This window comes from Luteibacter sp. 22Crub2.1, from assembly GCF_900167995.1.
Taxonomy (GTDB): Bacteria; Pseudomonadota; Gammaproteobacteria; order Xanthomonadales; family Rhodanobacteraceae; genus Luteibacter; species Luteibacter mycovicinus.
Map to the genome: position 1 here is coordinate 55449 of NZ_FUYT01000012.1, position 57671 is coordinate 113119.

At 66.0% G+C, this 57671-nt stretch carries 44 protein-coding genes and 1 tRNA gene (2 of these 45 cut by a window edge); 37 read left to right on the forward strand and 8 right to left on the reverse strand.

From position 1 onward, the window contains the following. Nucleotides 1–306: the beginning of an alpha/beta hydrolase gene (locus B5X73_RS13655; protein WP_079522129.1), read on the reverse strand. It extends 609 nt beyond the left edge of the window; the window shows 306 of its 915 coding nt (coding positions 1–306); it begins with the start codon at nucleotides 304–306; its stop codon lies off the left edge, out of view. 154 nt (nucleotides 307–460) lie between these two features. On the opposite strand from B5X73_RS13655, the gene B5X73_RS13660 reads away from it, so the two are divergent. Next, entirely contained in the window at nucleotides 461–802 is a 342-nt protein-coding gene (locus B5X73_RS13660) for a YXWGXW repeat-containing protein (protein ID WP_051943411.1), read from the forward strand. Between the two features lie 191 nt (nucleotides 803–993). Next, on the forward strand, nucleotides 994–2097 hold the full coding sequence (locus B5X73_RS13665; RefSeq protein WP_036111602.1) for a Glu/Leu/Phe/Val dehydrogenase dimerization domain-containing protein: 1104 nt from the start codon (nucleotides 994–996) through the stop codon (nucleotides 2095–2097). Nucleotides 2098–2256: 159 nt separating this feature from the next. On the opposite strand, the gene B5X73_RS21525 is transcribed toward B5X73_RS13665, so the two are convergent. After that, the gene (locus B5X73_RS21525) at nucleotides 2257–2388 is read right to left on the reverse strand and encodes a hypothetical protein (protein ID WP_275041276.1); all 132 of its coding nucleotides are present in this window, start codon (nucleotides 2386–2388) and stop codon (nucleotides 2257–2259) included. A gap of 493 nt (nucleotides 2389–2881) precedes the next feature. On the opposite strand from B5X73_RS21525, the gene B5X73_RS13670 reads away from it, so the two are divergent. From B5X73_RS13670 to B5X73_RS13755, 18 genes are all read left to right on the forward strand, one after another. After that, nucleotides 2882–3151: an acyl carrier protein gene (locus B5X73_RS13670; RefSeq protein WP_051943409.1), complete on the forward strand. Its 270-nt coding sequence runs from the start codon at nucleotides 2882–2884 to the stop codon at nucleotides 3149–3151. Nucleotides 3152–3159: 8 nt separating this feature from the next. Further along, nucleotides 3160–3945: a glycosyltransferase family 2 protein gene (locus B5X73_RS13675; protein ID WP_079522130.1), complete on the forward strand. Its 786-nt coding sequence runs from the start codon at nucleotides 3160–3162 to the stop codon at nucleotides 3943–3945. After that, nucleotides 3945–4553 carry a LolA family protein gene (locus B5X73_RS13680; RefSeq protein WP_079522131.1) on the forward strand — a complete coding sequence of 203 codons (609 nt, stop codon included), beginning with the start codon at nucleotides 3945–3947 and terminating at the stop codon, nucleotides 4551–4553. The genes B5X73_RS13675 and B5X73_RS13680 overlap by 1 nt, the downstream gene beginning before the upstream one ends. Beyond that, on the forward strand, nucleotides 4550–6901 hold the full coding sequence (locus tag B5X73_RS13685; protein WP_079522132.1) for an MMPL family transporter: 2352 nt from the start codon (nucleotides 4550–4552) through the stop codon (nucleotides 6899–6901). Before B5X73_RS13680 ends, B5X73_RS13685 begins: the two co-directional genes overlap by 4 nt. Then, nucleotides 6898–8160 (forward strand): beta-ketoacyl-ACP synthase, encoded by a 1263-nt coding sequence (locus tag B5X73_RS13690; RefSeq protein WP_079522133.1) that lies wholly within the window; start codon nucleotides 6898–6900, stop codon nucleotides 8158–8160. Before B5X73_RS13685 ends, B5X73_RS13690 begins: the two co-directional genes overlap by 4 nt. Then, nucleotides 8160–9386 (forward strand): beta-ketoacyl-[acyl-carrier-protein] synthase family protein, encoded by a 1227-nt coding sequence (locus tag B5X73_RS13695; RefSeq protein WP_079522135.1) that lies wholly within the window; start codon nucleotides 8160–8162, stop codon nucleotides 9384–9386. The genes B5X73_RS13690 and B5X73_RS13695 overlap by 1 nt, the downstream gene beginning before the upstream one ends. Next, complete coding sequence (locus tag B5X73_RS13700) at nucleotides 9383–10117, forward strand: beta-ketoacyl synthase chain length factor (RefSeq protein ID WP_079522260.1); 735 nt, start codon at nucleotides 9383–9385, stop codon at nucleotides 10115–10117. The genes B5X73_RS13695 and B5X73_RS13700 overlap by 4 nt, the downstream gene beginning before the upstream one ends. Continuing rightward, entirely contained in the window at nucleotides 10114–10881 is a 768-nt protein-coding gene (locus B5X73_RS13705; protein ID WP_343123888.1) for a lysophospholipid acyltransferase family protein, read from the forward strand. Before B5X73_RS13700 ends, B5X73_RS13705 begins: the two co-directional genes overlap by 4 nt. Next, nucleotides 10878–11147, forward strand: coding sequence for a phosphopantetheine-binding protein (locus B5X73_RS13710; RefSeq protein WP_079522138.1), 270 nt, complete (start codon nucleotides 10878–10880; stop codon nucleotides 11145–11147). The genes B5X73_RS13705 and B5X73_RS13710 overlap by 4 nt, the downstream gene beginning before the upstream one ends. Next, complete coding sequence (locus tag B5X73_RS21350; protein WP_254857297.1) at nucleotides 11135–12307, forward strand: ApeI family dehydratase; 1173 nt, start codon at nucleotides 11135–11137, stop codon at nucleotides 12305–12307. Before B5X73_RS13710 ends, B5X73_RS21350 begins: the two co-directional genes overlap by 13 nt. After that, nucleotides 12300–13253 carry an LpxL/LpxP family acyltransferase gene (locus B5X73_RS13720; RefSeq protein ID WP_079522139.1) on the forward strand — a complete coding sequence of 318 codons (954 nt, stop codon included), beginning with the start codon at nucleotides 12300–12302 and terminating at the stop codon, nucleotides 13251–13253. The genes B5X73_RS21350 and B5X73_RS13720 overlap by 8 nt, the downstream gene beginning before the upstream one ends. After that, complete coding sequence (locus B5X73_RS13725; RefSeq protein WP_079522140.1) at nucleotides 13243–13683, forward strand: acyl-CoA thioesterase; 441 nt, start codon at nucleotides 13243–13245, stop codon at nucleotides 13681–13683. Before B5X73_RS13720 ends, B5X73_RS13725 begins: the two co-directional genes overlap by 11 nt. Before the next feature lie 18 nt (nucleotides 13684–13701). Continuing rightward, a complete protein-coding gene (locus B5X73_RS13730; protein WP_079522141.1) occupies nucleotides 13702–14424 on the forward strand; it encodes a class I SAM-dependent methyltransferase in 723 nt (240 codons plus the stop codon). Beyond that, nucleotides 14421–15599 carry a beta-ketoacyl-ACP synthase gene (locus B5X73_RS13735; RefSeq protein ID WP_079522143.1) on the forward strand — a complete coding sequence of 393 codons (1179 nt, stop codon included), beginning with the start codon at nucleotides 14421–14423 and terminating at the stop codon, nucleotides 15597–15599. Before B5X73_RS13730 ends, B5X73_RS13735 begins: the two co-directional genes overlap by 4 nt. Then, nucleotides 15596–16072 carry a hotdog family protein gene (locus tag B5X73_RS13740; RefSeq protein WP_079522145.1) on the forward strand — a complete coding sequence of 159 codons (477 nt, stop codon included), beginning with the start codon at nucleotides 15596–15598 and terminating at the stop codon, nucleotides 16070–16072. The genes B5X73_RS13735 and B5X73_RS13740 overlap by 4 nt, the downstream gene beginning before the upstream one ends. Then, entirely contained in the window at nucleotides 16069–16797 is a 729-nt protein-coding gene (fabG, locus tag B5X73_RS13745) for a 3-oxoacyl-ACP reductase FabG (RefSeq protein WP_079522146.1), read from the forward strand. The genes B5X73_RS13740 and fabG overlap by 4 nt, the downstream gene beginning before the upstream one ends. A 70-nt stretch (nucleotides 16798–16867) precedes the next feature. Beyond that, nucleotides 16868–18982: a YccS family putative transporter gene (gene yccS, locus B5X73_RS13750; protein WP_079522147.1), complete on the forward strand. Its 2115-nt coding sequence runs from the start codon at nucleotides 16868–16870 to the stop codon at nucleotides 18980–18982. A gap of 80 nt (nucleotides 18983–19062) precedes the next feature. Then, nucleotides 19063–20220, forward strand: coding sequence for an isovaleryl-CoA dehydrogenase (locus B5X73_RS13755; RefSeq protein WP_079522149.1), 1158 nt, complete (start codon nucleotides 19063–19065; stop codon nucleotides 20218–20220). 9 nt (nucleotides 20221–20229) lie between these two features. Here B5X73_RS13755 and B5X73_RS13760 read toward each other — a convergent pair whose 3' ends face one another. Then, entirely contained in the window at nucleotides 20230–23064 is a 2835-nt protein-coding gene (locus B5X73_RS13760) for an autotransporter serine protease (protein WP_079522151.1), read from the reverse strand. Between the two features lie 263 nt (nucleotides 23065–23327). Between B5X73_RS13760 and B5X73_RS13765 the strand changes: the two genes are divergently transcribed. From B5X73_RS13765 to B5X73_RS13785, 5 genes are all read left to right on the forward strand, one after another. Beyond that, nucleotides 23328–24503, forward strand: coding sequence for a thiolase family protein (locus tag B5X73_RS13765; protein ID WP_079522152.1), 1176 nt, complete (start codon nucleotides 23328–23330; stop codon nucleotides 24501–24503). 162 nt (nucleotides 24504–24665) lie between these two features. Beyond that, on the forward strand, nucleotides 24666–25052 hold the full coding sequence (locus B5X73_RS13770) for a hypothetical protein (RefSeq protein ID WP_079522154.1): 387 nt from the start codon (nucleotides 24666–24668) through the stop codon (nucleotides 25050–25052). A gap of 124 nt (nucleotides 25053–25176) precedes the next feature. After that, the gene (locus B5X73_RS13775; RefSeq protein ID WP_079522155.1) at nucleotides 25177–26784 is read left to right on the forward strand and encodes a carboxyl transferase domain-containing protein; all 1608 of its coding nucleotides are present in this window, start codon (nucleotides 25177–25179) and stop codon (nucleotides 26782–26784) included. 98 nt (nucleotides 26785–26882) lie between these two features. Next, entirely contained in the window at nucleotides 26883–28229 is a 1347-nt protein-coding gene (xseA, locus tag B5X73_RS13780) for an exodeoxyribonuclease VII large subunit (RefSeq protein WP_079522157.1), read from the forward strand. A gap of 54 nt (nucleotides 28230–28283) precedes the next feature. After that, complete coding sequence (locus tag B5X73_RS13785; protein WP_079522159.1) at nucleotides 28284–29714, forward strand: esterase/lipase family protein; 1431 nt, start codon at nucleotides 28284–28286, stop codon at nucleotides 29712–29714. A gap of 5 nt (nucleotides 29715–29719) precedes the next feature. Here B5X73_RS13785 and B5X73_RS13790 read toward each other — a convergent pair whose 3' ends face one another. Then, the gene (locus tag B5X73_RS13790; protein WP_079522160.1) at nucleotides 29720–31096 is read right to left on the reverse strand and encodes an FAD-containing oxidoreductase; all 1377 of its coding nucleotides are present in this window, start codon (nucleotides 31094–31096) and stop codon (nucleotides 29720–29722) included. A gap of 27 nt (nucleotides 31097–31123) precedes the next feature. After that, a tRNA-Arg gene (locus B5X73_RS13795) sits at nucleotides 31124–31200 on the reverse strand. Between the two features lie 199 nt (nucleotides 31201–31399). Here B5X73_RS13795 and B5X73_RS13800 point away from each other — a divergent pair. The 6 genes from B5X73_RS13800 to B5X73_RS13825 all read left to right on the forward strand — a co-directional run bounded on the left by B5X73_RS13800 (nucleotide 31400) and on the right by B5X73_RS13825 (nucleotide 45983). After that, nucleotides 31400–32416, forward strand: coding sequence for a hypothetical protein (locus tag B5X73_RS13800; RefSeq protein ID WP_079522161.1), 1017 nt, complete (start codon nucleotides 31400–31402; stop codon nucleotides 32414–32416). Between the two features lie 56 nt (nucleotides 32417–32472). Beyond that, nucleotides 32473–37683 carry an RHS repeat-associated core domain-containing protein gene (locus B5X73_RS13805; protein WP_079522162.1) on the forward strand — a complete coding sequence of 1737 codons (5211 nt, stop codon included), beginning with the start codon at nucleotides 32473–32475 and terminating at the stop codon, nucleotides 37681–37683. Nucleotides 37684–37883: 200 nt separating this feature from the next. After that, nucleotides 37884–38903: a hypothetical protein gene (locus tag B5X73_RS13810; protein ID WP_079522163.1), complete on the forward strand. Its 1020-nt coding sequence runs from the start codon at nucleotides 37884–37886 to the stop codon at nucleotides 38901–38903. A 289-nt stretch (nucleotides 38904–39192) separates the two neighbouring features. Continuing rightward, nucleotides 39193–44154, forward strand: coding sequence for an RHS repeat-associated core domain-containing protein (locus B5X73_RS13815; RefSeq protein ID WP_176167843.1), 4962 nt, complete (start codon nucleotides 39193–39195; stop codon nucleotides 44152–44154). Nucleotides 44155–44230: 76 nt separating this feature from the next. Then, the gene (locus tag B5X73_RS13820; RefSeq protein ID WP_079522166.1) at nucleotides 44231–45424 is read left to right on the forward strand and encodes a hypothetical protein; all 1194 of its coding nucleotides are present in this window, start codon (nucleotides 44231–44233) and stop codon (nucleotides 45422–45424) included. Between the two features lie 10 nt (nucleotides 45425–45434). Then, complete coding sequence (locus B5X73_RS13825; RefSeq protein ID WP_079522167.1) at nucleotides 45435–45983, forward strand: hypothetical protein; 549 nt, start codon at nucleotides 45435–45437, stop codon at nucleotides 45981–45983. An 11-nt stretch (nucleotides 45984–45994) separates the two neighbouring features. On the opposite strand, the gene B5X73_RS13830 is transcribed toward B5X73_RS13825, so the two are convergent. Further along, entirely contained in the window at nucleotides 45995–46258 is a 264-nt protein-coding gene (locus B5X73_RS13830; protein ID WP_079522169.1) for a DUF2188 domain-containing protein, read from the reverse strand. A 176-nt stretch (nucleotides 46259–46434) separates the two neighbouring features. Between B5X73_RS13830 and B5X73_RS13835 the strand changes: the two genes are divergently transcribed. From B5X73_RS13835 to B5X73_RS13860, 6 genes are all read left to right on the forward strand, one after another. Further along, nucleotides 46435–47970: an L-piperidine-6-carboxylate dehydrogenase gene (locus B5X73_RS13835; RefSeq protein ID WP_079522170.1), complete on the forward strand. Its 1536-nt coding sequence runs from the start codon at nucleotides 46435–46437 to the stop codon at nucleotides 47968–47970. A 15-nt stretch (nucleotides 47971–47985) separates the two neighbouring features. Continuing rightward, nucleotides 47986–48753: a class I SAM-dependent methyltransferase gene (locus tag B5X73_RS13840; RefSeq protein WP_079522172.1), complete on the forward strand. Its 768-nt coding sequence runs from the start codon at nucleotides 47986–47988 to the stop codon at nucleotides 48751–48753. After that, complete coding sequence (locus tag B5X73_RS13845) at nucleotides 48753–49781, forward strand: quinone-dependent dihydroorotate dehydrogenase (RefSeq protein ID WP_079522174.1); 1029 nt, start codon at nucleotides 48753–48755, stop codon at nucleotides 49779–49781. Before B5X73_RS13840 ends, B5X73_RS13845 begins: the two co-directional genes overlap by 1 nt. Beyond that, nucleotides 49778–50818 carry a UDP-N-acetylmuramate dehydrogenase gene (gene murB, locus B5X73_RS13850; RefSeq protein WP_254857298.1) on the forward strand — a complete coding sequence of 347 codons (1041 nt, stop codon included), beginning with the start codon at nucleotides 49778–49780 and terminating at the stop codon, nucleotides 50816–50818. Before B5X73_RS13845 ends, murB begins: the two co-directional genes overlap by 4 nt. A gap of 99 nt (nucleotides 50819–50917) precedes the next feature. Beyond that, nucleotides 50918–53077 carry a polyphosphate kinase 1 gene (gene ppk1, locus B5X73_RS13855; protein WP_079522176.1) on the forward strand — a complete coding sequence of 720 codons (2160 nt, stop codon included), beginning with the start codon at nucleotides 50918–50920 and terminating at the stop codon, nucleotides 53075–53077. A 156-nt stretch (nucleotides 53078–53233) separates the two neighbouring features. Further along, a complete protein-coding gene (locus B5X73_RS13860; protein ID WP_079522178.1) occupies nucleotides 53234–54955 on the forward strand; it encodes a sensor domain-containing diguanylate cyclase in 1722 nt (573 codons plus the stop codon). Nucleotides 54956–54968: 13 nt separating this feature from the next. On the opposite strand, the gene B5X73_RS13865 is transcribed toward B5X73_RS13860, so the two are convergent. Then, a complete protein-coding gene (locus B5X73_RS13865) occupies nucleotides 54969–57242 on the reverse strand; it encodes a thiamine pyrophosphate-dependent enzyme (protein WP_079522180.1) in 2274 nt (757 codons plus the stop codon). Between the two features lie 63 nt (nucleotides 57243–57305). Next, nucleotides 57306–57671, reverse strand: the 3' portion of a protein-coding gene (locus B5X73_RS13870) for a GNAT family N-acetyltransferase (RefSeq protein WP_079522181.1). Its footprint extends 171 nt past the window's final position; only the last 366 of its 537 coding nucleotides appear in the window; the start codon falls outside the window, past its right edge; the stop codon is at nucleotides 57306–57308.

Below are 57671 nucleotides of genomic sequence, written 5' to 3' on the forward strand. Positions count from 1 at the left end.
AGCCAGCAGGATGTAAGGCTGAGTCGCAGGGTCGCCCCAGATGTAGGTTTCGATCGATTCGCCGCCCAGTCGTACCGTCTCACGCCGCGCCGACATCGTGGTCGCGGCGTAGGCGGCGCGCACCCGGCTGCTCGGCAGCGGCGTCTGGAAGGTCCGCGCCGCGTGGGCCACCGTGCGCGCAGGTGCCAGGCGACTGCCCAGCCGGTATGCGAAACGGATGCCCAGCAGGGTCGCGATGGTGCGCACGCCAAAACGGCGGGGAGGCTTCATGGGCGGGAACGGGCCGGTGGCGGTAAGAGTGGGCATGTGGGTCTTGGAGCAGCGGAGCGTCGCAAGGTTCCCCCACGGGAAGCTTTCGCGAAGCTGAACATTACGCGCCCCGGCGGGTCAACCCGCTCGAAGGAACCCGCGTTCTGGCCCCCGAATCCGCATCCGCGGAACCTCGCGAAGGAGAACACCGATGACCAAGCTGACCCGTACCCTCGCCGCCGTCGCCGTCATGGGCCTGGCCGCCGGCGCCGCAAGCTACACCCCGCCGGTCGCGGCACGGGAATATGTCGAGGTCACCGTCGGCACCCGTCCGCCGCCGCCGCGCTTCGAGCGCGTCCCGCCCCCGCGCGCCGGCTATGTCTGGGCGCCTGGCTACTGGAACTGGTACGGCGGCCGCTACGTGTGGGTCGGCGGCCGCTGGGCCACGGTACGTCCCGGCTACGTCTACCGCCCGCCTGTGTGGCACCCCTATGGCCGGGGCTGGCGCGTCGAGCGTGAGACCTGGGTCCGCGACCCTCACTGGCACCGCTGAGCCTCATCTGCTGCGCCGCACCTACACGGACGCTCACAACGGTTTAAACTAGGCACCTGACACGACAGATCGCCCCCGCCCTTCCAGGCCGGGGCGATTTTTTTGGAACGTCATTATCGACCGGTGGTCCCCACCGCCGGTCATCACCTAGAGGCGGTGCTGCTGCCGCTTGTCACTGGAGTTTGCGTTCGATGATTTTCGAAACCATCGCCAACACGGGCCACGAAGAAGTCGTCTTCTGCCATAACAAGGACGCGGGCCTGAAGGCCATCATCGCGATCCACAATACCGTGCTGGGTCCTTCCCTCGGCGGCCTGCGCATGTGGCCGTACAAGACCGAGCAGGATGCCGTCAACGACGTGCTGCGCCTGTCGCGCGGCATGACGTACAAGAATGCCGTGGCCGGCCTGAACCTCGGCGGCGGCAAGGCCGTGATCATCGGCGATCCCTCCAGGGACAAGTCCGAAGCGCTGTTCCGCGCCTTCGGCCGTTTCGTCAACTCGCTCAACGGTCGCTACATCACGGCCGAAGACGTGGGCATCGACGTCAACGACATGGAATACGTCTACCGTGAAACCGAGTACGTCACCGGCGTGCATCAGGTGCACGGCGGTTCGGGCGACCCTTCGCCGTTCACCGCGTTCGGTACGCTGCAGGGCCTGATGGCCGCGCTGCAGTCCAAGCACGGCAACGAAGACGTGGGTAAGTACAGCTACGCCGTGCAGGGCTGCGGCCACGTCGGCAGCGAGTTCATCAAGCTGCTCCGCGAGCAGGGCGCCAAGGTGTTCGTCACCGACATCAACAAGGATGCCGTGCAGCGTTGCGTCGACGAACTGGGCTGCGAAGCCGTGGGTCTCGACGAGATCTACGACGTCGACGCCGACGTGTATAGCCCGTGCGCCCTGGGCGGCACGGTCAACGAGCAGACCATCGACCGCATCAAGGCGAAGATCATCTGCGGCGCGGCCAACAACCAGCTGGCCACCGACGCGATCGGTGACGAACTCGCCCGTCGCGGCATCGTCTACGCACCGGACTATGCGGTCAACGCCGGCGGCGTGATGAACGTCTCGCTCGAGATCGACGGTTACAACCGCGAGCGCGCCATGCGCATGATGCGCACGATCTACTACAACGTCGGTCGCATTTTCGAAATCTCCTCGCGCGACAACATCCCGACCTACAAGGCCGCGGACCGCATGGCGGAAGAGCGCATCAGCGCCATCGGCAAGATCCGCCTGCCCCACATGGGCAACGGCGCGCCGCGTTTCCAGGGCCGCATGCGCGGTCAGTAAGCGTTTATCTGCGAGCCCAAGAAAGCCACCGCGAGCAATCCGGTGGCTTTTTTTTGCGGACTACGACCTTGCGACGATTCCACAACTCGCCGGTCGGACGACGTTGAACCCTGCGACATTTGCGTGGTGCAGACGCCCTGAGGGAGCGATGCCCGGGCATCAGCGCCCGGTGGCCACCAGCGTCGGGCTGGCGATCGGGGTGCTGGTGCCGACCATGGCGCCGAAGGTCAGCAGGCAGGTCAGGACGGCGGCGACAAAAAAGCCCTTGAGCAGGATCGTTTCGAATTTCATGGTCGTTCTCCTTGGACGATGGGAAGTGCTTTCACCAGGGAGAGTGCATCGGTCGTGCCAACGACCGATTTACCTGCCAGACCGCCCTGCGGCGCCATTTCGCACGATGTGACAGAAAAATTTCCGTGTCCGCGGACGTGGGGTGTCCGCCGGCACCGTGTCCGGGCGGACGCGCCGGACGCAATTGCGGATACGTCGCGAAGGGCCTGCGCCAACGGCTGCCGGGGAATCGGCGCGACTTGCCCGCCGATTCCCACGATTTCACACGATCGGCCTTGGCTCAGGGGCGCGATCTGTTACACTTTTGTCGCCCCTGGGGATCTTGTAAGGCTTTGCCTACACGGCGCTTTTGGGGCCCAGGGGATGCCGTCCGAGGGGCGGCGACAACCAGAGACTTCCGATCACCTTCATCGCCTCGGTGATGGCGCCGCCTCCCGCTTGCCCGCGCAACCGGTGGATCGCCCGTCCGGGGATGAAATGGACTTACCGAGCTATGAGCGCGATCCCAGCTGAAACCTTCACCTTCGACGATGTACTCGATCGCCTGCGCACCGTGCTGCAGGAGACGTTCGAGATCGACCCGGCCAAGGTGACGCCCGACGCCAACCTCTTCACCGACCTGGAACTGGACAGCATCGACGCGATCGATCTGGCGATCCAGGTGCAGGACATGACCGGCACCCGGATCAAGCCCGAGGACTTCAAGAGCGTGCGTACGGTCGGCGACGTCGTCGCCACCGTGCAGACGCTGGTAGCTCGCTGAGCCGACCGATGGGGGGCAGGCCCGGACCGCGCGACGACGCGGCGCGATCCTTCGCGCCCTGCGCGGTCGTACCGATCTACAACCACGGACACACCATCGCCGCGACGGCCAATGCGCTCGCGGCCCATGGCGTGCCCGTGCTGATCGTGGACGATGGTTCGAACGAAGAGACGCGGACGATCCTCGACGCGCTTGTCGGCGGTCGCGACGACCTTCGCCTCATCCGCCTGCCGGAGAACGGTGGCAAAGGCGCCGCATTGACGGCGGGTTTCGTTGCCGCGCACGACGCGGGCTACAGCCATGTGCTGCAGATCGACGCCGACGGCCAGCACGACACGGCCGATGTGCCTCGTTTTCTCGCGGCGGCGGAAGCCGCACCCGAAGCCATGATCTGCGGCAAGCCGATCTACGACGATTCGGTGCCCCGCGCGCGCCTTTACGGTCGATACCTCACGCACGTCTGTGTCTGGGCGGAAACGCTGTCCTTCGACATCCAGGACTCCATGTGCGGCTACCGCCTGTATCCGCTTGCCGAGACGCGTGCCGAAATCGCCCGCAAGCCGCTGCCGACGCGGATGGATTTCGACACCGAGATCGCGGTGCGCCTGTACTGGCGGGGTGTACCGGTACGCAACCTGCCAACGCGGGTAATCTACCCGGAGAACGGACTCTCGCATTTCCGCATGTGGCGCGACAACGCGCGTATCACGGCGATGCACACGCGACTCCTTCTCGGCATGCTGCCACGTGCACCGCGCCTCCTCATTCGCAAGTTCCGCCACGGATCCCCCTGATGCACCGTCTGCTTACCCTGATCGCCCTGCTCTTCGTCACCTCCGTCCATGCCCAGGCGCCATCGCTCGCCAACGAGATCCTCGGCAGTCTGGCCAAGCACCCCCAGGTGCGCGCCGAATTCAGCCAGAGCCGCGAAAACCCCGCCCTGGCGGAGCCGCAGGTCAGCAAGGGCGACCTGCTGTTCGTCATCGGACACGGCATGGTCTGGCACACACGCGATCCGTTCGAGGACACCCTCGTACTCACGTCCGGCGATACGCGCCGCCTGAACGCGCAGGGCAAGCTGGAGCGGGTCCGTGACGGCAACCGTGGGGTGAGCCAGGTCTCGGGCATGCTGCAGTCGCTGCTCGCCGGTAAGTCCGAGGAAGCCGCTCGCCAGTTCACCATCACCTCCGACGGCAGCATCGACCGCTGGACCCTGACCTTCGTGCCGCGGCAGGCACGCGTGGCACGCGTCCTGGCCGGCATCACACTCAAGGGCGACGCGTTCCTCGAGTCCATCGAAGTGAACCTCGCCAGCGGCGAGCGCACCCTGATCACGTTCACGAATACGCGGGACGCCGACTCGCTGACCCCGGTCGAAGCGAAGGTCCTCGGCGTTCCATGAGGCCGTCCCCGACAACGCTGCGGGCCGGGCTCTTCACGCTCGTAGCGCTGGGCATCTGCCTGTTCTGCGCGTGGCTCCTGTTCGGTCGCGGCACCTCGCCGCTGCAGACCGACATCATGACGATCCTGCCCGCGACGGAACGCCACCCGCTGGCGGAGGACGCCGTCGAGCGACTGGCCCGCGCCAGCGGCGACCGCATGATCCTGCTGGTGTCGAACGATGACGACGACGCGGCCAAGACCGCGGCACGCGAACTCGGTGAGGCCCTGGGCAAGGACCCGGTATTCGCTTCGGTGATCGCCGAACTGCCGCCGTTCGATCTCGATCAGCTGGTCACGCCGTTCCTCCCGTTCCGCTTCCACCTTCTCACCCCCGAAGACCGGGCCGCCCTTACGAGCCCGGGCTTCGATGCGGTCGCCGCGCTCAGGCGCCGGCTCAACGAGCCGTTCGGCGCGAACGTCGGCGCGAAACTGACCGACGATCCGTTCGGCTGGATGCAGCACTGGCTCGATCGCCAGCCGTGGAACCGCTCCACCCTCGTCCCCGAGGACGACATGCTCACGGCGCACCAGGGTGACACCACCTATGTGCTGGTGATTGCCACGCTGAAGGGCTCCTCGTATGACGACGTGGTGCAGCGGCAGGCCGTGGCCACGCTGGCGAAGGCGGAGTCCGCCATGCTCGCGAAGCACCCCGGCACCACGCTGCAGCGCACGGGTGCGATCTTCTACGCCGCCGCCGCCCGTGCGGGTGCCGAGCGCGACACGCATGTGGTCGGCATCGCTTCGTCGGTGGGTATCGCGGTGCTGTTGCTGCTCGTGTTCCGCTCGCTGCGCCCGCTGCTGATCGCCTTTCTTTCCACCGCGCTGGGCGTGGTCGGTGCGATCGTCGCCACCGTGCTGGTGTTCGGTCAGCTGCACCTGCTGACGCTGGTCTTCGGCGCCGCTTTGCTGGGTGAGGCCGTCGATTATTCGATCCAGTACCTGTGTGCGCGGGCCAACACCGGCGCCGCGTGGAACGCCGAGCGTGGCGTGCGCCAGGTGCGCCCCGCGCTGTTGCTCGCGCTGGCCACGTCGCTGCTGGGCTACGCCTTGCTCGGCATCGTGCCCTTCCCTGCCCTGCAACAGATGGCCGTGTTCGCCATGGCCGGCATGGCGGTGGCATGCGCGAGCGTCTTCTGGCTGCTTCCCGCACTGGCACAGAAACCCGCGCGTGCACCGCTGTCGCCCGCGCTGGTCCGGCTGGCACTGGGCTGGCAGCGCGCCGCGTCCGGCCGGCGCGCCCTGGTCGTGCTCGCGGTGCTCGCTGTCGCCGCGATTCCCGGCTGGCTGCGCCTCGGCCACGATGACGATATCCATCTGCTGATCTCCCCCCCGAAGACACTCGAAGCACAGACGGCCTCGATCCGAGACGTCGCCGGCTTCGGTGGCGGGACGCAGTTCTGGCTGGTCGAGGGTACGAGCGCCGAGGAGGTGCTCCAGCGCGAAGAAGCGCTGACCGATCGACTGCGGACATGGATCGCGGACGGCAAGCTCACCGGCTTCACGGGCATCACCGCGATGCTGCCGTCGGCGAAGCGACAGGCGGAAAACATCGCGGCGGTCGCCCAGTGGTTCACACCGGCCGACCGTATGAACGCATGGCTCGTCGCCGCCGGTTTCAGGCCCGAGGGCATGGCATCGTTCGTCACCGCATACCCCGGGCGCGCCTTCACGCTCGACGACTGGCTTGCGATGCCGGCGTACACGCCCTTCCGCTACCTGTGGCTGAGCGGTTCGCACGGCACCGGCAGTATCGTCGTGCCGCAAGGCCAGGACGACGTCGCCCTGCTGCGCCAGGCGTCCGAGGGGCTGCCCGGCGTGTCGCTGGTCGACAAGCCGGCCAGCATTTCCGCCCTGTTCGGCCGCTACCGTGGTTATGCGGACGTGTGGCTCGGGGGCGCGCTCGCTCTCGTCGGTCTCGCCTTCCTGTGGCGGTATGGGCCACGCGCGGTAGGCCGCGTCTTGCTGCCGCCGCTGGCCGGCATCGTCTTCAGTGTCGCGGCACTGGGCTACCTGGGCCAGCCGCTGACGCTGTTCCACATCATGGCGCTGATGCTCGTCCTCGGCGTCGGCGCCAATTACGCGGTATTCCTGCGCGAAGGCGAACCGCATGCCGCGCACATCCCCGGCGCCGCCTATGCCGGTGTCCTGCTGTCCGCCGTGACCGCGCTGCTCTCGTTCGGTCTGCTCGCGCTCAGCACGATGCCGGCGCTGCAACATTTCGGCCTCACCCTGCTCCTCGGGATCGGTTTCACGGCGTTGATCGCGCCGGTGAGCGTCCCCGCACCGAAGAAGTCATCCGCATGAACACCGCCGTACACGCTCCGGGAGCGCGCACCCTCAAACGCGTCGTCGTCACCGGCTTCGGCGGCATCACGCCGCTGGGCCACGACTGGCATGCCATCGAGGCGCGGCTTCGCGGTTTCCACAATGCCGTCCGCCGCATGGGCGAATGGGATTATTTCGACGCGCTCAACGGTCGGCTGGGTTGCCCGGTCGATGACTTCGCGATGCCCGTGCACTGGTCACGCAAACACGTGCGCTCGATGGGCCGCGTGGCCCAGCTGGCCGTCGCGGCCAGCGAACGCGCACTGATCGACGCGGGACTGATCAACGATGCCTCCATCACCGACGGCCGCATGGGTGTCGCCTATGGCTCGTCGGGCGGCAGCATCGCTCCCGCCAAGACCATCGGGCGCATGCTCGAGACCGGTTCGATGCAGGGCGTCACCGCGACCAGCTACATCCAGATGATGGCGCACACCACCGCGGTCAACGTGGGCGTGTTCTTCGGACTGCGCGGTCGCATCATCACCACCTCCAGTGCATGCACCTCCGGCAGTCAGGCCATCGGCTACGGTTACGAGGCGATCCAGCAGGGCAAGCAGACGCTGATGCTCTGTGGCGGTGCCGAGGAACTATCCGGCCCAGGGGCGGCGGTGTTCGACACCCTGTTCGCCACGAGCACGCGCAACGATTCACCCGAACTCACGCCTCGCCCGTTCGATGCCCGGCGCGACGGCCTGGTGGTCGGTGAAGGTGCGACGACGCTGATCCTCGAAGAATACGAACACGCGATGGCTCGCGGCGCGACGATCTACGCCGAGGTGGTTGGCTTCGGCACCAATTCCGATGGCCAGCACATTACGCAGCCCACGCGCGAAACGATGGCTGCCGCCATGCGCATGGCACTGGCCGATGCGGGCCTCACGCCCGACGCGATCGGTTACGTCAGCGCGCACGGCACCGCCACCGATCGCGGCGACGTGGCCGAAACCCATGCCACCGCCGACGTGCTGGGCGGCGGCGTACCGATCAGCTCGATGAAGAGCTACGTCGGCCATACGCTCGGCGCGTGCGGCGCGCTCGAATCGTGGTGGGCGATCGAGATGATGCGTCGCGGCTGGTTCGCGCCGACCATCAATCTCGACACCCCGGACCCCGAGTGCGCGGCGCTCGATTTCGTCACGGGCCAGGGTCGCGAGATCCGCACGGGTTACGTGATGAACAACAACTTCGCCTTCGGCGGCATCAATACGTCGCTGATCTTCAGGGCGGTCGATTGATGAGACGCGTCGTCGTCACCGGCATGGGCGCGGTGTCCTGTCTGGGACCGGACCGTCGCGCGCTGTTCGACGGGTTGCGTGCGCAGCGCGCGGGTTTCCGCGAGATGCCCGACTTCGCGACGCTGGGCATGCGCTGCCGGGTGGGCGCGCCGGCGGATGTCGCCGCGCTGGAACCACCGCATCGCAAGCTGCGTCGGTATCTGCCGCAAGCGGCCGAGTACGCGTGGCATGCGGCGCGCGAAGCCCTTGCCGAAGCCGGCCTCGACGAGGACCGGCTGCGCGAACGCGATGTCGGTATCGTCATGGGCGGCTCCGCCGCGCTGAGCGAATACGAAGCCGGTCTCGACATGTTCCACGCGCGCGGCATCTCGCGTCTGTCGCCCTTCATCGTTCCACGCAGCATGGGCAGCGCGGTCGCGGCAACCCTCACGCACGCGTTCGGGTTCGGCGGTCGTGCCTTTACCGTCAGCTCGGCGTGCACCAGCGCGACGCATGCGATCGGCCAGGCGATGGAGTTGATTCAGCTGGGCCGGCAGGACGTCGTCATCTGCGGTGGCGCGGAAGAACTGCACGACAAAGCCGCGATGTGCTTCGACGTCATGAATGCGCTGTCGACGACGAGTGCTCCGGGCGAGCGCGTGTCCGCTCCTTACGAGGCCGACCGCGACGGCATCCTGCTGGGTGGTGGCGCCGGTGTACTCGTGCTCGAATCGCTGGAGCATGCGCAGGCGCGTGGCGCCACGATCCTCGCCGAAATGGCGGGCTACGGCGCCGCCTCCGATCCGGACGGCATGATCAGCCCGGAGGCCGGTGGCATGGCCGAGGCCATGCATCAGGCCATCGACCTGGCGGGAACGATCCCCGACTACATCAACACCCACGCCTGCGCCACGGTCCAGGGCGACCTCGCCGAATGGCACGCGCTGCGCCGCGTGTTCGGCGACCGCGGGTGCGCCGTGCCGTGGATGTCCTCGGTCAAGGGGCTGATCGGGCACGCACCGGCCGCGGCCGGCGCGCTCGACACGATCGCGGGCATCGCGATGATGGAAGCCGGCGTGCTGCTGGGCGGCGCTCCCGTGCGCGAACTCGACGAGGCCTTCGCCGACGCGCCCCTGATCGAAGGAGAGCGCGCCGCGCGCATCGGCAGCTTCCTGTCGAACACGTTCGGCTTCGGCGGCAGTTGTGCGGCGCTGGTCGTGCGACGGTTCGACGGGGTCGGCGCATGATCGCCCTGCGCATCGACGACTGGCGCGCGTGGGCGCCCGGTATCGAGGACGGCGATGCGTGGGCACGCTGGGCCTCGGCCCCGCATGTGCCCGCCGATACGGGCCAGCAGCCCGCCTGCGATTTCGTGCCGCCGATGCAGCGTCGGCGACTCAGCCGCCTTGCGCGCATCGTCATGCACACCGCCTGGCCGTTATGCGCCGACGACGAGCAGTTGCCCTTCGTCTACGCCTCGCGGCACGGCGAAACCACGCACACGCTCGCCATGCTCGAGGAGATCGGGCGCGACGCTCCCCTGTCGCCGACCCGCTTCGGACTTTCCGTCCACAACGCGATCGCCGGGCAGTGGTCCATCCTGCGCGGCCAGCGCGACGAATCCGTCGCCATCGCGGGTGAGGGCGATACGTTCGAGCACGCCATGGTGGAAGCCGCGGCCCTGCTCGATGACGGCGCCCCGACGGTCATCGTCGTCGTCGCGGAAGAACGGCCACCGGTCGCCTACGACGGCTGGATCGACGACGTACCGTTCTCGTACGCCGTCGCGTTGCGCGTGTCCCGGGCAGGCATGCCCGGTGCCGGCGCGCGCTGGCAGCTGTCCCTGCGCGGTAACACGGACGCGTCCGCGCCGGTGGACGGCCAGCATGCCCTGCACTTCATCCGGGCGCTGCACCATGGCGCCTCCCTCGACCACCCGTGGAAGACACGACGATGGACCTGGCAGCCGATAGCGTGAACCGACGTCGGGACGCCTGGGCGTGGCGCTTCATCGGCACCGCGCTCAGCTTCGCGTTGTTCGGCATCGGCGGTCTCCTGCTCCGCGGGATCATCCTGCCCGTGGTCCTGCGCTGGCCCGGCGAAGCGTCGGTTCGACGCCGCCGTGCGCGGCGCACCGTCGGTCGCGCCTTCTGGCTGCACTCGCGGTTCATGTGCCGCATGGGCGTCGTCGATTTTCACTTCGAGGGCTGCGAGCGGCTGGGAAAGCCCGGCCAGATGATCGTCGCCAACCATCCGTCGCTGATCGACGTCGTGTATCTGCTCGGCCACGTGCCCGATGCCAACTGCATCGTGAAACACAGCTTGTGGAAGAACCCGTACATGCGCGGACCGGTGACGGTTGCCCAGTACATCAGCAACGACGGCAGCGCCGAGATGCTGGAAAGGGCCGCGGGCGTGTTGCGCGAGGGCCAGACCCTCATCGTCTTCCCCGAGGGCACGCGTACCACGCCCGGGCAGGATCCTGTCTTCCATCGCGGCGCGGCGGCCATCGCCGTACGGGGCGCGCGGATCGTCACGCCCGTCTATATCACCGTCGAGCCGACCACGCTGACCAAGGCGGACCGCTGGTATCACGTGCCGGACCGGCGCGTGCACGTTCGTATACGCGTCGGCGACGACCTCGATGTGCGAGCCTTCAGCGAAGGCACCCCGGCGCCGATAGCCTCGCGCCGTCTCAACGAACACCTCCACAGCCTCTACGCCAGGGAACGGAAGCCATGAACGACCTGGAGCGGGATATCGCCCGCCTCATCATCGAGACACTCGCACTCGATCACCTGACGGTGAACGACATCGCGGCGGACCAGCCCCTGTTCGGGCAGGGGCTCGGCCTCGATTCCGTCGATGCGCTCGAACTCGCACTCGCCCTGCAGACCCGATATGGGCTGAAGATCGCCTCGGATTCGCGCGACGCGCGCCGCCATTTCGAAACGGTCCACAACCTGGCCCTCTACGTCAAAGCGAACGGCGAGCCATGCGTAAACTGAGCGACATGGTGCTGGTCGTTGTCGGCATCCTTTTTCCGTTCATCGTCTATTTCGGCATGGACCACGTGTCCACACCGGTCTTCGGCCTGATCCTGGGCGGCTTGTGGCTGATCCGAGCGCCGGCGCTTCTGCGTCAACCTGGCGGCGGGTGGATGCTCGGCATCACGCTGATCTATTGCACCGTACTCGCCTTCGGAGGTGAAGAGCGCCTGCTGCGCTGGTATCCGAGCCTGATCTGCGCGTTGCTGTTCGGCGCGTTCGGCCTCAGCCTGAAGTTCGGGCCGCCGATGATCGAGCGCATCGCGCGAGTCGCCGAGCCCGACCTGCCGCCGGTGGCCATCGCCTATACGCGCAAGGTCACGTGGGTATGGGTGGGGTTTTTCTTTCTCAATGGCACCGCCTCCGCGCTGCTGGCGGGATGGGGGCCGCTGTCGTGGTGGACTTTCTACAACGGCATCCTGGCTTACTCGGTGATGGGTGCGCTTTTCCTCGGCGAGTGGATCCTGCGCCAGCGCCTGCGTCGGCGGATCAACAAGGCGCCCATGGATGCCGCCGCCTCACGGCTGCGTTCCCATCCCTGGGTGGACGGTGCGGCGGGTGGCTACGCCGGCAAGAAAGGCCCGGGCATGGTCGTCGCCCTGAGTGCCGCGGGCCGCACCGCCCTGCTTCGCCACGGACGCACCGGCCTGCTCAACGAACTGGGCCAGCAGGCCGCCGGAGACGACGCCCTGTCGACGCCGCTGGTCTGGCGCTTCGTTGCCGATTTGCCCGACGCGCAGCACGTCGACGACACGCTGCGGGCCGGGCTTCCGACGGAGCCCGTCGTGCTCGGCGAGCATCGTGACGATGAGGGCGTGGTCATCGATCTGGAACTTCCGATCGATCTGGCCTGCTTCGCGGAACACTTTCCCGAGGCACCGGTCGTGCCGGGCGTGTTGCAGGTCGGCTGGGCCTTGTCGTTCGCTTCGCTTCGCCTGGATACGCCGACCACGTGTCGCGGCATGGACGCACTGAAGTTCCAGCGCCTGCTTCGACCGGGCGACCGGCCACAACTGCTGCTCCGTCACGATAAGGAGCGCGGTCGCCTGCAGTTCGCGTATCGCATGAACGGGGAGCCCGTCTCATCCGCGTATCTGCGCCTGGACGGCGCGCATGTCTGATTCGGCTGCCAGCGGACACTGGACCGCGCAGAAGGAGCGCGGCAGTTTCCTCGGCCTCAAGCTCACCGCGATCGCGGTGCGCCTGCTGGGTCGTGGCCTCGCCACGCCGGTCATCTGGCTGGTGGTGCTTTATTTCTACGTGACGGGGCGAACCACGCGACGCAACGTGGTCGACTACCAGCGCCGCCTCGCCGCCTGGAGCGGTCGTACGGATCTCTTCCCGCGTCGACGCGCGGCCTTCGCACAGTACCGTGCTTTCGGTGACTGCATGCTCGACCGTTTCGACGTGTGGCGCGGCAAGCTCCGCCTGTCGTCCGTGGACATGGACGATCCGGACGGCGTACGCAACGCGCTGATCGGCGGCGGGCGCGGCCAGATCCTCATCTGCACCCATCTGGGCAACCTCGACGTGTGCCGCGCCATGGCCGAGATCGGCGAGGGCGTGGCGCTCAACGTGCTGATGTATCTGCCCAACGCGGCGCACTTCAACCGGCTGCTCGGCGAGTCCGGCGATCGGCGACTGCGGCTGATGCATGTGGGCGACCTGGACACCGCCACCATGATGGATCTGTCGCAACGGCTGGATCGCGGTGAGTGGATCGCCATCGCCGGCGACCGCGTGCCCCCACACGGTGCCCGCACGGTCGAGGCCGATTTCCTCGGCGCGCCAGCCCGCTTCCCTCAGGGCCCGTGGCTGATGGCCGCCATGCTGCGCTGCCCGGTCAACGTGGTCTGCTGCCTCAAGTACGGCCCACGCTATCGCATCCACCTGCGTCGCTTCGGGGACGCCAGCGGCTGGGATCGTGGCCGCCGCGGCAGCTTCATTCAGGATGCGGTGGCGCGCTATGCCGACTGGCTGGCCGCCCGTTGCCTCGACGCGCCGCTTCAATGGTTCAATTTTCACCCGTACTGGCAAGGTACGAACGGAGCTCCCCATGCGCGCTAACGGTGTGCTCGCGACCGAGATCGAGGTCATCGTGCCCTTCTTCGACGTCGATTCGATGGAGGTGGTCTGGCACGGCCACTACGTGAAGTACCTCGAGGTGGCGCGCTGCGCCCTGCTCGACGACGTCGGCCACAACTACGTGCGCATGAAGGAAACCGGCTTCGCCTGGCCCATCATCGACCTCCAGCTGCGCTACGCGCAGGCCGCACGCTTCGGCCAGAAGCTCACCGTGCGCGCCGACCTGATCGAGTGGCAGAACCGGCTCAAGATCCACTACACGCTCAGCGACGCCGTCACCGGTGCGCGGCTCACGCGCGCCAGCACCATCCAGGTCGCGGTCAGCGTCCCCGCTGGCGAAATGCAGCTCGTCTCTCCCCGCGTCTTTACCGACGACGTCGAACGCCGGCTGGCCCGCACGTCGTCACCCTGATCGAACGGAACGCCTGTCATGAAATACGCCAGCGCCACGTACGTCGAAGAAACCCGGATCGGTTTCGTCTTCCTGCGCACCCATACCTGGCAGCACCACGTGCTGCGTGTCGCCATCAACGATCACAAGCGCCTGATCGGCGAGCCGCTGCCGCAGGGCGGCACACTGCTCGACGTCGGCTGTGGCCAGGGACGCTCGTTCCGATATCTCCGGGACGCGTTCCGCCCGGCGCGCATGCTGGGCCTCGATGCCGACCCGCACAGCATCGAGCTGTCGAGGGCGGAGGCCCGACGCGAAGGCATCGACGTCACGCTGATGGTCGCCGACTGCGCGCGCATCGATCTGCCCGACGCCAGCGTGGACGTGCTGTTCTGCCACCAGACGTTTCATCATCTGGTGGAGCAGGAACGCGCTCTCGATGAATTCTGGCGCGTACTGAAGCCCGGCGGCCTCCTGCTGTTCGCGGAGTCGACCAAGGCGTACATCGATACCTGGGTGATCCGCTGGTTCTTCCGCCACCCGATGCACGTGCAGAAGACCGCCGACGAATACCTTGCGATGATCCGCGGGCGTGGGTTCCGCTTCGAGCCACGCAACGTCTCGTTGCCGTACCTGTGGTGGAGCCGGTCGAAGGACTTCGGCCTGCTGGAGCGCTGGGGTATCAGGAATCCGCCACCGCCGGGCAAGCGCGAGGAAACGCTGGTCAACGTCGCCGCGTGGAAGCCGCTCGACGCCGCATGAAGACCTATCTCAACGCACTGGGCGTGACCTGCTCGCTGGGCGCCGGCAAGGCCGCCGTCGCGGAAGCGCTGTTTGCCGGAGACAAGCGCGGGTTGCGCGATATCGATGGCTGGGCGCCCGGACGGACGCTTCCTCTTGGCGAAGTCGTCGATGCTCTGCCCTCGATGCCGCGGGGCATGGAGGCGCATGACACGCGCAACAACCGCCTCCTGCTGCTCGCCGCACAGGAAATCGAAACCGAACTGCGTGACGCCATCGCCCGCTACGGTGCCGACCGCATCGGCGTCGTGATCGGCACGAGCACCACGGGGATCGAGGAGGCGACCGGCCATATCGCCACGCGCGGGCGTAACGGCGCGTGGCCCGACGCCTACCGTTATTCCGATCAGGAACTGGGCGCACCCGCGGCCTTTCTCGCCGAATGGCTCGGCATCGCCGGTCCCGCCTACGGCATTTCGACGGCATGTACGTCAGGCGCCCGCGCGCTGCTCAGCGCGCGACGCCTGTTGCGCCTCGGCCTGTGCGACGCCGTGATCTGCGGCGGTGCCGACACGCTGTGCCGTCTGGCGACGCACGGCTTCCATGCGCTCGAAGCCACCGACGGACAGCGTTGCGTACCCTTCTCGCTTTCACGGCGCGGTATCAACATCGGTGAGGCCGCCGCGCTGTTTCTCATGACCCGGGACGCCGCCGAGGTCGAATTCGTCGGCGGTGGCGCGAGCTCGGATGCATACCACATGTCCTCACCGGCACCTGACGGCCGTGGCGCGGCCGAAGCGATGCGTCGCGCGCTCTCGTCGGCCGGCATCGAGGCGAGCGCCATCGATTACGTCAACCTGCACGGCACGGCGACAGAACATAACGACGCGATGGAGAGCCACGCCATCGCGGCTACGTTCGCGCGACCGGTGCCATGTTCCTCGACCAAGGCCCTGACCGGCCACACGCTCGGCGCCGCCGGCGCCCTCGAAGCCGCCTTCTGCTGGCTGGCACTGACCGATGCGGAACGCCGGCTGCCGCCGCACGTATGGGACGGCGCGACGGATCCCGCCCTGCCCCCGTTGCGTTTCACCGCGGTCGGCGACCGGTCGCCCGTGGGCAAACGTCATCTTATGAGCAATTCGTTCGCGTTCGGCGGTAACAACGCGAGCCTGATCCTGGCGGACGCGACATGACGATCTGGCCTGTCGAAACCCTGCTGCCGCACGCCGGTCGCATGATCCTGCTCGACCGTGTCCTGGAATGGGATACCGAACGCATCGTCTGCGAACGCCTGGTCCGACGCGGCGATGCCTTTGTCGAAGCGACCGGTCTCCCCGCGTGGGCGGGCGTCGAGTTGATGGCCCAGACCATCGCTGCGTGGAACGGCTGCCAGGTGCTGACGGCGGGTGGTCAGGTCAGGCCCGGCTTCCTCCTGGGCACACGGGCCTACCGCGCCGATGTCGATGCGTTCGCGACCGGTGCGACGCTGCGCATCGAAGCCGTGCGCCACTTTCACGATGAGGAAGGCATGGGCGCGTTTGCCTGCCGTATCGATGCGGAAGGTCTGCACGCCGAGGCGCGCCTGACCGTGTTCAGCCCGCCGGACCCGACACCCTTTCTCGATCCTCGCCACAATCGTCTCGACTCCAGAGGTACTCCACCATGACCGACACCATCTTCGTCACCGGCTCCAGCCGTGGCATCGGCCGCGCGATCGCGTTGAATCTCGCGGACGCCGGTTACGACCTCGTGGTGCATTGCCGCTCACGCCGCGAGGAAGCCGACGCCGTCGTCGCGGAGATCGTCGCCAGGGGCCGCAACGCCCGCGTCGTGCAGTTCGATATCTCGGACCGCGCGGCATCCGCCGCCGCGCTCGAGGCGGACATCGCCGGGCACGGCGCGTATTACGGCGTGGTCTGCAACGCCGGCCTCACCCGTGACGGCGCGTTCCCCGGCCTGACCTCCGACGACTGGGACCAGGTGCTGCGGACCAACCTCGATGGGTTCTACAACGTACTGCACCCGCTGGTGATGCCGATGATCCGTCGGCGCAAGCCGGGCCGTATCGTCTGCATCACGTCGGTCTCGGGCATCATCGGCAACCGGGGACAGGTGAACTACAGCGCATCCAAGGCCGGTGTCATCGGCGCGGCGAAGGCACTGGCCGTCGAACTGGCCAAGCGCAAGATCACGGTGAACTGCGTGGCGCCGGGCCTGATCGATACGGACATGCTCGACCCCGAGGTGCCGGTGGAGCAGATTCTCAAGGTGATTCCCATGGAGCGTACGGGTACCCCGGAAGAAGTGGCGGCGGCGGTACGCTTTCTGCTCAGCCCGGAAGCGGGTTACATCACGCGGCAGGTGCTTGCGGTGAATGGCGGGCTTTGCTGAGAAAGCCCGCGACAAAAGATCGCCATCGGGGCCGCCTCTCATCAGCGTGGTAGCGGGCTAAGCTAAGGCCATGCTTTCCCTACGCCATCTGGCAGAATCCGACCGCTTCGCCGATGTCATGCGGGTGCTCCTCGCACTGACCGGTATCGCCGTCTGGTCCACGCTCGCCGGACCAGCCGACGCGATCGTCCCCGCGCTGCTTGGCGCTATCGCCTGCGCCCTGGCCGAAACCGATGACGCCTGGCGGGGCCGCCTGCGCGGGCTGATCGTGACCTTGCTGTGCTTCGCGCTCGCCGCGGTCGCGGTGAAGGCCTGCATCGGCACGCCGCCGCTGTTCGCGGTGCTGCTGCCGGTGGGCACGTTTCTTCTGGTCATGCTCGGTGCCGCCAGCGGGCGATACGCCACGATCGCCACGGCCACGCTGATCCTCTCGGTCTACACCATGATCGCCACCGACAGTGCCGGCACGGCAGCCGGCGGCTGGCATGGCACGCTGGCGATCCTCGCCGGCGCGGCGTGGTACGGATCGCTCTCGCTGCTGTGGAGCGCGCTCGCACCCCAGCGTGCGGTCCGCCATGCACTCGCCCGCCTGTTCGAATCGCTGGCCGCGTTGATCGAGGCAAAGGCGGCCTTGTTCGAACCGGTGCGCGGCCTCGATCTCGACGCACTGCACATCGAGTTCTCGAAGCGCAACCTGCGCACGGTGGAAGCGCTGACCGCCGCGCGCGTCGCGCTGCTCGATCGCATCGGACGCCGCCAGCCGCGCGGGCGTTCCGCGGCTCGTCTGGGCATGTTCTTCGTCGCCCAGGACATCCACGAGCGGATCAGCTCATCGCATTACCCGTACGACGAACTGGCAGGCGCGCTCTACCACAGCGACCTCATGTTCCGCTTCGGACGACTTCTGCGATTGCAGGCCATCGCCTGTCGCGAGCGGGCCGATGCGATTCGCGAGGTCGCTCCGCTGCGAACCATCGCCCTGCCGCGCGCCGCGCTCGACGACCTCCGCGAGGCGCTGGCCTATCGCCGCCGCAGCGACCCGCCGGACGAAGCGATCGACGACGCGTTGTCCGCCCTGCTGGACAACATGGAGCGCCTGCAGGCCGGCATCGAAGACGAAGGCAGCCTGCGCGACGACGCCGACATCTCGCTGCAGGACAACGAGCCGGCGTCCATTCGCGAAGCATTGGGCAGGGTGCGCCTCCGTCTGAACCGGCGCTCGATGCATTTTCGCCATGCGATGCGCCTGGCGATCGGCATGCTCGCGGGTTACGCGTTGATGCTTGCCCTGCATCCGACGCACGGCTACTGGATTCTCCTGACGACGCTGTTCGTCTGCCAGCCCAGCTATGGCGCCACGCGACGTCGCATGGTCCAGCGTATCGCCGGCACCACGGCCGGGCTGATCGTCGGCTGGGCGCTGCTGCGTCTGTTGCCGCCGGGCGACTGGCGGCTGCCGGTGCTCGTGGCGACAGGTGCCGCGTTCTTCGCCTTCCGGCTGCGCCGTTATGCGCTGGCGACCGGCGTCATCACGCTGTTCGTGCTGCTCTGCTTCGATCGCGTCGGTGCCGGGTACGACGCCATCGGTCCGCGACTGCTCGATACCTTGCTCGGCGCGGTGGTCGCCGCCGCGGCCATTCGCTTCGTGCTGCCCGACTGGCGGGTGCGCCGGCTCGACGACATCGTGGCCGATGCCTTGCTGGCCTATGGACGCTATCTGGAGCGGATCGCCGACCAGTACGCCCACGGCAAGGCGGACGATCTGGCCTATCGCATCGCCCGACGGGATGCGCACGCGGCACAGGCCGCCGTGGCCGGGAACGTGGCGGAACTGCTGGGCGAACCCGGGCATTCCCGCGATCTCGGCGAGCGCGCCCTTCGCCTGCTCACGGCGCTTCAGGCGGGACTGTCCCACCTGTCGACCCTCGGTTCGCACCGGCAATCCCTGCCGACGGACGACGCTCTGGCGCTGCAGACACTGGCCCGCCACATGACCCACGGCTTCGACACCCTGGCCGGGCATATCCGCGCCGGCACTGCCGCATCGCCGCTGGACACGCCAGCGCTCCTTGCCGGCAGCACGACGCGCGGCACGGTGGGCGCCGAAACGGTACGCCTGGTCGATCGCCAGTGCCTGTTGCTGATCCGCGTACACGACCGTATCGCGGCCATCGCGAAGGCCTGATTGCTGCGTCGCGCCGTGGCTTGACGGCATGCGCACGCTACGATGGGGAGGTTTCCCCATCCCTTTTCCGGAGTTGCACCATGCGCCCGTTCTCCCTCGGCGACGACCTCGACCTCCTGCGTGAAAGCGTCCGCGCGTTCGCCGACAAGGAAATCGCACCGCGCGCGGATCGCATCGATCGCGAAAACGTGTTTCCCGAAGACCTCTGGCGCAAGTTCGGCGAGATGGGCCTGCTCGGCATCACCATTCCCGAGGAATACGGCGGCTCCGGCCTTGGCTTTCTTGCGCACATGATCGCGATGGAGGAGATCTCGCGCGCGTCGGCCTCGGTCGGTCTGTCCTACGGTGCGCACTCCAATCTCTGCGTGCAGAACATCTACCACAACGGCAACGACGAACAGCGTCGCAAGTACCTTCCGAAACTCGCGAGCGGCGAGTGGGTCGGCGCGCTGGCGATGAGCGAGCCGGGCGCCGGTTCGGACGTCGTCGGCTCGATGAGCTGCAAGGCCGAACTGATCGACGGCAAGTGGGTGGCCAACGGCACCAAGATGTGGATCACCAACGGACCCGATGCCGACGTGTTGCTGGTCTACATGCGCACCGCCCCGCGCCCCGCGGGCAGCCGCTGCATGACCGCGTTCATCGTCGAAAAGGGCATGAAGGGTTTCTCGACGGCGCAGAAACTCGACAAGCTGGGCATGCGCGGCTCCAACACCTGCGAACTGGTGTTCGACAACTGCGAGATTCCCGCGGAAAACATCGTCGGCGAAGTGAACGAAGGCGTGCGCGTGCTGATGGGCGGTCTGGACACCGAACGCCTGGTGCTGTCCGGCGGTCCCATCGGCATCATGCAGGCGGCGGTCGATCTCGTGCTGCCCTATGTCCGCGAGCGCAAGCAGTTCAACGCGCCCATCGGTACGTTCGGCATGATGCAGGGCAAGGTCGCGGACATGTACACCGCGCTGCAGTCGTCGCGCGGGTTCGCTTACATGGTGGCCCAGCAGTTCGATAACGGGGTGAAGTCGCGCATCGACCCCGCCGCCTGCCTGCTCAATGCCTCGACCAACGCGGTGAAGGTCGCGCTGGAAGCGATCCAGTCACTGGGCGGAAACGGCTACATCAACGAATTCCCGGCGGGCCGGTTGCTGCGCGACGCCAAGCTCTACGAGATCGGCGCCGGCACCAACGAGATCCGTCGCATGCTGATCGGCCGTGAACTGTTCCACGGCAAGTCGTAATCCGCCGGCCTACCAGTTCATCCGGAAACTCGCGTTCGCCGAACGCGAGTGATCGCGGTCCGCGAACCGCTGGTCGACGTTGAAGCCCAGCTGGGTGCTGGCCGTCATGTCCCAGCCGAGCGACACGCCTGCCGTGCCGGCCCGGCGCGACAGGCCGATGCCGTCGACCGGCGCCCACTGCGAAAAGCCCGTGTAGCGTGCCGCGAAGACCTCGCCCTTCGTGGCGAACGCATTCTGCCAACCCAGCTTCGCATCCAGGTGCAGCGCACCGCGCGTGGTCAGCCATGAACTGCCCGCGCGAAGCCCGAACCCCGCCTGCCAGCGCGAGGTGGTGTGGCCATCGGCGGTCAGTCCGAAGCCGTCGCCACCGGTTTCCGAGAAACCATCGCGGCGGATGCTCGCGTACTCGACGTTGGCGAACGGGGTGAGCGTGAACGCGCCCGCATGGCTGCGGAAGCCGACTTCGCCGTAAGCGGACTGGTAGCTGCCGTTCTGGTCGCTGCCCGCGAACGCGGCCTGGTCGCCGAAACGCAGCAGGCGGCGCATGTCGCCACGGAAACTGCCGAAGCCGAACTGCCCCACCCCGTACCAGTTGGCGCCACGCGAGCCGGCATAGAACATGCCGGCGGTGGAACGGCTGCGCTGGCGATCGAAGCTGCCGTCGAGCTGGCCGTGGCTCGACATCTGCGCGACGGCGACGCCGGCGAAGCCGTTGAGACCGAGACGGATGTCGTTGCCGACCAGGCCACCGTTGAGGTTGAAACCGACGTTGCCGAACCCGCCGCGGCTCATGCCGCCGCGGGAATCGAGGGACTGCGTCCAGGCACCGGAGCCTTGCTGGTCCAGGTGTGAGATCAGCGCGTCGTTGCTCGCATCGATACCGGCGAGCGTCACGGCGGTGCCGGCGGCATACAGCTGGCCGGAGAGCGACTCCAGGGAGGCCCTCGCCACCGCGTCCGTGCGCGACTGCTGGATCTGGCCGGCGGCGACGAGCGTCGTCACGGGCGGCGCGGATGCTGCCGCCACCGGGCCAGCCAGCGAACCCTCGATCTGCTGGAAGGCTCCGTCAAGGCGCGTCGCCGAGGTCGTCGCCGCGGCCGAGCGCGCCATCACCGCATTCGAGTTCGCCACGGCGGTCACGCTCAGGCTGGTCGTGTCGAGCCAGATTTCCTTAGGTGCGTACTGGACCGTCGATGACAGGAACACGCCTTGCGCGAACATCGTGCTGGTGAACGTGCCGGTCACCGACTCAGCGGTGACCAGGGACTGGTGACTGGTCACCGTGTAGCCGGGCACGGCGCCGGCGACGTACAGATCGCCGCCAAAAATCCGTACGGCGCCCGCGACGTTTACGGGAGCGCCGAGCAGCACCGAGAGACGCGACGGCCCATAGAGCCCGAGATCGGCCTTTATCTGGGTGGGATGCGCCGTCAGCTCCAGAGTGCCGTTGACGTCCACGCTGTCGCGGAGGCCGTTGGTCTGACCCTGTCCGAGATCGCCGTGAACGATGAGCTTCGCCCCCACGTCCTGCACGATGATTCGCCCCGCGGGAAGGTCTTTCATGACCTCTACGGTCGTCGTGTCTTCGGCATTCAACGCGGAGAACGTATTCGTGCCCGTGATGGTCAGCTTGCCGCTACCGTAGACGTTGAGGCCGTCGCCGGAAATGTCGTTCGAAAACGTTACGTTGGCCGAGCCGATGTCCGCGCGGAAGGCATGATCGAGCCTCGCCGGGCCAAGCATCGCCTTGCCGAGGTTGAGCCGGCCATGCCCATAAATGGCGTCGACACCGGGATCGCCCAGATCGTCGGCCGTGCTGAACATGAGGTCGGCCAGGGCTTCGTTGTCGAAGTGCGGAAAGGTCTGCAGGAGGACGGCCGCCGCGCCGGCGACCTGGGGGGCGGCGAGCGACGTACCGGTCCACACCTGGTAGGCCGGCTTGGCGGCGGTCGACGACGCGGCCAGTGTCAGCACCTCACCCGGCGCCGCGATGCAGAAAGCCTTCGCGTCTCCGCAACGGTTCGAATACGAGGCGATCCGGCTCGTGTCGTGGCTGTCTAGGGCGACGACGGCGATCCAGCCGCCCGCCACGGAAGGCGCGCGAAGCGGCAGCGCCGCGATGTCGGACGGATTCGCCGCGCCGTCGTTTCCGGCCGCGAACACATAGACCGTTCCGCTGGAGGAAAGCACGGCGTGTTTATACGCATCGGCAAAGCTGGCCGTGGTGGCCGCATCGGACGCGTCCCAGTACAAGCCGCCCCACGAGTTGTTGGAGATACGCGCTCCCGCCTGGAACACGGCTTCGTTGACCGTGCCGAGCGGATCCGCCGAAGTCACCTTGTTGCCCTTGCCCGAACCGTCGTCCTTCGGCGTCGTATCGCTGACGATACGCGCGGAGACGATCGTCGCATCGGGAGCGATGCCCCCGGCGAACTGGCCGAACGGCTTGCCCGCGGCGATTTCGGCCACGGCGGTGCCGTGTCCGACGACATCGTCCACCTTCAGGTTGTTTGTGCCCGGATCGACGTAAGTGAACTTGTTGGTCACCCGGCCGGAAAGCGCCGGGCTTGCCGCCGTGACGCCGCTGTCGACGATGCCGATGGCGACGCCCGAACCGGTCAGCCCCGCGGCATGCGCGGCGTTCGCACCTGTCGCGGTCAGCTGGATATCCACCGGTGGCTGGTCGACCGGGGGGCTCGGCGTCTGCGGCGTCTGGGGCGCCACCACCTGTGGAATGTTGCGGCTCGGCGCACTGCTGCCGCCGCCACCGCAGGCGGTCAGACCCAGGCTCACGCACACGGCCAGCGCAAGCTCGCGCTGACGCAGCAGATTCGTCGTATTCACGTTATACCCCTGATTTCAGACGTCAATGTCCCACGCCGACTCTGGCGGACGTGTGGAACGGATGGTGCCACACGACTTTGCGAAAAATCTCATCCAGTCGGCAAAATGTTGAACCCGTCCGTGAAAACTGCCGCCGGCACGGCATCGCGGCGGCCGCCCACGGGCGTGTCGCAGCGCAGATTGCCCCTCCCCTGCCGCCACTGCGATACTCGACCGGTTTCCGTCCTCCCCAGGGCGGCCATACGATGTCCCACGGAGTCCCCATGTCTGAGATCGTCATCGCGGGTGCCAAGCGCACCGCCATCGGTTCTTTCCTCGGTCAGTTCACCGGCGTCCCCACGCCCACGCTCGGCTCGGTCGCCATCAAGGCGGCGCTCGAACAGTCCGGCATCGCGCCGGCCGATGTCAGTGAAGTGATCATGGGCTGCGTGCTGCCCGCGAATCTCGGCCAGGCGCCCGCGCGCCAGGCATCGCTCAAGGCCGGCCTGCCGACCTCGGTGGGCTGCACCACCATCAACAAGGTGTGCGGTTCCGGCATGAAGGCCATGATGCTGGCACACGACCTGATCAAGGCCGGGTCGGCTTCCATCGTCGTCGCGGGTGGCATGGAGTCCATGACCAATGCTCCGCACATGGTCAATGCGCGCACAGGCATCCGCTACGGCGACGGCCAGCTGGTCGACCACATGGCGTGGGACGGGCTGACCAACCCTTACGACGGTCAGGCGATGGGCGTCTTCGGCGAACAGTGCGCGGACAAATACCATTTTACGCGCGAAGAGCAGGACGCCTTCGCAATCGCTTCGGTCGAGCGCGCGCAGGCGGCACAGAAGGCCGACGCGTTCGCCGGCGAGATCGTTCCGGTCACCGTGCAGGGCCGCAAGGGCTCGCAGGATTTCGCCGAGGACGAACAGCCGGGCCGCTCCGATACCGCGAAAATCCCGACCCTGCGCGCCGCCTTCCGCAAGGAAAACGGCACGATCACCGCCGCCAGCTCCTCCAGCATCTCCGATGGCGCCGCCGCGCTCGTGCTGCTTTCCGCCGATGAAGCGAAGGCGCGCGGCGTCACCGCGCTGGCTCGCATCGTCGCCCACGCCACGCACTCGCAGGAGCCGGAGTGGTTCACGACGGCCCCGGTCGGCGCCATTTCGAAGGTGCTCGCGAAGGCGGGCTGGTCCGTCGGCGACGTCGATCTGTTTGAAATCAACGAGGCATTCGCGGTCGTGCCGATGGCGGTCATGCGCGAGCTGGACGTGCCGCACGACAAGGTCAACGTCCATGGCGGCGCGTGCGCGCTGGGCCACCCCATCGGTGCCAGCGGCGCCCGCATCGTGGTCACCCTTCTCAATGCGTTGACGGCCCGTGGCGCAAAAAGGGGTGTCGCTGCGCTGTGTATCGGTGGCGGCGAGGCAACGGCGATCGCCATCGAACTGGTGTGAACCCGGCGTCGACGAGATAGATCTGGCGTCGTATCGTAATCACGCCAAATGCATGGGCTTTAATGCCCACTGAAGCGGCACGATGAGATTTGTAGCTAAGTTAAGACAAGTGGGCTATTAATACGCCCGCCTAACGGCATTCCACGGCTAAGGAGAAACATAATGAATTTGACGCGTACCCTTCTCGCCTCTGCGCTCGTCGCGCTTCTGGCAGCTTGCAGCAACGGCGCGCAGGATTCCGCGCAGGACGCCCAGAAGTCGGCTTCCGACGCACAGCAGCAGGCCGACAAGGCTCAGCAGGCTGCCGACCAGTCGGCCAATGCCGCCACGTCGCAGGCTGCCGACCAGGCTCAGCAGTCCGCTGACCAGGCCAAGGACGCTGCCGCTCAGGCTTCGCAGGCCGCTTCGGCCTCGACCGCCGGTGGTGCTTCCGAGGCTGCCAAGGACGCCGCTTCCAACGCTGCGGATCAGGCCGAGAAGTCGGCTGACCAGGCGAAGGACGCTGCTTCCAACGCTGACAGCGCAAAGGATGACAGCACCAAGAAGTAAGCCTTCCGGCTTATGGACTAAAAAGGGTCGCCTTCGGGCGGCCCTTTTTTCTTGGCGCGTTGCAGCGTTTTCCTTCGCGGCCGCCCCGTTATGATGTTCGTTTAGTCCTCGCGCGAACGTCCCCATGCCCATTCTCGATTCGCAGCTCGATACCCGTTCTCCCGAGTTCCAGGCGGCAAGCCGTAGCTTGCGCGCACTGACCGACGACCTGCGTGACACGCTGAAGCGGACGGCGGAGGGGGGTGGCGCGAAGGCGCGCGAAAAACACGTGGCGCGCGGCAAACTGCTGCCCCGGGAGCGCATCCGCGCCCTGCTCGACCCCGGCTCTCCTTTTCTCGAAATCGCTCCGCTGGCGGCGCACGGCATGTATGACGATGCCGCACCGGCGGCGGGCGTCATCGCGGGAATAGGCCGGGTCATGGGACAGGAGGTCGTCGTACTGGCCAACGACGCGACGGTCAAAGGCGGCACCTATTTCCCGATGACGGTGAAAAAACACCTCCGAGCCCAGGAAATCGCGATGGAGAATCGCCTTCCCTGCGTTTACCTCGTCGATTCCGGCGGAGCCTTCCTGCCGCTGCAGGACGAAGTGTTTCCCGACCGCGAACACTTCGGTCGCATCTTCTACAACCAGGCGCGCATGAGCGCGCAGGGTATTCCGCAGATCGCCGTCGTGATGGGCTCATGCACCGCGGGTGGCGCCTATGTGCCCGCGATGAGCGACGAGACCATCATCGTTCGCGAGCAGGGCACCATCTTCCTCGGCGGCCCGCCGCTGGTCAAAGCCGCCACCGGTGAAGTGGTCGATGCCGAGGCGCTGGGCGGCGCGGACGTACACACCGCGGTGTCCGGCGTCGCGGATCACTTCGCGGAGAACGACGCGCACGCCCTGGCTATCGCCCGCGACATCGTCGGATCGCTGAACCGGGTGAAGAAGCAGCCGCTGGCCGTGCGCACGCCTGTCGAGCCGCGCTTCGCCGCCGACGAACTGTACGGGGTCATTCCGGAAGACACGCGGCGCCCGTTCGATATCCATGAAGTCATCGCACGCATCGTGGACGATTCCGAGTTCCACGAATTCAAGGCACGCTACGGCAAGACGCTGGTCACGGGCTTTGCGCATATCCACGGTTATCCCGTGGGCATCATCGCCAACAACGGCATTCTGTTCGGCGAATCCGCGCAGAAGGGCGCCCACTTCATCGAACTGTGCAACCAGCGCAACGTACCTCTCGTGTTTCTGCAGAACATCACCGGATTCATGGTGGGCCGCAAGTACGAGAACGCAGGTATCGCTAAAGACGGCGCGAAGATGGTCACCGCGGTGGCCTGCTCGCACGTGCCCAAGTTCACCGTGGTCATCGGCGGCAGCTTCGGCGCGGGCAACTATGCGATGTGCGGTCGCGCGTACGGCGCGCGCTTCCTCTGGATGTGGCCCAACGCGCGCATCAGCGTCATGGGCGGCGAACAGGCGGCGTCCGTGCTTGCCACCGTACGCCGCGATGGCATCGAAGCCGGCGGCGGCTCGTGGAGCGCGGACGACGAAGAGGCGTTCAAGGCGCCCGTACGTGACCAGTACGAACGTCAGGGTCATCCCTACTATGCCAGCGCACGGCTCTGGGACGACGGCATCATCGATCCGGCCGACACGCGTCGGGTACTGGGCCTGGCCATCTCCGCCTCGCTCAATGCTCCGATCGAACAGGGCCGGTTCGGCGTGTTTCGCATGTAATAGGTTAACCGTCGAGCGTAAAGCGCTAACCGAAAAGGCATTCCTGTTCACGGTTCCGGGTTTACGGTTGGCCCGTTACGCTTTACGCTTCCCGGTCCATGCCCGCCTTCGACGACCGCGCCCCTCCCGAGATATTCACCCCATCCGGTCTGAACCGGCTGGTGCGCGATCTGCTGGAAGACGCCCTGCCCATGGGCGTCTGGATCGAAGGCGAGCTGTCCAACGTCGCTCGCCCCGCGTCGGGCCATGTCTATTTCACGCTGAAAGACGCGGGCGCCCAGGTGCGCTGCGCCATGTTCCGCACGGCCGCATCGCGGCTCCGCTTTCGTCCCACGGACGGCATGCACGTGCTGATGCGGGCCAAGGTCGGGCTGTATGAGGCGCGCGGCGAGTTCCAGCTGGTGGCCGACCACATGGAGCCGGCAGGCGAAGGTGCCCTGCAGCGCGAGTTCGAGCAGCTGAAGGCGCGCCTCGGCGCCGAAGGTCTGTTCGACGCGGAGCGCAAGCGCGCGCTGCCTGCCTATCCGAAGCGTATCGGCGTCATTACCTCGCCCTCGGGCGCAGCGGTCCGCGACGTCCTCAGCGTACTCGGCCGTCGCTTCGGCCTCGCCGACGTGGACGTGTTGCCCGTGCCTGTACAGGGGCGTGAGGCACCGCCCGCCATCGCGGCCATGCTGCGGCGGGCATCGGCCAGCGGACGCTACGATGTGCTGCTGGTGACCCGCGGCGGTGGTTCGCTGGAGGACCTCTGGGCCTTCAATGACGAAGCCGTGGCGCGCGCCATCCACGCCAGTGCCGTGCCGGTCGTTTCGGCCGTCGGGCACGAGGTGGATTTCACCATCGCGGACTTCGTCGCCGATCTGCGCGCCGCCACGCCATCGGCTGCCGCCGAGCTCCTCGTACCGGACGCCGGCGACCTCGAACGTCGCCTCGACCGCCTGCGCCAGCGTATGGCCACCTTGATGGCACGTCGCCTTCAGGCGGCCGCCCAGCGTGCGGATCACTGGCAGGCACGCCTCAACGCGCAACGCCCGCAGGCTCGCCTTGCGCGGGATGGCCAGCGGCTCGAGGCACTTCGTCGGCGCCTCGTCATGGCGACCGCCCAGGCGAACGCGCTTCGCCGTGCCCGCCTCGACCGCCTGCAGGCGCGCATGGCCGCCCAGCATCCGCGCCTCCGCCTCGCCCCCTCGCAGCGCCGCATCGCGGATCTGCGCCTGCGCCTGACGACATCGATGGCACACCGCATCGAACGCGATCGCGCACGCGTCACCGAGCAGGCGCGCACGCTGCACGCGGTCAGTCCTCTGGCGACGCTAGAACGTGGCTACGCGATCGTCTTCGACGAGCGCGACGCGGTGGTGCGCCGCGCGGGAGACGTCGCCGTCGGCGACCGTCTGCGCGTGATGCTCGGCGATGGCGAGCTCAACGTCCGTCGCGAGGACTGATTCGCCCGGCCACCCCGGCTATGCTCGGCTCATCCGGTAATCGAGGAACGGGGCATGAGCGCGCTGGTTTTCGTGCATGGCTGGAGCGTCACCAACACGTCGACCTACGGCAGCCTGCCGAAGGCACTGGCTGACCGCGCCGCCCAGGCGGGATCGACGCTCCGCGTTCTCGACGTCCACCTGTCCGAGTACGTCACCTTCGACGACGCCGTGACGATGGACGATATCGTCCGCGCCTTCGACCACGCGTTACGCGGGCTTTCGCTGCCTGACGGGACGTTCGACTGCATCACCCATTCCACCGGGGGGCCGGTAGCCGTCGCCTGGCTGCACGCTCAGCGTGACCGCCCTACCCTGTTCGCTCCGATCCGGTTACGGCATCTGGTGATGCTGGCGCCGCCACACTTCGGATCCGCGCTGGCAACGCTGGGGAAGAGCGTCGTCGGCCACCTCAAGGCCTGGTTCGACGGTGTCGAGCCGGGCCAGCGCATTCTCGACTGGCTGGAACACGGCAGTCCGGAATCCGTGGCGCAGGCGCTCGACGTGATCCATGGCCCGGACCCGGCCGCGCACGGCACGTGGTTGTTCAACCTGACAGGCGATCGCCCCGACCGTAAGTTCTACGACTTCGTCAACTCATATACCGGCGAAGACGGGTCGGACGGTGTGGTGCGCATAGCGGCCGCCAATCTCAACGCGCGGCACTGCGTGCTTACGCAGCGAGGCCACGCGGCGACGCTCGACATGACGATCAGCAAGGCGCCGCGCAGTGCGTTCAAGCTGTTGCCCGGGCTCGCTCATTCCGGCGACGAGCACGGCGTCATGGCGTCCGAGCCTCCTTCCATCGTGACGATCGACGCGATCCTGCGCTGCCTCGCCGTCAGTTCGGCGGCATCGTACGTGGCATTGTGCGACGCCTTCGCCACGGAGAACGCGCTGCGCGACCGCGACAAGGTCGAGACGGAACAAAAGCTGCTCACCTCACGCACGCACATCCACGATCCGCGGAGCCTGCTGATATTTCGCCTGCTGGACGATCGCGGTGAACCGCTGCGCGATGCGCGGTTCCTCCTGACCGCCGGGCCCACCGCGTCGCCAAACGATCTGCCACCGGGCTTTTCGACCGACCGCCAGGCCAGTTCGCGCAGCGCGGCGACGGTCACGATGTTCCTCAACTACGCCTTGTTCGCCGGTGACGACCCCGTGCCCGATCCGCGCCAGCCCGGCGGCGTCCTGCGCCCGGCGCAGCCGTCGCACCGGCCCTATGGCGTGCGCATCCAGCCCGCCGATGTCACCGGGCTGATCCGGCACATCGTCGCCGCCACGGCGCAGGACGACGACCTGCTCGACGCGCTGGGTCCGCATGAGACGACGATCCTCGATGTGGTGCTGTCGCGCCGCGTGGCGGAAGGTGTATTTCGGCTGACGCAGAATCTGCAGGCTGTGGATTTCAGCCAGCCGGTGTCCGGCATGGATATCGTGTAACCGCCTCAGTCCGCCGCCTTGAGATCCCCGATCAGGGTCGGAATCAATTCCGACACCGTCGGATGAATCGGCACGGCCCACCGATAGGTATCGATGTCCGCCTTCGCATTCATCATGTCCAGCACACCGTGCACGACCTCATCGCCGCCGACACCGAGGATCGCCGCGCCAAGGATCTGCTTCGTTTCCGCATCGGCGACCATCTTCATGAAGCCACGCGTTTCGCCCTTCTCCACGGCACGCCCGACGCGGGTCATCATGCGTTTCGACACCAGCAACGGCCGGCCCGACTGACGGGCCTGCGTTTCCGTCATACCCACCCGACCCAGCGGCGGATCGACGTAGAGCGCATATCCGGGGATGCGGTCGCTGACCTTGCGCTCTTCCCCATCGAACAGATTCGCAGCGACGATCTCGTAATCGTTCCACGCCGTGTGGGTGAAGGCGCCCTTGCCATTGCAGTCGCCCATGGCCCAGACGCCGTCGGCGCTGGTTTTCAGGCGATCGTCGACCTCGATGTATCCGTGCTCATCCGTTGCGATGCCCGCCGCGTCGAGCCCGAGATCGTCGGTGTTGGGACGGCGGCCCACGGCGAGCAGCACGTGGCTGCCGACCACCTGAGGCGCGCCTTCCGAACAATCGACGCCCACGCGCACGCCGGCGGGGTCCTTATGCACGGTGATGCAGCATGCGCCCGTGCGCACCGTGATGCCTTCGTTCTCCAGGAACGACCGGACTTCAGCCGACACGTCTTCGTCTTCGCGACCGATCAACCGCGGACCCATCTCGACCACCGTCACCTCACAACCGAAGCGACGGTACATCTGCGCGAACTCCAGACCGATGTAGCTGCCACCGACCACGACCAGGTGCCTGGGCAGCGATTCCAGCGGGATGATCGTGCTGTTGGTAAGGTAGTCCACCTCGTCCAGACCGGGGAAGTCAGGCACCCTTGCCCGACCGCCGACGTTGAGGAAAACCTGGGGCGCTTCGAGGGTTTCACCGTTGACCTCGATCCGGCGCGGCCCGACGAAACGTGCGTGCCCACGGATGAGCTCGAGCCCCGGCATGGAGGCCAGCCAGTCCTCGTTGCCTTTGCGCGAGTCCAGGATCACCTTGCGCGCCCGTGCCGCGACCACCGGCATGTCGATGCTGACGTGGCCCACGCCCACGCCATATTCGGCACCGCGACGCGCCAGATGCGCGGCATAGGCGCTGGCCACGAGGGTCTTGGTCGGTTTGCAGCCGGTATTGACGCAGGTTCCGCCGACCAGATGCCGTTCGATGATGGCGACGGTCTTGCCGGCGGCGGTAAGGCGGGCGGCGAGCGCGGGTCCGGCCTGACCGGCCCCCACGATGATGGCGTCGAAGGAACGGCTCATGGGGAACTCCGGGGGCGCTGAGAATGATGGTGACCCCGGCCCGATTCGAACGGGCGACCTTCCCCTTAGGAGGGGGACGCTCTATCCAGCTGAGCTACGGGGCCAACATTCGTCAGGATACCTGACGCCGCCCTTCCGGCGAAAGCACCCGCACGCCCACACCGAAACACCGCATCGGAAGAACGATATGCGCCCGCCTGCCGATTAGGCGCCGCATGCGCCTACGACGCACGTCCTATCGACAACTGGAGGGTCTGATCGTTGAATGGGTCCGAAGCACGCAGCTCTGCACAAGGATGTGCCATGAAACGCAGCAAAGCCACCTCGACCACCGCTGCTCCCGACTGGAAAGTCACCCGTGTCGCCCTCTACGTCGATCACGATGTGCTCTATGCCAACGAGCATCAGCAGGTGCGTGTTCGCGCCTATATCGAGGCAAAAAACAACGGCGATCCCGTGCCCCTGACCCAGGCCGAAATAGCGAGCGTCAGCCTCATCGATTACAACGCGCCGCGGAACGCCATACCGTTCTCGACGCAGGCTCGTGCCACGGCCTGGAAAGGCTGGTCGGCGCAGCGCGTCTACAATGAGTACGCCTATCACCCGGCCGCCGCGCGGGACGGCCACTCGCCTTCCACACCCGGCGCGGGAGGCGATTACGTCGAACTCTACCTTTCGGCCGACGCCGAAGCACTGGCCGGCCCACTGATGCTTGGCTTCACCATCACCGGGGATAATGGCTGGCGGTATCGCACGGACGGTTATGTCTTCGAGCCCGGCAGTGACAAAGGCGCATTCAACACCCTTTACGACACCGGACCGGACAAGGCCGTTCGCGCCGAGCCGCCGATCGTTTACGCCAGCTCGGAATTCGTCCTCGAAAGACTGGAGGGCCACAGATACGGCGACGCGCCCGATGTGGCCATTTTCGACGACATCGTCACCGTGTCCATCGTCACCGGTGGGCGCGTCGTGGCGTTGCGCAGCATGCAATGTAAGCCGGCGGGGATGATCCATTGGACCGATGTCCTTCCGGACACCCACAACCCATGCTACACAGGCTATGCCGAGCCCGGCGGCACCGCGATCGCGTGGAATGACGACGTACCCGTGGGCAGCCTCCCGAGGCCGACACTCAGCGTCGCCATACCCGGCAAGGGAACGATCATGCTGTGTGGCCGGAACGATATCCCCCGCGCCGGCCACGAAGGAGCGCCGCAGGAGCCCGTCAAGGTGACGCTGCGCGATACCTACGGCAGCGAACAACATTGCCATATCGGGTTCGTCGCCGGCGAGCGCGACACGTTGAAGGTCAGCTGACAGCGCGGCGGCACGCCCGGTTTTTTTGCGCGGCACGTTCAACAGGAAGTCTCGTCATGAAGGAACGGAACGGAACCGACCGCCATGCCTCGCCGTTCGCCAGCGGTGACTTCTACTCCAGCGCCTTCAGCTTCTACAGCCACGTCAGCGGGGATGTCGATCCCCGCACCGGCATGTACTCGGCCGCTATCGACCTGCCCACCGGTAAGGGCAACCTCCTGCGCGGCCCGCATTTCGAATTTCGTCTCCACTACGACGCGCTCGGCATGAACGACGATGGATTCGGTGTCGGCTGGCGGCTGGCTATCACCGAGCTCGATACGGACAGCGGCATACTGACGCTGGGCAGCGGCGACAGTCACCGCATCGAATGGTATTACCCTGGGCATGAGGCCACCTTTCCCGACCGCAAACTCGACAGTTTCCGGCTGACCCCGGCCTGGGACGGCTCCGCCGTGCTCGAACACGCGACCGGCGTGGTGGAGTACCTCAGGCCACTGGACGACCGCCCGTCGGTCCTGCGTCCCGCCTATATCGTCAATCCTGGCGGCAACGCCATCCATTTCGTCTGGCTACTCGGACCCAACGGCACGCCCGTACTGTCCCGGGTCGTCGACGACGATGGTGTCGACCTGCTTCGTCTGATCTATCCGGATCCCTCGCGCGTCCAGCTCGTTATCGCCACCGGACCGTCGGCGCCGCTGGAGATGAACTTCGAGCGCACCGGCAGCCAGCTGGATCGCGTTCGCATTCCCGCGCTCATGGAATTGAACGCGACGCCGGTCCGCGACGAGGAAGAGCCGGTCTGGGCGTTCGAGTATCGCAACAGTCTCGATCCGCCCTACCTGCCCCTGCTCGCCGCGGTGACCTCGCCCGATGGCGTACGCGATCAGGTGGAATACACGGAAACCGCGCTGCGCCTGCCGACAGGCGCACCCAGGACTTACATGCCCGCTGTCTCCGAACGCAGGCGCGTGCTCGACGCCGATCGCGGCCGCGTGTTGCAGACCAGTCGCTACACCTACGACGTGCATGGCGACAAAAATTTTTACGGCTTCGGGCTGGTGTCGATATGGGAGAACCGTAACGACCAGCTACTGCACCATGGCGCTGCCAGTTCCTTCTTTTACGGCTCGAAGGAAACGCAACTGGACGACCATGGCGTTGCCCTGTGTACCATCGAGCGCACGTATAACCATTTCCACCTGTTGGTACGCGAGGTGACCACCCGGGGCCATGTGGTGCAGGACGTCGCCACGGAATACGGCGAGGTCCCGGGCGAGCCGTTCGCGCGCCAGCCCAAAAGCTTTCAGCTGCCGCACAAGGTCGTCACCACGCTTTACGACGCGCGCCACGATGACGTCCGCCGGACCGTCGCTGTCGAGAGCCGTTACGACACCGACGGCGACGTCGTTTACCGTCATGACGATGGCACGGGCGTCACGGAGCGATTCGAGTATTACCCGCTCGACGGCGATGGCGACCGTTGTCCACCCGATCCCTTACGGCTCACGCGCCGGATCGCGAGCGAGGTCGCGATACCCGGCCCGGGCGGTGGCCCCACGCTGATCACGCGATACCGGTATACGGCGCTGCCCGTCCGCCAAAGGAACGCCGTGCCGGCGTACACGCCAGAGGTCTACGTGCAAGCGTGCGCCGAAGCCGTGGATATCGAGGGCGTCGCCGAGCCGCTATGGGAAAGCGAGCAGGCGTTCATCGTCGACCAGGGCGAACAGCATGGGGCAATCCTCTGGGAAACGCGCGTTCAGGACAACCTGATGGCACGCGTCGACTACAGCTATGAACTCGACACGGCCATGAGGACGCTGACCACCCAGACGAAGCGGACCACGCACGACGGCATCGTCCAGAGCGAGCGGGAGACCCGCATGCTGCTCAGCGGCTTCGTTCTGAGCAACATGGAAGGCAACGGCATATATACGAACGTCCGCTACGACCGGCTGGGACGCATGACCGAAGCGCTCCGATACCGGGACAGATCCGACGAATTTTCGGTGACGCGCTGGCGGTTCCAGCTGTCGACCCGGGAGCGCTGGGTTGAGCGCATCGGCACCACCGGCCTGCCGCACAGGTCGTGGATGGACGAGCTGGGGCGCGTCGTCAAGGAAGAAGAACCGCTGGCCGACGGTCGGCTGGTGACGGTGCACACGCTGACCTACGATCCCCTCGGCGAGGTCGCCGGGGAGACCCGGTACGACCGCCTCGCCGACGACAGGACGCTGGAGCTGACGACGTGCTACGCCTACGACGACTGGGGCCAGTGCGCCACGGTGACATCCCCCGATGGCAGTGATGTCCGGAGCGAGACCGTGCTGGTCCGGCACGACGGCGAGGTATTCACCCGGACAACCGTGTGGCGGGAAGCGAACGGCGAGCGCATAGGTGGCTGGCAGTCGACCGACACCGACGCCGCCGGGCGGCAACGCCGCAGTCAGGTGGGCGAGTGGGACGGGCACGGCAAGGCCGTCGAAGGTCCCTTCGCGCAGTGGCACTACGACGGCCTGGGGCGCTGTGTCCGGACGGTCGACGCGCTCGGCCGGGTCACCGGGCAAAGCTGGGATGCCTTCGACCGCGAACTCGACACCACGCTGCCCGATGGCGCAATCGTCCGGCGTACCTACGCTCCCGGGCACGAGGGTGACTTGCTCGCCACGATCGGCATCGTACCTGCCGGGGGCGGCGATACGATACCGCTGGGCAGCCGGGACTGGGACGGATGGGGTCGGCTCACACACGAAACCGCCGGCAGCCTGACCCGTCGGTATGCCTATGTGCCGGGTCAGTTCAACCCCGAGCGGGAGTACATGCCAGCCGGCGGCGAGATCCACCGTACCTACGAACCCTGGCTCAACGAGGCCCTGCTGACCGAAACGCTGCTGACCGATCCACCCGTACCGCTGAAAAAGGCCCATTACGATCCACGCGTCGGCGTGCCAGTGTCACTCAGCAGCGACACCGGCGTCATGGGGATCCGGACCGACTATCTCGGTCGCATGACCGGACAGGACATACGCATGGACGACTCCACGCGTTCCTGCAACGTCGAGGTATCCCCGGGTGGCCTGGAGCTGGCCAGGACCGGCGTCGACGGCGTGCGTCGGGTGTCCGTCTACGACGACCTGGGGCGCGTCGTCCGGATGGACCACCTCGCCGATGACGGCTTGCCGATCGTCGGGATCACCTTCGACTACGACGCGCTGTCACGACCGTCGACATGCACGATCGCCGATGCCCGCGGCTCGCTGACCGAGCGCGTGACCTACGACGGGCGCGGCCGCGTGTCGGGCACGACCTGGCTCATCGACAACGAGGCCGGAGCGACGCGACGCGCGCTCACCCTGCACTGGCGCGACGACGACAAACTGGCGGCCAGACGGTGGTACGACGCCGAGGATCGACTGCTACGCGAGGAAGCCATGGACTATGACCTCCGGGGCCGGCTCGAGACCCATAGCATCGCCATGGCCCTCGCCGGTGAATACCCGGTCGACGAGGCAGGCAACGCGTATCGCACCCAACGTTTCACTCACGACGACATCGACAACCTGCTTGCGGTGGAGACCACGCTCGTCGACGGACGCGTCAACCGCACCGGTTACGCTTACGACACGATCGACCGCGATCGTCTGGTCGGTGTCCACAGCACGCTCGCCGGGTATCCCGGATACGGCACGGCGCTCCGCCTTGGCTACGACGCCAACGGCCACCTCGTCGATGATGGCATGGGCCGCAGCATCGACTGGGATGGCGCCGGCCGGCTGATCGGCGTACGCCAGGCCGACGGCGTCCGGACCGACTACGGCTATGGGCCCGACGCCCGGATCGGGCGGATACGACGGGCGGGACAAACCACCTACCGCTACTTCGACGACGGCCTGGTCTACGGCGAGTTCAACGAGACCGATCAACGTCGCTACCTGCGTGCCGGAGGTACCGTGGTCGCCGAGAGCGTGCTCTCGGGTGCCCTGCGCACCACCTGGCTCGTCGGCAGCGATCCGCAAGGCTCGGCCATCGTCGAAAGCGGCGCGAACGCGACGACGATGCGTACCTATGGCGCGTTCGGCTACCGGGATACGACCGACGACGGTGCGCGCACCGGCTTCGCGGGCGAAACCCGCGACGAGGACATCGACGGGTACCTGCTCGGCGACCGACCGTATTCGCCCAGGCTGCAACGCTTCCTCTGCCCCGACCGGGCCAGCCCCTTCGGCGCCGGCGGCCTCAATCGCTACGCCTATTGCGCGGGCGATCCGGTCAACCGGATCGATCCCGGTGGCAACGCCTGGTGGGACTGGCTGGGCGCGGCCCTGGGTATCATCGGCGCGGTCGTAGCCACCGTCGCCACCGGCGGCGCACTGCTAGGCGTGGTCGGAGCAGCCGCCGCCGGAAGCCTCACCGCTGCCGTGTCCACCCCAACGATGGTCGTCATGGCCACCGCCACGATCCTGGAGGTCACCTCGGCCGCTGTCGAGATCGCCTCGCTCGCCACGGTCGCCGCCGGCGACGAGGAAACCGCCTCCATTCTGGGCTGGGTCGCCTTCGGCACCGGCGTGGCCTCCGGCGCGCTGTCCGTGGGACCTGCGGCGGGACGCGCCGCGACTCGATTTGTCGGCACGAAGCATGCCGCGGAAGCGCCAGGCGCACGTCGCTTGCCGCTCCCCACATGGCGAAGGAGCGGCGCCGGGCACTCGACATTTCAATTCGATTACGATGAACGCTCGGTCACGTATCACGTCGCAAAAAGAGGACGCAGGGGCCAGTTACCTGACGGTCGACTCATCCGGAGGGGCTATAAAGGACGCCGTGAAGTCGTACCTCGATGGTCGAGCAGACCGAACGGCAACGGTGGCATCGTGCATTTCAACGACTCCCCCATCGATGCGAACGACGTCACCGATGGCGTCATACGGAACATCGGCAAGCTGAACGACTCGAAGAAAATCATCGTATTGACCGGAGTCCATGGCGACTTCGCGGGATTCAACTGGCTCGCCGGCTGGCGCCTCTGGGGGAAGAGGCAATTTTTTTGGGACGACAAGGCTCGCATCCCGAAAATGTCGCTTATCACGGGAAACAGCCAGAGCAACATCTCCGTCGTCGATATATCGGGGATGTCGAAATCCGAAATCGAAAAGTACTGGAACATGAAAGATGCACACATCATCAACGCGTACTGCTTCAGCGGCGCCGACCGGTTCCTGATGAAACGGTTCAACATCTTTTCAATCACCCTCTATGGCGTGTGAGGGGGCTGCCTCGCGCACCGTGGATGCCACTGACGCCATGCCGACGGCGACTTGCATCGATCCTGCCGATTAAGCACGGGGCAGGCTTACAACCCATGCCATATCGACAGCACGGCCAGTAAGCCGTGAACTGTGACAAGGCGCTCGCTCGTTACCGTACGACGCGACCGCCAAGGGACGGACTTGCAAAAGGAATAGCAATGAACGCGCAGACACCCATCGCAGCGGATGACGGATGGAGGATCGCCCGGGTTTCGCTCCATGTCGACAGCCTTGTCTACACCAACGGCCGACAACAGGCGTACGTCCGCCTCTACATTGAGGCCGAGTCCAATTTCGAACCGGTGAAGCTGACGCAGAGCGAGAAGGACAGCGTGCGCCTGATCGATTACACGAATCCGGAAATCGATATCCCCTTCTCGGAAGATGGCGACGAGCGATATCGGGGCTGGTCAGCGCAACGCGATTTCCGAGGCTACGAGCCCCACCCCGGCCTTGGTCGCCGACCCGACACGACATTGGCGGGTGGGGACTATCTGGAGTTCTACGTCGATGCGACCGCCGACGCCTTGCGTGCGCCTCTTGCACTCGCCTTCCGCGTTACCGGCGACAACAAGTGGACGTATCGGACCGATGGCTACGTATTCGATCAGAACGGCCAGGCAGGCGCTTACAACAACCAATACGACACGGGTGCGGACAAGTCGGTCCGACCCATGACTCCGCCCGTCTATACCCCGGCCGAGTTCCGCCTCGGCCCGGCCGGTACCCGTGGAACCGGGTCCTTGCGAGCGGGCATCTTCAATGATGTCCACCTGCTCTTCCTGCAGCCCAATGCCTCACCCGGGCCGACCATCAGGTCCATGCGTTGCAGCCCGGCGGGAATGATCCACTGGAAAGACGCACTCCCTTCTACGGAGAACCCTTGTTTCACGGGCTACGCAAGTCCGGGAGAAAACGACATTCACTGGGACGACAGAGTTCCTCAGGGAAGCCAGCCGCTTCCCCTGCTCGATAAGGTGTATCCCGAACAAGGGGTCATCATGCTTTGTGGACGCATCGATATCCCGCAACCCAGCGACGACGATGTGCCGCAAGCCGACGACGAGCGCGTTCCGCGTGGCCCGGTGGACATCGAGGTGATCGACATGTACGGCAACAAGCATACGTGCCGACTCGAATTCGTCACCGGAACGCGCGATCAACTGAGGTTTCTCTGACGCGAAGGAGTACACGTTCATGACCGGTCGGTCTCCGGAAACACAAGGCGCCCTCGCCAATGACGACTTCTACTCCGGTGCCTTCAGCTTCTACAGTCACGTCAGTGGTGACGTCGACCCTCGCACCGGGATGTACTCGGCAGGCATCGATCTGACCACAGGCAAGGGCAACCAGCTACGCGGCCCGTCGTTCGAATTCCGCCTCAACTACGATGCGCTGAGCAGCAGTGACGATGGTTTCGGCACGGGTTGGCTTCTGGGTATCACCCGGCTGGAGCGGGACATCGGCATGCTGGTGCTCGGCAGCGGCGACAGTCATCGTTTCGACCGTCTGTTCCCCGGGATTCCTTCGGCCTTTCCCGACCGTAAGCTGGAGAGCTTTCGACTCACCGCTGGCAATAACGGTACCGCGGTACTCGAGCACGCCACGGGTGTCATCGAATATCTCGCCCCCGCCGCCGGCTCTTCGAGCAGTCTGCGTCCCCAGCGTATCGTCAACCCCAGTGGCGACGCGATTCACCTGACATGGGAAAGCGGGCCACACGGCACGCCTGTCCTGACACGGGTTGGCGATGACGAGGGGCAGCCCTTGCTCATACTTTCTTACCCGGATCGAGGCAACATTCATCTGACCATCTTCACCGGGCTGACAGCGCCGGTGGAACTGCATTTTTCGCGGCTGGGCGACACGCTGCAGCGCGTTCGCATTCCCGCACTCACGGAACTCAACGCTCAGCCCGTTCGCGACGAAGAGGAAGCCGTGTGGGCTTTCGGTTACAAGAACAGCCTGGAACCGCCCTATCTCGCCCTGTTGAACTCGGTCACGTCGCCCGACGGCATCCACGATGTCGTGAGCTACGCCGAGGAGTCCATTCGGCTTCCGCCGGGTGCGGGGCGACGCTACATGCCCGCCGTCGCCGAACGCCGCCGTGTACTCGACGCCGAGCGCACGACGGTGCTGCAAACCAGCCGGTATGCCTACAACACGCATGGTGACAACAATTACCTCGGCCATCCCCTGGTCACGGCATGGGAAAACCGAAACGATCAGTTGCTGCACCACGGCAACGCCGAAGGATTCGTGTACGGGTCGCGGGAAACCCAGGTCGCCAGCAACGGCGACACGCTTTGCACGATCGAACGCACCTACAACCACTTCCATCTGATCGCCCGCGAAACCACGACCCGGGGCACGGTGGTCCAGGAGGTGGAGACGGTCTATGGCGAGGAGCGCGGCGTCCCGTTCGTCCGACAGAAGAAGAGCTTCCAGCTACCACATTCGATCGTTACCACGCTGTACGACAAGCGCGACCCGACCCTGAAACAGGTAACCATCGCCGATAACACCTACGATGACGACGGCAACCTGATCTCGCACCGGGATGGCGCCACCGGTATCGTCGAGCGCTCGGCGTATTTTCCCCTGGACGGTGAAAGCGGTCTCTGCCCACCGGATCCGCTCGGGCTGGCGTATCGACTGAAGAGCGAAACCGTCGAGCCGGGACCGGGCGGCGGTCCGGTGCTCACGACGCGTTACCGGTACTGTGAATTGCCTGTGCGGGTCGCGGCCGGCGCAACGCGCTTCGAGGCATCCCCTCGCGCGCCGACGGTCTACGTCCAGGCTTGCGCGGAAACCCTGTCTGAAGACGACCGGGACGACCCGCTGTCCCACAGCGAGCAGCGTTTCATCGTGGATCAGGGCGAGCGCCATGGCGCGTTGTCACAGGAATCGCGCACGCAGGACGGCCTGACCCTGACCCGCGATTTCGACTACCGAACCGATACAGGCAGGCAGACCATCGTCACAAGGGTTACCGAAACCACCTTCGACGGCGTGATCAGTACCACCGAAGAAGAGGTCGCCCTTGTCGGCGGTCAGCTCCGCGGCAGCATGGACGCGCTGGGCAATCACACTTACACCATCTACGACAATCTCTCCCGGCCGAAAACACAAAGCCGCGCACGCGGTCGGGAACAGGAAGTGATCACGAGCGAGTGGCGATACCAGGTGTCGACGACCAGCCGCTGGGTGGAACGCAGGGGAGTGACCGGCCTGCCACACCGGACGTGGCTGGACGAACAGGGACGGGTCACCGTCGAGGAAGAGCCGCTGCCCGACGGAAGCATGATGACCGTCCGCGAGGTGACCTACGATCACTTCGGTCAGGTGCTGGACGAGGTCCTTTACGATCGCCTGGCGAGCGATGCGCCACTACGGCTTCGCACGGAATTCAAGTACGACGACTGGGGCCGATGCAGCGACCGGACGGCACCGGACGGAAGTCATGCCCGGAGCGAGACGGCTCTCGTCGAGGTGAACGGTGAGATCGTCACCCGCACGACAGCATGGCAGGAAGCCGATGGACGGCGTATCGGTGGCTGGCAGTCGACCGACACCGACGCGGCCGGTCGACAACGGCGGGCGGCATACGGCATCTGGGACGACGAAGGCGCGGCTCGCGAAGTGGCCATGACCCAATGGCGCTACGACGGCCTGGGTCGTTGCATCGAGACCATCGATCCGGTGGGCCTGGTGACAGCGCAGCACTGGGACGTTCTCGGAAGGTTGACCGAGACGACGCTTTCCGACGGAACGGCGGTCGCTTACACCTTCGCGGCCGGGCACGAAGAGGCACTACCTACCAGCATGTCCGTGACGCCCGCGGACGGCGCCCCTGCCCTGCGCCTCGGCCGTCAGGACTGGGACGGCCTGGGCCGTCTCCTCAGCGAAACCTCCGGCAGCCTGACGCGACGTTACGACTACGGGCCCGACCAGTTCAACGCCGCCAGCGAGCACTTGCCCGCGGGCGGTGAGATCCGCCGGACTTACGATCCCTGGCTCAACGAGGCGGTATTGACGGAAACGCTCGCATCCGAGCCGCCGGTCGTGCTCAGAACGGCGGCCTACGATGCGATCGCCGGTATGCCTAAGTCGATCAGGAGCGAGAGCGGCGAGATGCGGATTGACACCGACTACCTGGGCCGGATGACCGAGCAGACGGTGACCATGGGCGGCACGTCCCGCTCGTGCGAGGTGAGCGTCTCACCGTGCGGGGTCGAACTGGTCAAAAGCGGGATCGACGGGGCCACCCAGGTTTTTCACTATGACGACTGCGGGCGTACCGAGCGTATCCAGCACATGACGAAAGAAGGTCTTGGGCTCGTCGATGTGACCTTTGCCTACGACGGTCTTTCACGCCCGACCTCACGCACCGCGACGACCGACGCGGGCGGGTCGGTGACCGAGAGCCTTGAATACGACGATCTCGGCCGTGTGGTCGGCACTACCTGGCTGGCCGAGCGCGCCGGCGAGCGCACACGGCGGAAACTGGTCCTGGAGTGGCGCAAGGACGGCAAGGTGGCCGGCAAGCGGTGGTTCGGAAACGACGATGTATCGCGCCTGCGCGAAGAAACCATGGAATACGACCGCCGGGGCCGGCTCGTCGTCCACGCTATCGACGCCATCGACGGGGAATATCCCGTCGACGAAGCAGGCCATGCCTATCGCGTGCAACGCTTCGACTACGACAGCATCGACAATCTGCGCAGCGTCGAGACCACGCTCGTCGATGGCCGCCTCAACCGGACCACCTACGGCTACGACGCCATCGACCTCGACCGCCTCGTCGGCGTGGAGAGCAGCCTCGCGGGTTACCCCGGCTACGGCACCCCGCTCGTCGTGCGCTACGACGACAACGGCAACGTGATCGAAGACGGGTTGGGCAATGTGCTGACGTGGGATGCGGCAAGCCGGCTCGCCTCGGTCACATCCGCCAACAACGTTCGCGCCGATTACGCCTACGGTCCTGACGGCCGGATAGGACAGGTCGTCCAGCAGGGACGCAGCACCCTCCGCTATTACGACGATGGACAACTTTACGGCGAATTCGACGACGACGAGCAGAGGCGTTACCTGCGTTCCGGCGGCACGGTCGTCGCCGAGTCCGTCCTCAGCCGTGACCTGCGCAAGACATGGCTGCTGGGTAGCGACCCGCAGGGTTCGGTGATTCTCGAGACCGGCGATGCCGTCGCGACACGCACCTACGGGGCCTACGGCGATCGCAACGCTACGTCCGACGCGGCGCGGTCCGGCTTCGCCGGGGAGGTCTGCGACACAGCTACCGGCTGGTATCTGCTGGGTGAGCGCCCGTATTCGCCGGCACTGCGGCGTTTCCTCAGCCCCGATCGCGCGAGCCCCTTCGGCGCGGGAGGCGTCAATCGCTACGCCTATTGCGCGGGCGATCCGATCAACCGCATCGATCCCACGGGGCGCGCGTGGTGGGACTGGCTTGGCTTCGCGCTGGGAGCCATCGGTGCCGCCGTCGCGGTGGTTGCGACCGGCGGCGCCCTGCTCGGCGTCGTCGCCGCGGCCGCCGCCGGAAGCCTTACCGCGGCGGTATCGACACCGACCATGATGGTCATGGCTGCCGCCGCAGTACTCGAGGTCACGTCCGTGGCCGTGGAGGTCGGCGCCCTGGCCTCGGCGGCGACCGGCGATGAACAAACCGCCGGCATCTTGGGATGGATAGCGTTCGGAACGGGGCTGGCGTCGGGTGCGATGTCGGTGGCACCAAAAATGGGAGCGACGCCTGGGCGATTCGTGGGCGCCCGGCGGTCAGCGACGCAAGGGGCCACCGGGCGAACACCGACCGTGACAGCGACCACCCTCCATCCAGGAAGTACCAACTCAGGCTTAATTGAGGCCGTCCATCCCCTTGGGGGAAAGGTTAACCATTACGTGGGCGCGCCCGCCGTAAGTGCTCAAATACCGAACCGAATTATTCTTAACGATCCGGACAAGATAAACATCGCCCCCCAATGGTTCAAAGCTAAGAACGCCGCTGGGGGCACTGTTTATTTCACGGACACCATGACGAACGGCACAATCGTCGGCGAAGTGATGGATGCGATCGCGAAAAAAAGGGCAGCTCAGAAGAGCAAGCATAAAATTATCGGCCTTACTGGCGGTCACGGAAACGCGCTCGGAGACAATTATAAAAATGGGATCAGAGTTCATGCTGACAGCCGTTTTCAACCGGAAGACAACTTCTCGGCAGCTAATGCTTTCTTCAAATATGGCAACCCCGGCCTGAAAATCAGGACCAAAAATATCGCTGGGAAAAGTCCGGCCAAGATTCGAAAGTGGCTTTCCCAGCCCGGCGACATCATCGTCGGGCACTGCTATTCCGCCGCCGACCCGATTGTTATGGAAGTGCTCAACTTGAAGGAAGTCACTGTTTATACCTTTTAACCGTTTTTCGGACGCATATGGATCACCGGGCCGGCTGTAACTCGCTCGGCTTTGCCACCACAACAGGAGTGTTCCGATGAAAAAACACGTCACGACACCAGAGGCGGGTCGCTGGGTGGAGCTCGTGCTGTTCAGGATCTACAAGGATACGTTTCCCGGCAACGGCCCCACACTGAAGCTGTTCAACAATACGCGACAGCAATGCGCCGTGAGGGTCATGCTGCAGGCGGTCGACAGCGAACACAATCCGGTCGATCTCACGCAGGCGGACCTCGATACGATCGAACTGATCGACTACGGCAGCGGCGAAGCCCTGCCCCGGCGCGATGCGGGCCAGCCGCATCCTGACTGGGCCTTTTCGACCCACGATGAAGGCTACCTCTGGGACGAGTCGCTTATCGGCGCGACGCAGAACGACGCGGCTGCGTCCCTGGAGAGTACCCGTCCGCCATCGGCGGACGTCCAGCGCCCCGCTCCTCACCAGAGTGTCGTCACGCTTTACGTGTCCACCTCGGCGCTGTCGTCGCGCCAGATCGCCGCGCGCATTCCGATCCCGTCATCGGACACACGCACCGCGACGCCGGTCTACATCACCACGAACAGCGTCTGGGTCGACGACCCGGCGGGCAGAGGCGAAGACGGCCTGTTCAATTCCTCGGTGACCGTCACGCCTGCCGCTTTCCCGACGCTGCCCATCACCAGCTACGGGGCCACCTCGGGCGACGGCCGCCTTGCGCCGGTAAAAGTCGGCAGCCCGGATTACTTTTATTGGGTCAACGAGCACTACATTTACGTCTCTTACAACGGCCGCGAACTGGGCCTGCGATCCGTCAGCAGAAGCGCCGTTGCGCAAGAGGGTTTTTCGGTCTACGGCAACGGCAGCCTCAACGATCAGGTGCAATGGAGCGTCGCCTATTACGCCCAGCCCGGCGCCGACAAGCCGGAAAACTTTCCGCTTCCTCCCCTTGCAACCATCGAGGTGCCGTCGCGTGCCACCGAAAGCGGCGGGAATGCAGCGCCGCCCGCGTCGTACACGCCTGTGGAAATGTTCAACCGATGCGTGGGCAGGATCGAAGGCGCGTCGCCAACACGCGTGGTCGTCGGGCTACTCATGGGCAATTTGGCAGGCCGACTCCTTGACAAGGAGAAGAAGCCAGTCGCCCCGGTGAGAAGCACGCCGATCCACATCCTGGACGCTTACGGCAACGACCACGCACTTACCCTGTCGTTCGTTGCGAAGGTCAATGAACTCACCATCGCCAAGGTCTAGGAGAAGTGCCATGAAATATGACGACACGACGTTGCTCGTCCGCTTGCCGGTCGCCCTGTCGATGCTTTTTGCCGCCAGCGCCGGATGTGCAGATCCCCTTCAACAGGCCAGCGGGTTCGCGTCAGTGCGGCAGGATGCCGACGGCACGAGCGGCACCAAGGTCATGCCTCCTTATGTTCGTCTCTACGAGGGACACAAGCTCACGCAGGACACCGTTTGTTCCGTCCCACTCGCCGTGGGCGAACACAAGCAGTACCACTTCCAGGAGAAGGAAGGCCATTGCGCCAACGATGAAGCGAAGTCGATCGAGTTCGAGCGAATTCCCGCCGGAACCGTTGTCGAACTGTTCGACGACCCGAAGTGCGGCAAAGGCGATGACTGGGTGTCCTTCACCTTCCGGAAGCTGGTACCCCGCACCTGGGCCTGGGGTTTCGAATACGACCTTGAGGACAAGGATTACGGTGATGGCGAGGTGGTCTACTCAAAGGTTTACCATAAAGACAACGGTCTCGACGGCAAGGTGTCATGCATGATCATCAACGTACCTCCCGAGCACTGAAGCCGCGCAGGTCATCGCACGGCGGAAAGATGCCTCTGGATCGGCAGTCTGGGGATCGTCACGGGGCGTTTAAAATCGGCTCCGAACGGTCGCCAGATGCCGTCGGCCCCCTCCACGGCGATGGCGGTGTCGCCACCGTCGGCCGACGCGTGATCGACCGCTGCCCGCAGGGCCTCAACGCGCGAGTTGAAGCGCTCCACGATGCGCCCACGGGTGCGGACGGTCCAGGCACCGGACGCGTCGGGCAGATAGGGAACCTCATAAATATGCGGCATGTGCGGCCTCCGACCCTTAAAGGATTGTGAGAGAGACCATAGACTTGCCGGTGTCTTTGCAGGGTGCTCGCAAGTTCGGACGACCGTGACGCGCCCGCGACATCCGTCCCGCGCCGCACAACAGGGTGTGAAGGACTCGTTTGCTAGAATCGCGGTTTTAGCTTCCGGAGTCCGTCATGTCCTCGAAGATCCTCGCAGCGCTGAATCTCAACGCCACTGAATCGGGCACCTACCTCGGTCGCGGCGAATGGGCCGCCACCACGGATGCCGGTACCATCACGCCCGTGAATCCGGCCAACGGTGAGGCGATCGCGACGGTGCACGCCACGAGCGCCGCGGATTACGAGGCGATCGTGCAGCGCGCCCAGGAAGCCTTCACGGTATGGCGGACCACGCCCGCCCCCCGCCGGGGCGAGGCCGTGCGCCTTTGCGGCGAGGCCCTGCGCCAGCACAAGGATGCGCTGGGTTCGCTGGTCGCGCTCGAAATGGGCAAGATCAAGCCGGAAGGCGATGGCGAAGTTCAGGAAATGATCGACATCGCCGATTTCGCGGTGGGTCAGAGCCGCATGCTCTACGGCTACACGATGCATTCGGAGCGCCCGGGTCACCGCATGTACGAGCAGTGGCACCCGATCGGCCTGGTCGGCATCGTCAGCGCGTTCAACTTTCCGGTGGCCGTCTGGGCCTGGAACGCCTTCCTGGCGGCTATCTGCGGCGACATCAGCATCTGGAAGCCGTCGCCGAAGACGCCGCTCTCGGCCATCGCCACCATGAAGATCTGCAACGCGGCGCTCAAGGAAGCCGGCTTCCCGGACATTTTCTTCCTGTTCAACGATGCGGGCACCGATCTGGCGCAGACTTTCGTCGACGACAAGCGCATTCCGCTGATCAGCTTCACCGGTTCGACCCGGGTCGGTCGCATGGTCGGCGAGCGCGTCGCGAAGCGCATGGGCCGCAGCCTGCTGGAACTGGGCGGAAACAACGCCATCATCCTCGACCAGTCGGCCGATCTGAAGCTGGCCATTCCCGGCATCGTCTTCGGCGCCGTGGGCACCGCCGGTCAGCGCTGCACCAGCACACGCCGCGTCCTGGTGCATCGTTCCATCCACGACCAGGTCGTCGACACCCTCGTCAAGGCCTACGGCCAGGTCGAGCAGAAGATCGGCGATCCCACGCTGGCGACCACCCTGATGGGTCCGCTGAACAGCCCCGAGGCCGTGCAGACCTTCGTCGCCGCGGTCGAGAAGGCCAAAGCCTCCGGCGGCACGGTGCGTACGGGCGGCAAGGCACTCACCGACCGCAAGGGCAACTTCGTCCTGCCGACGATCATCACCGGCCTGAGCAATACCGACGAGGTCGTGCAGACCGAGACCTTTGCGCCGATCCTGTACGTGATGCCGTTCGACACGCTGGACGAGGCGATCGCGGAGCAGAACGCCGTGCCGCAGGGCCTGTCCTCGGCGCTGTTCACGCAGGATTTGAAGGCCGCCGAACAGTATCTGTCGGCCGCCGGCTCGGATTGCGGCATCGCCAACGTCAACATCGGCACCTCCGGCGCGGAAATCGGCGGCGCCTTCGGCGGTGAGAAGGAGACCGGCGGCGGTCGCGAGTCGGGTTCGGATGCCTGGAAGGTCTACATGCGCCGCCAGACCAACACCATCAACTACTCCGATTCGCTGCCGCTGGCCCAGGGCATCAAGTTCGAGTTCTGACCCACGGATAACGACATGACCGACCTGCGCTCCACGGATCGCTTCTCCGACCGCGTGGCGGACTATGTCCGCTTCCGGCCGGACTACCCCCGGGCGCTCGTCGGCTGGCTTCACGAACAAGGCGTGCGGCCGGACTGGAGCGTTGCCGACATCGGCGCCGGTACGGGCATCTCCAGCAAGCTGTTCCTCGACGCCGGGCACCGCGTGACCGGCGTCGAACCGAACGCATCCATGCGCGCCGCGGCCGAGCAATGGCTGGGCACCGAAGGGCGCTTCCGGTCGCATGACGGAACCGCGGAAGCGACGGGCCTGGCCGACGGGTCGGTCGACCTGATCATCGCGGGGCAGGCGTTTCACTGGTTCGACAAGGAAAAGGTACGCACCGAGTTCACCCGCGTGCTCAGTGACCGCGGTCTGGTGGCGGTGTTCTGGAACACGCGCCGGCTCATCGGCACGCCGTTCCTCGAAGGCTACGAGCGTCTGCTGCACGAGTACGGCATCGACTATGTCAGCGTGGCCGGGCGCTACGCCGATGACGAAGCCATGGCGCGGTGGTTCGGCCATGGCTATCGCGGCATGGCGTCGTTTCCGCACGGCCAGAAGCTGGACTACGAGGGGCTGCTCGGCCGGACCATGTCGTCGTCGTACATGCCGAAACCCGGCCACCCCAACCACGAACCGCTGTTGTTCGCCCTGCGCTCGCTGTTCGACGCCACGCAGGACGGCGGTACCATCGATTTCGATTACGACACCCGTATTTTCGCGGGACACCCGGACGCCTGATGTACGACCTGATCCGCCCCCTGCTCTTCGCCCTCGACGCCGAGACCGCGCACGGCCTTACGCTCTACGCGTCCGATGTCGCGCAACGCAGCGGCCTTTCCGGCCTGATAGCGAAACCGCCGGCCGACTTGCCGGTGAAGGTGTTCGGTATCGACTTCCCGAACCCCGTCGGTCTCGCCGCCGGCCTCGACAAGAACGGTGAGCACCTCGACGGCCTCGCGGCCATGGGCTTCGGCTTCGTCGAGATCGGCACCGTGACGCCACGTCCGCAGGCCGGCAACGACAAGCCGCGCATGTTCCGGCTGCCGAATCACGAGGCGGTGATCAACCGGCTCGGCTTCAACAACGGCGGCATCGATGCGCTGGTACGCAACGTACGGAAGGCATCCTTCCGCGGCGTGCTCGGCATCAACATCGGCAAGAACAAGGACACGCCCAACGAGCGTGCCATCGACGATTACCTGATCTGCCTCGAGCGCGCCTACCCGCTGGCCAGCTACGTGACGGTCAACATTTCCTCCCCGAATACACAAGGCCTGCGCGACCTTCAGGAAGAAGAGACGTTGCGCCGCTTCATCGGCACGCTGCGCGAGTCGCAGGAGAGCCTTGCCGCGAAACACGGGGCACGCAAGCCGATGTTGCTGAAGATCGCTCCCGATCTCTCGGAAGGCGAACTCGACGCCATCGCCGACGTATTGCTCGCTTCCGGTATCGACGGGGTCATCTGCACCAACACCACGATCGACCGCGACACCGTCGCCGGCGATCCGCATGCCGGCGAAGTGGGCGGCCTGTCGGGACGGCCGCTGTTCGAAAAGTCCACGCGTGTACTGCGCGGCATGAAGGCCCGCGTGGGCGGCCGGCTGCCCATCATCGGCGTGGGCGGCATTCTCGACGGCGACACCGCCGCCGAAAAAATCGAGGCCGGCGCATCCCTGGTGCAGGTCTATTCGGGCCTGGTCTACCGCGGCCCGAAGCTGATCGCCGAAGCCGTCACCGAAATCCGTCGCCGCGGGATCGTGGCATGAACAACGATCCCATCGACATGGGTGGTTTCCTGCTCACCAGCGACGCACCGCTCGCCGGACGGAACACGCTGCGCGTGGATGCCCGTGCGCGGCTGCTGGCCGAGGTGCACGACGTCGGCAAGCTGCCCGGGCTGCTTGCCTACCCTGCCGTTCGCGACGGCAAGGTGCTGGTCCTGGGCGAGGGCAGCAACATGCTGATCAGGGGCGACATCGACGCGACCGTCGTTGCCATCGCCAACCGCGGCGTCGAAACGTTTCAGCGCGACGATCGCGTACTGATCCGTGTCGCCGCCGGTGAACGCTGGGATGACTTCGTGCGGTGGTCGCTGGGCCAGGGCTATGCAGGCCTCGAGAATCTGATCCTGATCCCCGGCACCGTGGGTGCCTCGCCCATTCAGAATATCGGTGCGTACGGCGTCGAAGTGGCGGAGTTCATCGACACGGTCGAGGCCTGGGATACGCACAAGGGCGAGTTCGTCCTGCTCGACAAGGCCGCCTGTGCGTTCTCCTATCGAGACTCCGCGTTCAAGCGGCAACCGAGACGCTGGATCGTCGTGGCGGTGACCTTCGATCTCCCGCGTGAAAGGCCGCTGTCGCTCGACTACGCGGGCATCCGCGAAGAAATGGAAAAGATGGGCGCGCAGCGCGCCACCCCGTATCACGTGGCCGAGGCCGTCGTCAGGCTGCGCTCGCGCAAACTTCCCGACCCGGCCGTGATCGGCAATGCGGGCAGCTTCTTCAAGAACCCCATCGTCGGCGCCCATCAGGCCGACGCCCTGGCGCTCGCCCACCCTGGCCTGCCGGTGTGGCCGCATGCGGGCGGCACGGCCAAGCTTTCCGCCGGGTGGCTGATCGAAACGGCGGGCTTCAAGGGCGCACGCGACGGCGATGCCGGCATGTCCAATCGGCACGCACTGGTTCTCGTGAACCACGGCAAGGCCAGCGGCCCCCAGCTGTGGAGCTTCGCGCAGAAAGTGATCGCGGGCGTCGAGGCCATGTTCGGCGTCACCCTCGAGCCCGAGCCGCTCGTCATCTGAACTGCGTGTCACGGTGATGTAAGAGCCCGGTCATATCCTCCCCGGGCGGCGTACCATGGGGTCGTCGTAATTCGCGACGAGGACGACGCCCTGGACACGATGACGCCACCCAACGAGACGCCGACGACACCGAGGGTCCCCGCCAGCAAAGCCGCGGCGCCGCCGGACCTGCCGGAAGTCGACCTCAGTGACAGCAGCCTCTACCTCCATCGCGAACTGTCGCAGCTGCAGTTCAACATCCGCGTCCTCGACCAGGCGCTGGACGAATCCAAGCCGCTGATCGAACGCCTCAAATTCCTGCTGATCTTCTCGTCCAACATGGACGAGTTCTTCGAGATCCGCGTCGCCGGCCTCAAGCAGCAGATCGCGTTCGACCACGAAGTGATCGGCGCCGACGGCATTCCGCCACGCCGCGTGCTCGCCGAGATCGCCGAGGTCGCTCATCGCCAGATCGACCGGCAGTACCAGATCCTCAACGAGAAAATCCTTCCGGCCCTGGCCGCCGAGGGTATCGCCATCGTCCGGCGCAACCAGTGGACGCATAAGCAGAAGCTCTGGGTACGCCGATATTTCCGCCATGAAGTGGCGCCCCTGGTCACGCCGATCGGCCTCGATCCGACCCATCCGTTCCCGCGCCTGGTCAACAAGAGCCTCAACTTCATCGTGCAGCTGGAAGGCACCGATGCGTTCGGCCGGGATTCGGGCCTCGCCATCGTTCCCGCCCCGCGCATCCTGCCGCGTCTGATCCGCATGCCCCCGGAGATCTGCGAGGGCGGCGACAACTACGTCCTGCTCTCTTCGATCATCCATGCGCACGCGGACGATCTTTTTCCCGGCATGCGCGTGCTGGGCTCGTATCAGTTCCGCCTGACCCGCAACGCGGATCTCACGATCGATCCGGAAGACGTGGAAGATCTCGCGCGCACGCTGCGCGGCGAGCTCTTCTCACGACGCTACGGCGACGCCGTGCGCCTGGAAGTCGCGGATAACTGTCCCAAGCCGCTGGTCGACTATCTGCTGAAGCAGTATTCGCTCGAGGCCGACTCCCTTTACGAAGTCAACGGCCCGGTCAACCTGGCTCGCCTTTTCGAGATGACCCTGCAGCCGCAGTACGCACGCCTGCAGTTCCCGACCTTCATCCCGGCACTGCCCAAGGTGCTGGCCGCGGCCGAGGACATGTTCGCGGTCATCGGCAAACAGGACGTATTGCTGCACCACCCGTTCGAGTCGTTCTCGCCCGTCGTCGACTTCCTGCGCCAGGCGGCGAAGGACCCGCAGGTGCTGACGATCAAGCAGACGCTGTACCGGAGCGGCGCCAATTCGGAAATCGTCGACGCGCTCGTGGACGCCGCACGTTCGGGCAAGGAAGTCACCGCCGTGGTCGAGCTGCGCGCGCGGTTCGACGAGGAATCCAATCTCAGCCTCGCGTCACGCCTGCAGCAGGCCGGTGCGGTGGTGACCTATGGCGTCGTCGGCGTGAAGACGCATGCCAAGCTCATGCTCGTACAGCGCCGCGAGAACGGAAAACTGGTGAGCTACGCGCACCTCGGCACGGGTAACTATCACTCGGGCAACGCGCGCCTCTACACCGATTACAGCCTGCTGACCTCGGACGAGGCCTTGTGCGACGACGTGCATCGCCTCTTCCGTCTGCTCACGGGCATGGGCAAGGCGCTGAAGATGAAGCGCATGCTGTATGCGCCGTTCACCCTGAAAAAGGGCCTGCTCGACCTCATCGCCCGCGAGGCGACGAATGCCGCCGCCGGCAAAAAAGCGGAACTGGTCTTCAAGATCAATGCGGTCACGGACCCCAAGCTCATCCGCGCGTTGTACCGGGCGAGCCAGGCAGGCGTCCGCGTCGAGCTCATCGTTCGCGGCATGTGCTGCCTGAGGCCCGGCATTCCGGGGGTGTCGCAGAACATCCGCGTGCGCTCGGTGGTCGGCCGGTTCCTGGAGCACAGCCGCGTCTACTGGTTCCACAACGATGGCGAGCCCGAACTTTTCCTGGCCAGTGCCGACCTGATGGAGCGCAACCTCGACCGCCGTGTCGAGACCTGCTTCCCCATCGAGGGCAAGAAGCTATGCCAGCGTGTGCGCCGCGAGCTCGAGCTCTACCTGACCGACAACCACTCGGCGTGGGTCCAGCAGGCCGATGGCGGTTACGCGCTGCTCCAGCCGGCGGCCGGGCAGCCGGTACGGGACGCGCAGACCCAGCTGCTGGAGCGCTTCGGCGGTCTGGCCGCTCCGGCGACGGCCTAGGCCCTTCACCTACCTCCAACGGTCAAGGCGACATGCTTGCCGAATAGCGGCACAATATGGCCGCTGGTAAGGGGAGACGGGCTTTCCTTGGAATGCCGCCGGATCCACGTCGCGCGCCCGGCTGGCGCGCCGCCGTACGTCGGATGCAGGACTGGCATGAGCTCGAGGGAAAGACAGTGGCAGTGGATACGTCGCCTGTTCCAGGCGGCACTCACCTGCCTTCTCTTCACCGTCATGGCGGCACCTGCGGCCACTCTCACCGGCAACTGGCGTGAGGCCCATCCCGGTGACGTCCCGGCGGACGTCCTGCTCGAAGCCTACAACCGGCCGCTCGCCTCGTTCGATCCGGCGCGTATGCAGGTCTTCCCGGCGTCGGCCAACGGCACGTGGGTCATCCTGCGACAACTTCCGCCCTGGACCGCCGGCGAACGCGTGCTGAGCATCAACACGCCCGGTCTCGGTGCCGTGTCCCTCTACGACGAACACGGGCGCGCGGTCTCCACGTCGCTCGAAGACTTCGGCCCCGGCGTGCATGGACATGGGCGCCTGATGTTCAGCCTGCCCGCGTCAATGCCCGCATCGCACACGATCCTGCTCAAGTTCGAGCCGACGACGATGCCCGCCGGCGCGGTCACGCTGTCGACCAGTTCGTGGGCCGACTATCTGCGCGACGACAGTGGCTGGGTCGCTTTCGCGACGGCCTGTTTCGCGGTCATCCTGACGATGGCACTGATGGCGATGTGCTTCGCCGCCATCCTGCGTGACATGACCTTCGGCTGGTACGCGGCTTATCTGGTCTGCTACGCGCTGATCCAGGGCGTAAAGACGGGCTACATCTTCCATCCCCTGGAGTTCGAGTCGCTGGCGGGCATGGGCGATACGCTCGGCGCCGCGGCGACGTCGCTTTCGGTCTCGTTCTCGGCGCTGTTCGTGCTGCGCTTCGCCAAGATCGATGACTACGCACCGCTGTTGCGCATGCCGGTATTGGCGTTCGCCGTCGGCATGCCCGTGCTGATCGTGTTGCGTGCGACGGGTATCGAGGTGCTCGTGCAGACGGCGGCCTTGCTGCTGCAGCCATTGCTTTTGATCGGCGCATCGTTGCTGCTGGTCGCCGGCGCCATCGCCGCGGCCCGCGGCTCGCGACACGCCTGGTTCTTCCTCGTGGGCTGGACACCGTTGCTGTTGCTGACCGCGTTATGCGGTGCGCAGACCCAGGGCATGCTTGCCGACGCGCCGTGGCTGCCCAACGCGGCGATCGCCTTCGGCGCGTTCGAAGCCATCGTACTGTCGATCGGCTTGTCGGATCGCGCACTCACCATCCGCCACGATCGCGATCGCGCCCGGCAGCTGGCCGACAGCGACCCGCTGACCGGGGTGCACAACCGCCGCGCCTGGACGGATGCCGCGCTGGAGCGTCTGGAGCAAGGCTTGTCGCGTCCGATCGCCCTGCTCTTCCTCGACCTGGACCATTTCAAGGAACTCAACGACCGCTTCGGTCACGCCGCAGGCGACCGTGCGCTCGTGGCGGTGGCGGCGGCACTGCGAGACGAACTGAGGCCTTCGGATCTGCTCGGTCGTTTCGGCGGTGAGGAGTTCGTCGCCATGCTGCAGGGCGTGGATCGCGAGAACGCCATGCAGGTTGCCACACGGTTGTGCCGCCGCATCACACGACTGGATGCTCACCTGGGCGAGAACAGCGAACCGCTCACGGTGTCCATCGGCGTGGCGTTGCGCACGCCGGCGGATACGTTGCAATCGTTGATCGAACGCGCCGACGCGGCGATGTACGCGGCCAAGCTGGCGGGTCGCAACCGGGTGGTGTGCTCGGGGCCGGCGGGGCCGGCCCTGGTGCGGCGCGAGGGTAAGGTGGCCAACTAGGCCGCGCTGCGGTCTACGTGCGCTCCCGCATCGATTCCGCCGCGGCCACGATATCGTCGTCCCCCGGCAATACCAGAAACGCCGCCCCCGCCAGCGGTGTGAACGTGTCCGCACCGACGACCCGGCGCAACGGCACGTGCCCGAGGCCCGCTTCGACGATCGCCGTGATCACTCCCTCGCCGACGCCCGCGCTCTTGCGCCCCTCGTCCACGACGAGGATGCGCTTCGCCTTCGCCGCCTGCGTCGCGATGAAGCCATCGTTCAGCGGCACCAGCCAGCGCAGATCGACCACGCGCACCTTCCAGCCCTGCTCCGCCTCGATACGCTTCGCGGCACGCAGACTCATCGGCACGCCGTTGCCGAACGTGAACACCACGAGGTCGTCGGCGTCGTCGCCATAAACCCGCCCCTCGCCCAGCGGCATGGCCTCACCAGGTGCCGGATAGGGAAACTGCCACCGACCGTCGCCGGCTTCGTGGAGGTCCTTGGTCATGTACAGCGCGATCGGTTCGAGGAAGGCCGTCACGCGGCCGTCCACCTTCGCCAGAGCCGCCATCGTGCGCAGCATCGTCGCAGCATCGTCCCCGCGACTCGGGCAGCCCACGACGAGGCCGGGGATGTCGCGCAGCGCGGTGATCGAATTGTCGTTGTGGAAGTGACCGCCGAAGCCGCGCTGATAACCCAGCGAGGCCACGCGCATCAACATCGGATTCCGATACTGGTCGTTCGAGAAGAACTGCAAGGAAGCCGCTTCACCGCGGATCTGATCGCAGGCGTTATGGAAGTACGCCAGGTACTGGATCTCCGGCAGCGGCAGCATGCCCATGTTGGCATAGCCCTGCGCGAGGCCGAGGATCATCGTTTCGTCGAGCAGCGTGTTGAACACCCGCGTGTTGCGGAACGCCTTATGAAGACCCTTGGTGACCGTATACACACCACCCTTTTGCGCGACGTCCTCGCCGAACAGCAGGCTTTCCGGATACTTCGCCATCAGATCGTGCAGGGCCTGACCGATCTGGACGGCCAGATGCTTCGGCGGCTGCGCCTCGGGGAGCTTGTCGGCGCCGCCGAACACGCGCTCCCGCTCGGCGGCATCGGCGGCGCGTTCCGCTTCCGCACGAACCGCGTCCGGCGTGTACGGCGCCAGCGGCGCCATGACTTCCTCGAGCGACGCGAGCCGCGGGCGGCGATCGGCGTCCTCGGCCGCTTCGAAACAGCGGTTGCGCGTGGCGTTGTAAAGATTGAGCAAGCTGTCTTTGTCGTACAGACCCGAGGCCAGTGCGATCGCCGCGCTGCGCAGCAACGGATCGGTCGCTTCGAGCGCCACCAGCTCGTCGATCGAGCGCCACTCGATCTCGAAATCGGTGCCGGCGTGGCCCATGACACGCGTGGTGGTCAGGTGCAGGAAGGTCGGACGCCGCGTGCGCCGGCAGTGTTCGACGGCGCGCTGGACATCGGCATAACCACCCGCCAGATCCAGCCCGTCGGCATGGAAGTAATCCAGGTCGGGGCGGTGACGGAAGTTGTTCGCCACCCAACCGCCCGGCGTCTTCACCGAGATGCCGATGCCGTTGTCCTCGCAGACGAACAGCACGGGGGCGGGCAGCTTCTGGTACGCGGTCCACGCCGCCGCATTGAAGGCCGTCTGCGCGGTCGCGTGGTTCGAGGATGCATCGCCGAACGAGCACACCGCGATCGAATCCTGAGGGATCGGCAGGGCATGCCCGATGCGGCGTCCTTGCTCGATCGCAATGGCCGTGCCCAGCGCCTTGGGCAGGTGCGATGCGATGGTGGAGGTTTGCGGCAACACCCATAACGGTTTGCTGCCCCACACCTTGTGCCGCCCGCCCGAGGCGGGATCTTCGCGGCTCGCCGCGAATGACAGCGCGGAATCCATCACCGGATCCATGCCCGGCAGCTTGCGGAACCGCTCGGCCATGAAACCGCCGCTGCGGTAATGCAGGAAGGCCGGATCGGTGTGCCGCGTCAGCCGCGCCACCATCGCGTTGCCCTCGTGGCCCGACGAGCCGATCGTATAGAACACCTTGTTCTGTACGCGCAGCACCCGTGCCATCAGATCGAGATGGCGGCTGATCAGCTGCGACTCGAGCAGTTCGCGAAAACCGCGTGCATCCAGCGCGCTGCCCGGCAATACCGGTTCATCGTCCTGCGGCGCGCGCGCGACGTCGCCCTGCCAGAACTGCACGTACTCGACGAAGTTCTGGTCGACGATCTCGGCGCGGTTGAAGCCCTTGTGCCGGGCGGGAATGGGATGTGGGACGGACATGGCGAAATACTCGTAAGAGAGAGAGCCGGGCGAGGCCACACACGAGCCCGCCCGGCGTATACGTCAGCGACGCCGGGCGAGCCACTGCTCGCGCGTCTGGCCCCAGAGGTCGACGACAGCATCCTTGGAGGGCGCGGGCAGCGCGCCGGGCCCCTGCCAGCGAGAACCGAGCTTCTTCGCCACGGCGATGGACGCGATATTCGTCGGCGCGATCGAATGAATCACCTGGCTCCAGCCGAGATGGTCGAACGCCCAGTCCATCGACGCGGCGGCGCCTTCGGTCGCGTAACCCTTGCCCCAGGTATCCCGCGCCATGCCCCAGCCGATCTCATGGCCCGGCCAGCCATCGGGCTGCCAGGGACCCAGACGACCGATCCAGCGACCGCTCGCGCGCTCGATGACGGAGAACATGCCGAAGCCGTTGATGCT

What these genes read in the sequence shown, in the direction of transcription:
- B5X73_RS13660 (WP_051943411.1), top strand. Translation starts at nt 461, where the DNA reads ATGACCAAGCTGACCCGTACCCTCGCCGCCGTCGCCGTCATGGGCCTG.
- B5X73_RS13665 (WP_036111602.1), top strand. Translation starts at nt 994, where the DNA reads ATGATTTTCGAAACCATCGCCAACACGGGCCACGAAGAAGTCGTCTTC.
- B5X73_RS21525 (WP_275041276.1), bottom strand. Translation starts at nt 2,388, where the DNA reads ATGAAATTCGAAACGATCCTGCTCAAGGGCTTTTTTGTCGCCGCCGTC.
- B5X73_RS13670 (WP_051943409.1), top strand. Translation starts at nt 2,882, where the DNA reads ATGAGCGCGATCCCAGCTGAAACCTTCACCTTCGACGATGTACTCGAT.
- B5X73_RS13675 (WP_079522130.1), top strand. Translation starts at nt 3,160, where the DNA reads ATGGGGGGCAGGCCCGGACCGCGCGACGACGCGGCGCGATCCTTCGCG.
- B5X73_RS13680 (WP_079522131.1), top strand. Translation starts at nt 3,945, where the DNA reads ATGCACCGTCTGCTTACCCTGATCGCCCTGCTCTTCGTCACCTCCGTC.
- B5X73_RS13685 (WP_079522132.1), top strand. Translation starts at nt 4,550, where the DNA reads ATGAGGCCGTCCCCGACAACGCTGCGGGCCGGGCTCTTCACGCTCGTA.
- B5X73_RS13690 (WP_079522133.1), top strand. Translation starts at nt 6,898, where the DNA reads ATGAACACCGCCGTACACGCTCCGGGAGCGCGCACCCTCAAACGCGTC.
- B5X73_RS13695 (WP_079522135.1), top strand. Translation starts at nt 8,160, where the DNA reads ATGAGACGCGTCGTCGTCACCGGCATGGGCGCGGTGTCCTGTCTGGGA.
- B5X73_RS13700 (WP_079522260.1), top strand. Translation starts at nt 9,383, where the DNA reads ATGATCGCCCTGCGCATCGACGACTGGCGCGCGTGGGCGCCCGGTATC.
- B5X73_RS13710 (WP_079522138.1), top strand. Translation starts at nt 10,878, where the DNA reads ATGAACGACCTGGAGCGGGATATCGCCCGCCTCATCATCGAGACACTC.
- B5X73_RS21350 (WP_254857297.1), top strand. Translation starts at nt 11,135, where the DNA reads ATGCGTAAACTGAGCGACATGGTGCTGGTCGTTGTCGGCATCCTTTTT.
- B5X73_RS13720 (WP_079522139.1), top strand. Translation starts at nt 12,300, where the DNA reads ATGTCTGATTCGGCTGCCAGCGGACACTGGACCGCGCAGAAGGAGCGC.
- B5X73_RS13725 (WP_079522140.1), top strand. Translation starts at nt 13,243, where the DNA reads ATGCGCGCTAACGGTGTGCTCGCGACCGAGATCGAGGTCATCGTGCCC.
- B5X73_RS13730 (WP_079522141.1), top strand. Translation starts at nt 13,702, where the DNA reads ATGAAATACGCCAGCGCCACGTACGTCGAAGAAACCCGGATCGGTTTC.
- B5X73_RS13735 (WP_079522143.1), top strand. Translation starts at nt 14,421, where the DNA reads ATGAAGACCTATCTCAACGCACTGGGCGTGACCTGCTCGCTGGGCGCC.
- B5X73_RS13740 (WP_079522145.1), top strand. Translation starts at nt 15,596, where the DNA reads ATGACGATCTGGCCTGTCGAAACCCTGCTGCCGCACGCCGGTCGCATG.
- fabG (WP_079522146.1), top strand. Translation starts at nt 16,069, where the DNA reads ATGACCGACACCATCTTCGTCACCGGCTCCAGCCGTGGCATCGGCCGC.
- yccS (WP_079522147.1), top strand. Translation starts at nt 16,868, where the DNA reads ATGCTTTCCCTACGCCATCTGGCAGAATCCGACCGCTTCGCCGATGTC.
- B5X73_RS13755 (WP_079522149.1), top strand. Translation starts at nt 19,063, where the DNA reads ATGCGCCCGTTCTCCCTCGGCGACGACCTCGACCTCCTGCGTGAAAGC.
- B5X73_RS13765 (WP_079522152.1), top strand. Translation starts at nt 23,328, where the DNA reads ATGTCTGAGATCGTCATCGCGGGTGCCAAGCGCACCGCCATCGGTTCT.
- B5X73_RS13770 (WP_079522154.1), top strand. Translation starts at nt 24,666, where the DNA reads ATGAATTTGACGCGTACCCTTCTCGCCTCTGCGCTCGTCGCGCTTCTG.
- B5X73_RS13775 (WP_079522155.1), top strand. Translation starts at nt 25,177, where the DNA reads ATGCCCATTCTCGATTCGCAGCTCGATACCCGTTCTCCCGAGTTCCAG.
- xseA (WP_079522157.1), top strand. Translation starts at nt 26,883, where the DNA reads ATGCCCGCCTTCGACGACCGCGCCCCTCCCGAGATATTCACCCCATCC.
- B5X73_RS13785 (WP_079522159.1), top strand. Translation starts at nt 28,284, where the DNA reads ATGAGCGCGCTGGTTTTCGTGCATGGCTGGAGCGTCACCAACACGTCG.
- B5X73_RS13790 (WP_079522160.1), bottom strand. Translation starts at nt 31,096, where the DNA reads ATGAGCCGTTCCTTCGACGCCATCATCGTGGGGGCCGGTCAGGCCGGA.
- B5X73_RS13800 (WP_079522161.1), top strand. Translation starts at nt 31,400, where the DNA reads ATGAAACGCAGCAAAGCCACCTCGACCACCGCTGCTCCCGACTGGAAA.
- B5X73_RS13805 (WP_079522162.1), top strand. Translation starts at nt 32,473, where the DNA reads ATGAAGGAACGGAACGGAACCGACCGCCATGCCTCGCCGTTCGCCAGC.
- B5X73_RS13810 (WP_079522163.1), top strand. Translation starts at nt 37,884, where the DNA reads ATGAACGCGCAGACACCCATCGCAGCGGATGACGGATGGAGGATCGCC.
- B5X73_RS13815 (WP_176167843.1), top strand. Translation starts at nt 39,193, where the DNA reads ATGCTGGTGCTCGGCAGCGGCGACAGTCATCGTTTCGACCGTCTGTTC.
- B5X73_RS13820 (WP_079522166.1), top strand. Translation starts at nt 44,231, where the DNA reads ATGAAAAAACACGTCACGACACCAGAGGCGGGTCGCTGGGTGGAGCTC.
- B5X73_RS13825 (WP_079522167.1), top strand. Translation starts at nt 45,435, where the DNA reads ATGAAATATGACGACACGACGTTGCTCGTCCGCTTGCCGGTCGCCCTG.
- B5X73_RS13830 (WP_079522169.1), bottom strand. Translation starts at nt 46,258, where the DNA reads ATGCCGCATATTTATGAGGTTCCCTATCTGCCCGACGCGTCCGGTGCC.
- B5X73_RS13835 (WP_079522170.1), top strand. Translation starts at nt 46,435, where the DNA reads ATGTCCTCGAAGATCCTCGCAGCGCTGAATCTCAACGCCACTGAATCG.
- B5X73_RS13840 (WP_079522172.1), top strand. Translation starts at nt 47,986, where the DNA reads ATGACCGACCTGCGCTCCACGGATCGCTTCTCCGACCGCGTGGCGGAC.
- B5X73_RS13845 (WP_079522174.1), top strand. Translation starts at nt 48,753, where the DNA reads ATGTACGACCTGATCCGCCCCCTGCTCTTCGCCCTCGACGCCGAGACC.
- murB (WP_254857298.1), top strand. Translation starts at nt 49,778, where the DNA reads ATGAACAACGATCCCATCGACATGGGTGGTTTCCTGCTCACCAGCGAC.
- ppk1 (WP_079522176.1), top strand. Translation starts at nt 50,918, where the DNA reads ATGACGCCACCCAACGAGACGCCGACGACACCGAGGGTCCCCGCCAGC.
- B5X73_RS13860 (WP_079522178.1), top strand. Translation starts at nt 53,234, where the DNA reads ATGAGCTCGAGGGAAAGACAGTGGCAGTGGATACGTCGCCTGTTCCAG.
- B5X73_RS13865 (WP_079522180.1), bottom strand. Translation starts at nt 57,242, where the DNA reads ATGTCCGTCCCACATCCCATTCCCGCCCGGCACAAGGGCTTCAACCGC.